Source organism: Achromobacter sp. E1 (assembly GCF_037039475.1).
Taxonomy (GTDB): domain Bacteria; phylum Pseudomonadota; class Gammaproteobacteria; order Burkholderiales; family Burkholderiaceae_B; genus Achromobacter; species Achromobacter mucicolens.
Window position 1 is genome coordinate 1485891 of the sequence record NZ_CP146253.1, and the last position, 57671, is coordinate 1543561.

A 57671-nucleotide genomic window follows, 5' to 3' on the forward strand; every position below is an offset into this window, starting at 1 on the left:
GCCCGCCCGCGAACCGTATTCATAGATGCCTTCCATGCTGAGATGCCGGTCCGGATAGCTGGCGGGGCTGAACATTTCGGACAGGAACTGCTCGGAGCCGGCGTCGCCATGCAGCACGCTGTTTTCGCCGCCTTCCTCGTAATTCAGGACGAACTGCACCGCAATCCGCGCGTTGCCTGGCCATTGCGCGTGAGGTGGATTGCGGCCGTAGCCGACGAGGTCGCGGGGGTAAGGCTTGGTGGAATCGTAGGCGGGCATGGGCGGGCAGGGGAACGCGAAACCGTGGCAAGGCAACACACGATTCGCGCGTGGATTTGTGTATACAAAGTATGTACATCAATTGTCCCTCCCGCGCCATCCTGGGTTGCCCTACGGGGGGCTTGGCGTCACCGCAAATCCCCGCAAGGCCACCCCATGACGCCGAAGCCGCCGCTATCCGTTGCGGTAGAGAAAGCTGTAGGCGTTGATCGCCGGCACCCCTCCCAGGTGCGCATACAGGACCTTCGAACCGGCGGGAATCTCGCCTTTGCGGATGATGTCCATCATCCCCTGCATGGATTTCCCTTCGTACACGGGGTCGGTCATCATGCCTTCCAGGCGGGCGCAGGTACGGATGGCATCGTTGGTTTCGGCTGACGGCAGGCCATACGCGGGATAGGCGTAACGTGTGTCGAGTACCACGTCCTTGTCTTCGATGGGTCTGTCCAGTCCGACGAGGTCGGCGGTGCGCCGCGCGATGCGCAGGACCTGGGCGCGCGTCTGCTCCGGCGTGGCGGATGCGTCGATGCCGATGACGCGGTCGGCGCGGCCGTCGGCGGCAAAGCCCACGACCATGCCGGCCTGCGTGCTGCCCGTGACCGCGCAGACGACGATGTAGTCGAACTTGAATCCCAGATCGGCTTCCTGGCGGCGCACCTCTTCGGCAAAGCCGACGTAGCCCAGCCCGCCCAGCTCATGGTCGGACGCGCCCGCGGGAATCGCATAGGGCTTGCCGCCGCGGCGTTTCACTTCTTCAAGCGCCTCTTCCCAACTGCGGCGAAAGCCGATGTCGAAACCCTGATCAACCAGCCGCACCTCCGCGCCCATGAGGCGGCTCATCATGATGTTGCCGACGCGGTCGTAGACCGCATCCGAATAATCCACCCAGTTTTCCTGCACCAGCACGCAGGCCAATCCCAGCTTGGCGGCCACCGCCGCGACCATGCGCGTGTGGTTGGACTGGATGCCGCCGATGGTGACGAGCGTGTCGCAACCTTGTTCCAGCGCCTGCGGGATCAGGTATTCAAGCTTGCGCAGCTTGTTGCCGCCGAACGCCAGGCCGCTGTTGCAGTCCTCGCGCTTGGCGTAGATCTCGACCTTGCCGCCCAGATGCTGTGAAAGGCGGTCCAGCTTTTCGATTGGGGTATCGCCGAAGGTCAGGCGATGACGGGGAAAACGTTGCAGATCCATGGTGGCTCCTGATGATTCGGTCGGCCTGCGCTTTTTGGCAGGGTTCGCAAAAATCATAGAAATCATGGGCTTGGGGGGTCAATTGCGTATTTTTTCAATCCGCCAAATCGAAACTTCGTTTATGGGTGTTTATGCATCTAATATTTCCAAATTAAAAACCGCGACCAAATTTAATTTTCAGGGACGCATTCCATGACCGCCGTTTTCACGCTGGACCGCATCGACCGCCAGATCCTGCGCATTCTTCAGGACGACGCGCAGATCACCAATCTGGACCTGAGCGCGCGCGTGCATCTCAGTCCGGCGGCGTGTCTGCGGCGCGTCGAGCGGCTCAAAAGCGAAGGCATCATCCGAAAGACGGTCGCACTGCTTGAACCCGCCGACGTGGATATGGCCACGCTGGTCATCGTGGGCGTGGTGCTTGACCGTTCCACACCCGACTCGTTCACCGACTTCGAGGAAGCGGCCAAGAGCATCAGCGGCTGCCTGGAATGCCACCTGGTGGCAGGCGAATTCGACTACTTCCTGATGCTGCGCATCCGCGACCTGGAAAGATTCAACAAGCTGCATGCGGGCGAGATCATCAAGCTGCCCGGCGTACGCCAAATTCGCACTTTTTTCGTCTTGAAAGAGATCATGTCGACCACTGCGCTGCCTGTTTGACGCGGCGTAAATGCAACACTTGCCTTTTCTGCTATTCAAAATGACGCGCTGCGGCATTTTGCATTGACCGATTTTGGTGGCGCGTAGACGGCGCATTGGAAGGGGTTGGACGGACATTCCGTTGCTGCATGACGGCATTCCCAAAGGGCTTTCGCGTCACGGAAATGCGGGAAGACGCCCGTAAACTCAAAGGGTTATACTTCTCGACCATAGGCTTTCAAGGCTTGTACGCGCCTTCTGCCCCTGCTATCCGCCTAACGGGAAGCCCGTGTCGCGGAAGGTTTTCCTGCATCGTCTCGAGTGAAGCACTCGTAAAGGTGAAGCGATATGTCTTCGGAAATAGAATCTCTATCCACGTCTTACCTCTTTGGGGGTAATGCCCCGTATGTCGAGGAGCTTTACGAAGCCTACCTCGATAACCCCGGTTCGGTACCTGACAACTGGCGCGAATATTTCGACCAATTGCAGCACGCTCCCGCAACCGACGGCCAGGAATCCACTCGCGACCAGGCCCATGCTCCCATCGTCGAATCGTTCGCCCAGCGCGCCAAGGCCAATGCCTTCGTGCAACGCGCCGCCGAACCCGACCTGAGCGTGGCCAGCAAGCAGGTTTCGGTGCAATCGCTGATTGCCGCCTACCGTTCGCTGGGTTCGCGTTGGGCCGACCTCGATCCGCTCAAGCGCCAGGAACGTCCGCCGATCCCCGAGCTCGATCCCGCCTTCTATGGCCTGACCGAAGCCGATCTGGACCAGACGTACTCGGCCACCAACACCTACTTCACGACCGCCAGCACGATGACGCTGCGCGACATCCTGAAGGCGCTGCGCGACACCTACTGCCGCAGCATCGGTGCAGAATTCACCCACATCTCCGACCCCGCCGCCAAGCGCTGGATCCAGGAACGCCTGGAAACCACGCTGGGCGCGCCCACGTACACCGCGGAAGAAAAGCGCCACATCCTTCAGCAGCTCACCGAGTCCGAAGGCCTGGAACGCTTCCTGCACACCAAGTACGTCGGCCAGAAGCGCTTCTCGCTGGAAGGCGGCGAAAGCTTCATCGCCTCGATGGACGAAGTGGTCAACCACGCCGGTGAAAACGGCGTCCAGGAAATCGTGGTCGGCATGGCCCACCGCGGCCGCCTGAACCTGCTCGTGAACATCATGGGCAAGATGCCCGGCGACCTGTTCGCCGAGTTCGAAGGCAAGCACGCCGAAGGCCTGACCGACGGCGACGTGAAGTACCACAACGGCTTCTCGAGCGACCTGTCCACGCGCGGCGGCCCGGTCCACCTGTCGCTGGCGTTCAACCCGTCGCACCTTGAAATCGTCAACCCCGTCGTCGAAGGCAGCGCACGCGCCCGCCAGGAACGCCGCGGCGATGCCGAAGGCAAGCAAGTGCTGCCGGTGCTGGTGCACGGCGACGCGGCCTTTGCCGGCCAGGGCGTCGTGATGGAAACCCTGAACCTGGCGCAGACGCGCGGCTACGGTACGGGCGGCACGCTGCACATCGTCATCAACAACCAGATCGGCTTCACCACGTCCGACCCGCGTGACTCGCGTTCGACGCTGTATTGCACCGACGTGGTCAAGATGATCGAAGCCCCGGTGTTCCACGTCAACGGCGACGATCCCGAAGCCGTGGTGTTCGTCACCAAGCTGGCGCTGGACTACCGTCTGCAGTTCCGCCACGACGTCGTCGTGGACATCGTCTGCTTCCGCAAGCTGGGCCACAACGAGCAGGACACCCCGTCGCTGACGCAGCCCCTGATGTACAAGCGCATCGGCCACCACCCCGGCACGCGCAAGCTGTACGCCGACAAGCTGACCACGCAAGGCGTGCTGGCCGATGGCGAAGCCGATCAGCTGGTCAAGGACTACCGCCAGCTCATGGAAGACGGCCAGCGCACCATCGAACCGGTGCTGACCGACTACAAGAGCAAGTACGCCATCGACTGGTCGCCGTTCCTGGGCGCCAAGTGGACCGACCAGGCCGACACCGCCGTGCCGCTGGCTGAACTCAAGCGCATCGGCGAACGCATCACCACCGTGCCGGAAGGCTTCACCGTGCACCCGCTGGTCGCCAAGCTGCTGAACGACCGCCGCACCATGGCCAAGGGCGAAATGAACCTGGATTGGGGCATGGGCGAACACCTCGCCTTCGCGACCCTGGTGTCCTCGGGCTACGCCATCCGCATCACCGGCCAGGATTCGGGCCGCGGCACGTTCACGCACCGCCACGCCGTGCTGCACGACCAGAACCGCGAACGCTGGAACGACGGCACCTACATCCCGCTGCAGAACGTGTCGGAAGGCCAGGCGCCGTTCACCGTCATCGACTCCGTGCTGTCCGAAGAGGCGGTGCTGGGCTTTGAATACGGTTACTCCAGCGCCGAACCGAACACGCTGGTCATCTGGGAAGGCCAGTTCGGCGACTTTGTCAACGGCGCCCAGGTCGTGATCGACCAGTTCATCAGCTCCGGCGAAGCCAAGTGGGGCCGCCAGTCGGGCCTGACGCTGATGCTGCCGCACGGCTACGAAGGCCAGGGTCCCGAGCACTCGTCGGGCCGCATCGAGCGCTTCCTGCAGCTGTGCGCCGACAACAACATGCAGGTGATTCAGCCGACCTCGGCTTCGCAGATCTTCCACGTCCTGCGCCGCCAGATGATCCGCCCGTTCCGCAAGCCGCTGGTGCTGTTCACGCCGAAGTCGCTGCTGCGCAACAAGGACGCCGGTTCGCCCCTGACCGATCTGGCCGGCGGCAGCTTCCGCCCGGTCATCGGCGAGGTCGACGAGGCCATCGACGCCAGCAAGGTCAAGCGCGTGCTGGCTTGCTCGGGCAAGGTGTACTACGACCTGGTCAACGCCCGCCGCGAGCGTGGCGCCGACAACGTCGCCATCATCCGCGTCGAGCAGCTGTATCCGTTTGCGCACAAGTCGTTCGAAGCCGAACTGCGCAAGTACCCCAAGGCAACCGAAGTGATCTGGGTGCAGGACGAACCCCAGAACCAAGGCGCCTGGTTCTACGTTCAGCATCACGTGTACGAGAACATGGTCGAAGGCCAGAAGCTTGGCTACGCAGGCCGTGCCGCGTCGGCATCGCCGGCCGTGGGCTACCTGGCCAAGCACCAGGAGCAGCAGAAGGCCCTGATCGAAACGGCCTTCGCGCCCAAGTTCAAGGTCATGTTGACGAAGTAACCCTTACTTGATGCACGCGCCGCGGGCGGCAAGCGTTCCGGAACCCCGTTTCGAACCTTGCCGCGCCGCGTGACAAGAACACACTCTCTACGGAATAAACAAAATGGCTATTACCGACGTCGTCGTTCCCCAACTTTCCGAATCCGTTTCCGAAGCGACCCTGCTGACCTGGAAGAAGCAGCCGGGCGCTGCCGTTGAAGCCGACGAAATCCTGATCGAAGTCGAAACCGACAAGGTCGTGCTGGAAGTGCCGGCCCCCGCCTCGGGCGTGCTGTCCGAAATCGTCAAGGGCGATGGCAGCACCGTGACCTCGGGCGAAGTGCTGGCCCGCATCGACACCGCCGCCAAGGCCGCCGCCGCCGCCACCGCGCCGGCCGAAGCCCCCAAGGCCGCTGAGCAAGCCGCCGCCGCGCCGGCGCCCGCCGCTGCCGCCCCGGCCTCGACCGCCGCTGCCGGCGTCGCTTCGCCCGCCGCCTCGAAGATCCTGGCCGAGAAGGGCGTTGACGCCGCTTCCGTGTCGGGCACGGGCCGTGATGGCCGCGTGACCAAGGGCGACGCCCTGGCCGCCAGCGCCCAGCCCAAGGCCGCGCCGGCCAAGGCTGCCGCCGCGCCCGCCCCGACCACGCTGTCGCTGGACGGCCGTCCGGAACAGCGCGTGCCGATGAGCCGCCTGCGCGCCCGCATCGCCGAGCGCCTGCTGCAATCCCAGCAGGAAAACGCGATCCTGACCACGTTCAACGAAGTCAACATGCAGGCCGTCATCGACCTGCGCGCCAAGTACAAGGACAAGTTCGAAAAGGAACACGGCATCAAGCTGGGCTTCATGTCGTTCTTCGTCAAGGCCGCCGTTGCCGCGCTGAAGAAGTACCCGCTGATCAACGCCTCGATCGACGGCAAGGACATCATCTACCACGGCTACTTCGACATCGGTATCGCTGTCGGCAGCCCGCGTGGCCTGGTGGTGCCGATCCTGCGCAACGCCGACCAGCTGTCGATCGCCGACATCGAGAAGACCATTGCCGACTTCGGCCGCCGCGCCGCTGACGGCAAGCTGGGCATCGAAGAAATGACCGGCGGCACGTTCTCGATCTCCAACGGCGGCGTGTTCGGCTCGATGCTGTCGACCCCGATCATCAACCCGCCGCAATCGGCCATCCTGGGCGTGCACGCCACGAAGGATCGCGCCGTCGTCGAAAACGGCCAGATCGTCATCCGTCCGATGAACTACCTGGCCCTGTCCTACGACCACCGCATCATCGACGGCCGCGAAGCCGTGCTGGGCCTGGTCGCCATGAAGGACGCCCTGGAAGATCCGCAGCGCCTGTTGCTGGACCTGTAATCTCGACGCCCCGGGCCGGCTCCCCGCCGGCCCGCAGCACGACCCCGCTGGGCGGCAAGTGCGCTTCTTCACCCCTCATTCGCGAGAACACTATGTCCAAACAATTTGACGTCGTCGTGATCGGCGCAGGCCCCGGCGGCTACATCGCCGCCATCCGCGCCGCGCAGCTCGGCATGTCGGTCGCCTGCATCGACGCCTGGCAGAACGGCCAAGGCGGCCCGGCTCCCGGCGGCACCTGCACCAACGTCGGCTGCATCCCGTCGAAGGCGCTGCTGCAATCGTCGGAACACTACGAGCAAGCCAACCACCACTTCGCCGAGCACGGCATCGAAGTCAAGGGCGTCAGCCTGAAGCTCGACACGCTGATCGGCCGCAAGAACACGGTGGTCAAGCAGAACAACGACGGCATCCTGTACCTGTTCAAGAAGAACAAGGTCACGTTCTTCCACGGCAAGGGCGCGTTCAGCGGCCAGGTGGAAGGCGGCTGGGCCATCAAGGTCACCGGCACCGCCGAGGAAGACCTGGTTGCCAAGCACGTCGTGGTCGCCACCGGCTCGTCGGCGCGTGAACTGCCCGGCCTGCCGTTCGACGAAAAGGTCGTGCTGTCCAACGACGGCGCACTGAACATCGGCGCCGTGCCCAAGACGCTGGGCGTCATCGGCGCTGGCGTGATCGGTCTGGAAATGGGCAGCGTGTGGCGCCGCCTGGGTTCCGAAGTCACCATCCTGGAAGCGATGCCGGAATTCCTGGCTGCCGCCGACGGGCAAGTGGCCAAGGAAGCCCTGAAGGCTTTCACCAAGCAAGGCCTGAACATCCAGATGGGCGTCAAGATCGGCGAGATCAAGGCGACCGCCAAGTCGGTGACCGTGCCTTATGTCGACGCCAAGGGCGCCGAGCAGAAGCTGGTCGTGGACAAGCTGATCGTCTCGATCGGCCGCGTGCCCTACACCGGCGGCCTGAACGCCGACGCCGTGGGCCTGAAGCTGGACGAACGCGGCTTCGTGGCCGTGGACGGCGACTGCAAGACCAACCTGCCGAACGTCTGGGCAGTGGGCGACGTGGTGCGCGGCCCGATGCTGGCGCACAAGGCTGAAGAAGAAGGCGTTGCGGTTGCCGAGCGCATCGCCGGCCAGCACGGCCACGTCAACTTCGACACCGTGCCGTGGGTCATCTACACCTCGCCGGAAATCGCCTGGGTCGGCAAGACCGAACAGCAGCTCAAGGCCGAAGGCCGCGAGTACAAGGCTGGCAGCTTCCCGTTCCTGGCCAACGGCCGCGCCCGCGCGCTGGGCGACACCACCGGCTTTGCCAAGGTGATCGCCGATGCCAAGACCGATGAAGTCCTGGGCGTGCACATCGTGGGCCCGATGGCCTCGGAACTGATCTCGGAAGCCGTGACCATCATGGAATTCCGCGGCGCCGCCGAAGACATCGCCCGCATCTGCCACGCGCACCCGACGCTGTCGGAAGCCGTGAAGGAAGCCGCGCTGGCCGTGGACAAGCGCGCGCTGAACTTCTAAGCCGCGACTGACTGCTGCAAGACCGGGGGCGGGTTCCAGGACCCGCCCTTTTCTTTACCGCCATTACCATTTCAGCCTGATCCGGTTCCCCTATGAACGTCAGCGACTACTACGAACACGCATTGGCCGAACGCGGCTACAAGCCCGACGACGCGCAGAAGAAGGCGATCGACCGCTTGCAGCGCTATTACGACGAATGGGTCAAGTTCAAGTCGATGCGCTCGAACGCGCTGAAAAAGCTGCTGAACCGTCCCGACGTGCCGCGCGGCGTGTACCTGTGGGGCGGTGTGGGCCGCGGCAAGAGCTTCCTGATGGATGCGTTCTATGCCACCGTGCCGGTGGTGCGCAAGACGCGCCTGCACTTTCACGAATTCATGCGCGGCGTGCACCGTGAGCTCGAGGAAGTGAAGGGCATGCAGGATCCGCTGGACGAGGTCGCCAAGCGCGTGGCCAAGCGCTACCGGCTGATCTGCTTTGACGAATTCCACGTGTCCGACGTGGCGGACGCAATGATCTTGCACCGCCTGCTGCTCAAGCTGTTCGAATACGGCACGTCGTTCGTGATGACGTCCAACTACGAACCGTCGACGCTGTACACCGACGGTCTGCACCGCGACCGCGTGCTGCCCGCCATCGCGCTGATCCAGTCGCGCATGGACGTGATGAACGTGGACGCGGGCATCGATTACCGCCGCCGCTCGCTGGAGCAGGTGCAGAGCTACCACACGCCGCTGGACGAGCATGCGCAGAAGGCGCTGCAGGCGGCCTTCGACGCGCTGGCCGACACGCCTCCGCAAGAGCCCGTGCTGCACATCGAGCATCGCGAGATCCGCGCGTTGGCGCTGGGCGGCTCGGTGGTGTGGTTCGACTTTGCCACGTTGTGCGGCGGGCCCCGTTCGCAGAACGACTACCTGGAACTGGCCAACCGCTTCCACGCCGTGATCCTGTCGGGCGTGCCGCGCATGGGCCCGCGCCAGGCGTCCGAGGCGCGCCGCTTCACCTGGCTGATCGACGTGTTCTACGACCATCGCGTCAAGCTCATCATGTCGGCCGAGTGCGAGCCCGAAGAGATCTACACGGAAGGCGCGCTGGCCAACGAGTTCCACCGGACCGTCTCGCGCATCCTGGAAATGCAGTCGCGCGAGTACCTCGAATCCGAGCGCCGCCTGGCCGCGACGTTGTAGTAATGCGTCACCCGGCCCGCAATTTCGGGGCCGGGTGAGGTCAATCATTGTTAATGCAAGTCATTATCAATTAAGATTTTGAGACTTTTGGTCCCGCGCCGCAGTCTCATCCGTGTCTTCCACCTTGCTTTCCTCGTCGGCCCCGTGCGTCGACGCCCAGGTCGCGCCTGTCGATGGCCTGTACCGCGATCACCGCCCGTGGCTGTTCGGATGGCTGCGCCGAAAGCTGGGTTGCGAACATCGCGCCGAGGATCTGGCGCAGGACGTCTTCGTCAGGGTGATCCAGGGCCGCAAGCAGGTGCGGGCCAACGAGGCCCGGGCGCTTCTCACCACCATCGCAAAGGGATTGGTCGTCGACCACCAGCGCCACGCCGCGCTGGAACACGCGTACCTTGCCTATCTGGCCAGCGTGCCCGAAACCTATGCGCCGTCGCCCGAGGCGCAGGCCGAGCAATTGCAGGCGCTGGTGCAGTTGGATCGCCTGCTGGACGGCCTGCCGCCGAAGGCGCGCGCCGCGTTCCTGCTGTCGCAGCTGGACGGCCTGACGTATCCCGAGATCGCAGAACGCCTTGATGTGTCGTTGAGTTCCGTGCAGCAATACATGGTGCGCGCGATGTCCGCGTGCTATGCGGCGATCCATGCCTGACGCGCTGAAACTCATGCCCGCCGCGGGCAGATCCTCGGATGCCGCCCCTTCGGAGGCCGTCGTGCGCGAGGCCATTGTCTGGTGGAGCCGGTTGCAATCGGGCGTGGCGGACACGCAAACGCGCGAATCGTGCCGCGCCTGGATTGCGCAGGATCCCGCGCATCGCGTGGCGTGGGACCGGCTGCAGGACATCGGCCGCGACGCGCGCCGGGTGCCGGCGGCGCTGGCGCACACCGCGCTGAATGCGCCGGCCTCGCGCGGCCGGCGCGCCGCGCTGCGCAGCCTGTTGACCGTGGCCGGCGTGGCCGCCACCGGGTGGGCCGGCTACCGTCATGCGCCCTGGCAGCGGCTGGTCGCCGACTACAGCACCCGCGTGGGCGAGCGCCAGGCCCTTGCGCTGGCGGACGGGCTGCGCGTCACCCTGAACAGCGATTCTGCCGTGCGCGTCAACGTCAGCGGCAACGTACGTGATATTGCGCTCTTGCGCGGCGAGATGCTGGTGCAGGCCGAGCCGCATCCGGGCGCACGGACGCTGCGCGTGAACACCGGCGACGGCCAGGTGCAGGCCGAGCGCGCGCGGTTCGACCTGCGGCGAACGGCGCAAGGCGCGCGCGTGGGCGTATACGAAGGCAGCGTGGCGCTGCTGCGCCATGGCGTCCTGACGCAGCTTGCCGCCGGTGAACGGCTGTTTCCTGCCGAGGACGGCGAACTTCAGCGCGGCGCGACGGACCCGGACCGGCTCGCCTGGGTGGACGGCATGGTGGTGGCCAAGGAATGGCGGCTGGACGACTTTGCCGAACACCTGGCCCGCCAGCGCGTGGGCGTCATCCGCGTCGATCCCGCGGTGGCGGCCTTGCGGCTTTCCGGGGTGTTTCCGCTGGACGACGCCGAGCGCGCGCTCAAGGCGCTGGAACACTCCCTGCCGATCACCGTCACGCGCCACACGCAATATTGGCTGCAGGTCGGATCGCGCGACGCCTGAGCGTTACAAATTTTCTTGCCGGCGCATTGCAGGTTTTGCATCCCCGTACGGAAAGCAGAAAGAAACCACCGTACAGGGAGATGTTTGTGTCCGCTTCAATCCACACCCGCCTGCGCGCACCGCTGACCGCCGGCCGTCAAGCCGTGCTGGCCGTGTCGTGCGCCGGGGCGCTGGCCGCCGGCGCGCCCGCGGCCTGGGCGCAGTCCGCGCCAGCCGCCGACGCGGCGGCAGCCGCCAATGGCCAGCGCAGTTTCCAGATTCCGGCAGGGCCGCTGGCCGATGCGCTGACACAGTTTGCGCGCAGCGCGGGCGTGGTGCTGTCGTTCGATCCGGCGCTGGTGCGAGGCCGGCGTTCGGACGGGTTGAACGGCGCGTATACGGTGGGCGCCGGCTTCTCGCGCATCCTGGCGGGCAGCGGCCTGCAGGCGCGCGCGCAATCGGGCAACACGTGGACGCTGGCGCCCGCGCCGGCCTCCGCGGGCGATACGCACACGCTGGCGCCCGTGACGGTCACGGGCATGCCGGACAGCGCCTATGCGCCCACGGTGGGCTACGTGGCCACCGCCAGCGCCAGCGCCACCAAGACGGACACGCCGCTGATCGAGACGCCGCAGTCGGTGTCCGTGGTCACGCGCGAGCAGATCACCGAGCAGGGCGCGCAGACGCTGAATCAGGTGCTGCGCTACACGGCGGGCGTGGCCACCGAGTCGCGCGGCGCCACGGCGACCCGCCTGGACCAGTTCAACGTGCGCGGGTTCTCGGCGTCCACGTACCTCGATGGGCTGCGCGTGTTCGGCGGCCGCGATGCGCTGCCGCAAGTCGATGCCTTCCGCCTTGAGCGCGTGGACGTGCTCAAGGGGCCGGCGTCGGTCATGTACGGGCAGGGCGGTCCGGGCGGCGTGGTGAACCAGGTCAGCAAGCGGCCGCTGGACGAGCCGCTGCGCGAGGTGGAGCTGCAGGTTGGCAATTACGACTTCCGCCGCGCCAACTTCGACTTCGGCGGCCCCATCGACGAAGAGGGCAAGTACCTGTATCGCCTGGTGGGATCGGGCTACATGTCGGACGGCCAGGTGCAGGACACCAAGGAACGCCGCTACTTCGTGTCGCCCGCGTTCGCCTGGAAACCCAATGCCGATACCTCGCTGACCATCCTGACCAATTTCCAGCATGATCCCGACATGGGGTCGTACGGCGCGGTGCCGGCCATGCGCACCTTGCTGCGCGCGCCCGACGGCTTCCGGCTGCCCGCCGATTACTACGATGGCGACGCCAATTTCGAAAAGAGCGACCGCAAGAGCTACTCGCTGGGCTACATCCTGGACCATCGCTTCAACGACACGTTCAAGGCCTCGCAAAGCCTGCGCTGGACGCACTCGGACGCCAAGTACCGCAGCGTCTATGGCGCGATGACCAACTACTACGGCTATACGGACAGGACCTACCTGTACCACCAGCGCGCCTCGATCGCGACCGACGTGGATGTGGGGGCGCTGACCATCGACAACAACCTGCAGGCCCGCTTCAACACCGGCAAGATCGGCCACAACGTCCTGGTGGGGTTCGACTACCAGCACGTCAAGACCGACACGCTGTCGGGCTTTGGTTCCGCGCCTGCACTCTACGTGAAGAACCCGGACAATTTCCAGAACATTCCCGTGCCGGCGTTCTCCAGCGACGCGACCACCACGCAGTACCAGACCGGCGTGTATTTCCAGGACCAGATCAAGATCGACCGTCTGTCGTTCCTCTTGGGCGGGCGCTACGACTGGTCGCGCAACTTGGGCGAGACGACGGCGATCGCCTCGGGCCGCGTCACCCCGTCCAAGCTGAGCGCCGAAGCGTTCTCGGGCCGGTTCGGCGCCATCTACAACTTCGACAACGGCGTGGCGCCGTACTTCAGTTACTCGGAATCCTTCGAGCCGCAGTCGGGCACCGGCTGGAACAACACGCCGTTCAAGCCGATCGAGGGCAAGCAGTACGAAGTGGGCATCAAGTACCAGCCGCCGGGCTCGGCCACGATGCTGACCTTCGCGGCCTTCGACATCCGCCGCGAGAACATGACGACCACCGACCCGGATCCGACGCACCTGTGCGGCACGGCGGGTGGACGCTGCTCGATCCAGGCGGGCGAGCTGCGCACGCAGGGCATCGAACTCGAGGCCAAGACCGAGCCGATGCGCGGCCTGTCGCTGATTGCCGCCTACTCGGTCATGAACAACGAATACACCAAGGCCTATCCGAATGCGGCGGGCTTCGATCTGACCGGCAAGACCCCCGCCGCGCTGCCGTCGCAGCAGGCGTCGGCCTGGGCGCGCTACCAGCTTCTGGAAGGCCCGCTGGCCGGCCTTGGCGTGGGCGGCGGCGTGCGGTACATCGGTTCGTCGTACGCCAACGAGGCCAACACGTTGAAGGTGCCGAAAGTCACGCTGGTGGACCTGATGCTGGACTATGACCTGGGCCGCGCCTCGCCCGCGCTCAAGGGCATGCAGGTTGCGCTGAACGTGCAGAACCTGTTCGACAAGGAGTACATCGCGTCGTGCTCCGGCGAGTCCTGGTGCTGGTTCGGCTACCAGCGCTCCATCAAGGCCAGCCTGCGGTATCGCTGGTAAGCAAGGTTGGCCGTTCCCGTATTAACGAGAATCGTTATAATTCAGGCCGGCCACGTCCCCGCAACCACCTAGAACTCCCGTGAAAGCTCCCGCAGCCGGCGCAGGCATGATGCGCTACCGATTGGCCGTATTCTCCCGCGCGACGGCCGCCATCCTGGGCGGCTATGCCCTGGCCTCGGCGGCGGCCGCCTGTCTGGCGGTCTGGCTGCCCTTGGGGCGGCCCGATGCCGTGACCGCGGCGCAGTTGCTGTCCTTCGTGGTCTATGCCTGCGGGGTGATCTGGGTGTTTGCCACGCGCAACGCCTGGCGCGCCTGGGCGGGCATCCTGGTCCCCGCCGCGCTGCTGGGCGGAATGTTTCTGGCGCACCGGCTCGTGGGGGCGGCATGAAGGCGGCCAAGACCAGGCATCCCGGCGAAGAGGGCATGCGCCAGTCCATGTCGTGGTTGCATACGTGGGCTGGCCTGATTTTCGGCTGGGTGCTTTTCGCGATGTTCCTGACCGGCTCGCTGGCCTTCTTCCGGCCCGAGATCACGCGCTGGATGCAGCCCGAGATCCAGGTGCAGCCGGCGCCCGCCGTCCAGGCCGTCGCCACGGCGCAGCGCTATCTGGCGGAAAACGCGCCTGACGCCAAGCGCTGGTTCATCACGCCGTCGTCCGACCGCGAGCCCCTGATCCAGCTGCTGTACCAGACCGCCAAACCCAAGCCGGGCGAGCGCGGATTCGTGCGCGTCAAGCTGGACGCGGCCACCGGCCAGGCCGTGACGCCGCGCCAGACCCGCGGCGGCGACTTCTTCTACCGCTTCCATTTCGAGCTGGAAACCGCGTTTCCGTGGGGACGCTGGCTGGCCAGCATCGCGGGCATGTTCATGCTGGTGGCGATCATCAGCGGCATCATCACGCACAAGAAGATCTTTGCTGATTTCTTTACCTTCCGGCCCGGAAAGGGCGGCCAGCGTGCCTGGATGGACGGCCACAACGTGCTGTCCGTGCTGGGCCTGCCGTTTCACCTGATGATCACCTTCAGCGGCCTGGTGCTGTTCATGGTGATGCTGATGCCGGCAGGCATCCAGGCCGTCTACGACAATCCGCGCGATTACACCAACGAGGTCTTCAAGGCCTTCAAGGTCACGCCGCCGCTGAACCAGCCCGCGCCGCTGGTTCCGATTGCCCCGTTGGTGGCGCAGGCCGAGCAGCAGTGGCAAGGCCGCGTCGGCCGGGTGACCGTCAACAATCCCAATGACGCGGGCGCCACCATCACCATCAGCCGCCACGTGGGCGACGGCGTGTCGTACGGGCTGATGGCGCCGTTCATGCGTTTTGACGGGGTGACGGGCGCGCTGCAGGAGTCCGAGGCCGGCCGCAGCGCGACCGCCCTGACTGCGGGCGTGATCACCGGCCTGCACCTGGGCCTGTTCGCCGAACCGGTGCTGCGCTGGCTGTATTTCATCGTCAGCCTGGCCGGCACGGCCATGGTGGCCACGGGCCTGGTGCTGTGGATCGCCAAGCGCCGCCAGAAGGCCCGGCCGGGCGACGCGCGCGAAGAGTTCTCGCTGCGCCTGGTGGACGGCCTGAACGCGGGCACCATCGCGGGGGTCGTGTTCGGCGTGGCGGCGGTGTTCCTGGCCAACCGGCTGCTGCCCGCCGACATGCCCGGCCGCCAGGTCTGGGAGGTGCGCGCCTTCTTCATCGCCTGGGGCCTGTCGCTGGTCTATGCGTTTCTCTTCCAGCGGCGCAAATGGCAGGACCTGCTGGCGGTGGCCGCCGCCGCGCTGGCCCTGGTGCCGGTGGTCAATGCGCTGACCACCCACCGGCACCTGGGCGTCTCGTTGCCGCAGGGCGACTGGGTGATGGCGGGTTTTGACCTGACGTGCCTGGCAAGCGCCCTGTTTTTTGCATGGATGGCGCAGAAGGCGGCGCGGGCCCGCAAGGCGCCCGCCCGATCCGCGGGCAAGCCGCGCGCCGCGCGCGCCCAGGCCGTCAAGTCCGCCGCCGCTGCGCCCGCCGCGCACGACCCCGCCGTGCCGGCCGCCGTGCACCGCACCGCTTTCGAACCGCGAGGTGATACGCCATGACGCTAGCCGCCTTCTGCCTGGCCTATGCCGGGTTTTCCGCTCTGTGCCTGGCCATGGACCGTCACTACGAAGATCTGTTCGACCGCGCCTTGCCGCGCCGTCATCGGCTGCCGTTGCGGCTGTTCGGCTGGACGGCGCTTGCGCTGTCGCTGTGGGCGTCCGCCGCGGTCTGGGGCTGGAGCTACGGGACGGTCGAATGGATCGGCATTCTCAGCATCGCCGGCCTGCTGCTCATCTGGTTCCTGACCTTCCGTCCGCGCGCGGCGCTGACCGCGGGCGGCCTGTGCGCGCTGGCCGCGCCCGTGCTGGCGGTCTGGTAGGCGCGGGCTGCGTTGCGGGCGGGCAGGGCCGCGCTGCGGCACGTTACACTGACGGCTTCCCCTAGCAACCGCCTTCTCGCCTCATGAATACCCGCGTCCTTACCGGCATCACCACGACTGGAACCCCCCATCTCGGCAACTACGCGGGCGCGATCCGTCCGGCGGTGCAGGCCAGCACGCAGCCCGGCGTCGACGCATTCTTCTTTCTGGCGGACTACCACGCGCTGATCAAGTGCGACGATCCGGCACGCGTGGCGCGCTCGCGCCTGGAAATCGCCGCCACGTGGCTGGCGGTCGGCCTGGATGCCGAACGCGTGACGTTCTACCGCCAGTCGGACATCCCCGAGATCCCCGAACTGAGCTGGCTGCTGACCTGCGTGACGGCCAAGGGCCTGATGAACCGGGCGCATGCGTACAAGGCGTCGGTCGACCAGAATGTGGCCAAGAACGTGGATCCGGACGACGGCATCACCATGGGGTTGTTCTCGTACCCGATCCTGATGGCGGCCGACATTGTCATGTTCAACGCCAACAAGGTGCCGGTGGGCCGGGATCAGATCCAGCATCTGGAAATGGCGCGCGACATCGCGCAGCGTTTCAACCACCTGTACGGACGCGACTATTTCTCGCTGCCGGAAGTGGTCATCGAAGAAGACGTGGCGACGCTGCCGGGGCTGGACGGCCGCAAGATGTCCAAGAGCTACAACAACACCATCCCGCTGTTCGAAGGCGGCAAGAGCGCATTGCGCGCCTCGGTGATGCGCATCGTGACCGATTCGCGCGAGCCGGGCGAACCCAAGGATGCCGAATCCTCCCACCTGTACACGCTGTACCGCGCGTTCGCCACGTCCGAGCAATCGGCGGCGTTCCGTCAGCAGCTCGAAGCGGGCATGGGCTGGGGTGACGCCAAGCAGGCGCTGTTCGAGCACCTGGAAGCGCTGCTTGCGCCGATGCGCGAAAAGTACGTCGACCTGATGGCCAATCCGGGCCGCATCGAAGACATCCTGCAAGCCGGCGCGGCCAAGGCGCGCAAGCTTGCCGTGCCCTTCATGCAGGAACTGCGCGAGGCCGTGGGCCTGCGCAACCTGAGCGCGGCCGCCACGGCAGGCAAGGGCGCGCAAGGCAAGAAGGAAAAATCCAAGGGCGCGCGCTTCGTCAGCTTCCGTGACGAGGACGGCGGCTTCCGGTTCCGCCTACTGGCGGCCGACGGCGAGGAACTGCTGCTGTCGCAGCGCTTTGCCGATCCCAAGGAAGCGGGCGCCTTGATGCGCCGGCTGCAGTCCGAACCCGCTGACAACGTCCTGCAGGCGCAGGCAGAGGGCTATGCGGCAGTGGTCGATGGCGTGACCGTCGCCACCGGGCCCGAGGGCATGCAGGGCGAGCCCGCGGCGCGCCTCGCCCGCACCCGCGAAGCGCTCTTGTCGCTGGCGCAGGAATAAACGGCAGCCGAAGACGGCGCGGGCAGTCCGCGCCGTCGCGCATGCAGCTCAGCTGCTTGCTCCATTAACAGTGCAAAAAAATCCCGGCGCATCGGGCGCCGGGATCTGGATAGGGCAGCGGATTGGCAGATCAGCGCTTGAGCTTGGCGAATGCGTCGGCCATGGCGCTGTTCATCGATCCGGCCGCGCCACCCGCGTTGCGGCCGCCATCGCCCTGACGGCGGGGACGGTCACCGCCCTTGGGCGCATCGGCGCTGCGGCGGGCCGGCGCGGCGGTGTCGTTCAGGCGCATGGTAAGCGCCACGCGCTTGCGCGCGGCATCCACTTCCAGCACCTTGACGCTGACCGTCTGGCCCACGCGCACCACATCGCGCGGATCCTTCACGAACTTCTCGGCCAGCGCCGAGATATGCACCAGGCCGTCCTGGTGCACGCCGATGTCCACGAACGCGCCGAAGTTGGCCACGTTGGTCACCACGCCCTCCAGCACCATGCCGGGGTACAGGTCGTTCAGCGTTTCCACGCCTTCCTTGAACTGTGCCGTCTTGAACTCCGGGCGCGGGTCGCGGCCGGGCTTTTCGAGTTCGGCGAAGATGTCCTTCACGGTGGGAAGGCCGAAGCGCTCGTCGGTGAAGTCGGACGGCGACACGCCCTTCAGGGCCTCGCGCTGGCCGATGATCTGCTTCACCTCGGTCTTGATCTTGGCGACGATGCGCTCGACGACGGGATAGGCTTCCGGGTGCACCGCCGACGCGTCCAGCGGGTTGTCGCCGTTGGGGATGCGCAGAAAGCCTGCGGCCTGTTCAAACGCCTTGTCGCCAAAGCGCGGCACCTTGCGCAGGACGTCGCGGGTGGGGAACGCGCCGTTCTCGTCGCGGAAGGCGACGATGTTCTTGGCCAGCAGCGAATTCAGGCCGGACACGCGGGCCAGCAGCGCGGCCGATGCCGTGTTCACGTCCACGCCCACCGCGTTCACGCAGTCTTCGACCACCGCGTCCAGCGAACGCGCCAGTTCGCGCTGGTTGACGTCGTGCTGGTACTGGCCGACACCGATGGCCTTGGGGTCGATCTTGACCAGTTCGGCCAGCGGGTCCTGCAGACGGCGTGCAATGGACACGGCGCCGCGCAGCGTGACGTCCAGGTCGGGGAATTCCTGGGCAGCGGTTTCCGATGCGGAATACACCGACGCGCCTGCCTCGGACACGACGACGCGGGTGACCTTCAGGTCGGGGAAACGCTCCATCATGTCGCCCACGAGCTTTTCGCTCTCGCGCGAAGCCGTGCCGTTGCCGATGGCGATCAGATCCACCTTGTGGCGCGCCACCAGCGCGGCCAGCGTGTTGATCGTGCCGTCGCGGTCGCGGCGCGGTTCGAACGGGTACACGGTGGTGGTGTCGACGACCTTGCCGGTCTGGTCGATGACCGCGACCTTGCAGCCCGTGCGAATGCCGGGATCCAGGCCCAGCACCGCCTTGGGACCGGCGGGGGCGGCCAGCAGCAGGTCTTTCAGGTTGGCGGCGAACACGCGGATCGCCTCGGCTTCGCCGCTTTCGCGCAGGCGGCCGATCAGTTCGCTTTCGAAGGCGGTCAGGAGCTTCACGCGCCAGGTCCAGCGGCAGACTTCACCCAGCCAGCGCGCGCGCGGCGTGGCGTCCAGCGCGAAAAGGCCATTGCCCAGCTTCAGGAAGTTGGCGATGCGGGCCACGCACGGATGCGGCGTCTGCGCTTCGAGGTCGGCTTCCAGGCCGAGGCGCAGTTCAAGCACGCCTTGCTGACGGCCGCGCAGCAGCGCCAGGATGCGGTGCGAGGGCAGGGTGCGCAGCGGCTCGTTGAAGTCGAACCAGTCGCGGAAGTTGGCGCCTTCGGTTTCCTTGCCTTCGATCATCTTCGAGTACACGAGGCCGGTGGACCACAGGTGCTCGCGCATGTCGGCCAGCAGGTCGGCGTTTTCCGCGTAGCGTTCGGCCAGGATGTCGCGCGCGCCATCGAGCGCCGCCTTGGCGTCGTTGATGGAGGCTTCGGGATTCAGGTACTGCGCGGCCAGGGCTGCGGGATCGCAGGCGGGATCGGCCAGGATGGCGTCGGCCAGGGGTTCCAGGCCGGCTTCGCGGGCGATCTGGGCACGCGTGCGGCGCTTGGGCTTGTACGGCGCGTACAAGTCTTCCAGGCGCTGCTTGGTGTCGGCCGAAGCGATTTCCTGCTGCAGCTCGGCCGTCAGCTTTCCTTGCTGCGAAATGGATTCCAGGATGGCGCCGCGGCGGTCTTCGAGCTCGCGCAGGTAGCCCAGGCGGACTTCCAGGTTGCGCAGCACGGTGTCGTCCAGACCGCCGGTCGCTTCCTTGCGGTAGCGGGCGATGAAGGGCACGGTCGCGCCGTCATCCAGCAGTTCCACCGCCGCAGCGATTTGAGAGGCGCGGGCGCCCAGCTCGGTGGCGAGCTGCGCGACGATGCGGGCGTTGTCGACGCCGGCGGCGACGTTCGTGATAGTGGAAGTTTCAGACATCTCTATACGACGGCAAAAAGGGAAAACGAGGGGCGGATTGTGCCATAAGCCGTTGTTACGGAACGTGGCAGAAGGGACTGATCCGTCCCTTTGCCAACGGCGTTGCGGCAGGCCGCAAGCCGGAAAACTAAGCGGCAGCGGGTATCATTTGGGACCCTACACAAGGCTGCTGTAATGCTGGACCTGGACATATCCGAATTCTTTGACGAGGACGGGCCGCTGGCCACGGCCTTGCCCGGCTACAAGCCGCGTCCATCGCAGGTGGAACTGTCGCAGGCCATCGGCCAGGCCATCCAGGACCGTGCCACGCTGGTGGCCGAGGCCGGCACCGGCATCGGCAAAACCTGGGCGTACCTTGTACCCGCCTTCATCCAGGGCGGCAAGGTGCTCATCTCCACCGGCACACGCACCCTGCAGGATCAGCTCTTCGCGCGCGACCTGCCGCGCGTGCGCGCGGCGCTGGCCGCGCCCGTGACCGCCGCGCTGCTCAAGGGCCGCGGCAATTACGTGTGTCATTACCATCTGGAGCGCCTGCAGGGCGACGAACGCGCGCTCAAATCCCGTTCCGAAATCCAGCAGCTTCGGCAGATCCAGGTGTTCGCGGGTATCTCCAAAACGGGCGACCGCGGCGATCTGGCGCAGGTGCCCGAAGACGCCGACATCTGGCAACGCGTCACATCCACCCGCGAAAACTGCCTGGGCCAGGAATGTCCGCGCATCCGCGACTGCTTTGTCGTCAAGGCGCGCCGCCAGGCACAAGAGGCCGACGTCGTCGTCGTCAACCACGCGCTCTTCATGGCCGACCTGATGCTGCGCGAAGAAGGCGTCACGGACCTGCTGCCCGAAGCCGACACCGTCATCTTCGACGAAGCCCATCAATTGCCCGACACCGCCACGCGCTTTCTGGGCAACAGCGTGTCCACGCACCAGCTCATGGATTTTGGCCGCGCGCTGGAAGTCGCGGGGCTGGCCTACGCGCGCGAAGCCGCCAAATGGAGCGACGTCAGCCGCCAACTGGAAACCGCCGCGCGCGAACTGCGGCTGGTCTGTGCGCCGCTGGACAAGATGCCGGGCCGCAAGGCCACGTTCGAGGCCATTCCCAACCCCGAGGAATTCGACGTCGCGCTGCTGTCGCTGCGCGAGGCTGTGGACAGCGCCACCAAGGCGCTGGGCGCGGTGGCCGAAAAACATCCGGACCTGCTGGCGGCAGCGCGCATGGGGGCCGAGATCTCGGTCAAGCTCAAGCGCTGGGCCACACCCGGGCGCAGTACCGGCGCGCATGACGACGAGGGCTGGGGCCGCGACGACCAGGCGCCCGTGCAAGGCCCGCTGGGCGACGGTCCTTCGACGCCCGCGGCCCTGCTCGAAGGCGCGGCGCTGGCCGAGCAATGGACCGGCCCGGCCGTGCGCTGGGTCGAGCACGGACTGCACCATGTGCGCCTGCATTCGGCGCCGCTGTCGGTGGCGCAGGCTTTCTCCAAATTCCGCAAGCCTGGCCAGGCCTGGATCATGACCTCGGCCACGCTGTCGGTGAATGGGGAGTTCACGCACTTCACCAGCCAGCTTGGCCTGGAGTCTGCACGCACCGGCAAGTGGGAGTCCCCGTTCGACTACCCCGAGCAGGCGCTGCTGTTCGTGCCGCGCGGCATGCCCGAACCCCAATCGCCGCAGTTCCTGGACCGCTTCGTGCAGACCCTCATGCCGTTGCTTGAGGCCAGCCCGGGCGGCACGCTGGTGCTCTGTACGACGCTGCGCGCGGTGGACAAGGTGGCCAATCTGCTGGCCGATGCCTTTGACGATGCGGGCCATGACTGGCCGCTGCTCAAACAAGGCGAGGGCACGCGCCGCGATCTGCTCGACCGCTTCTGCAAGCTCAAGCACCCGGTGCTGGTGGGCAGCGCCAGCTTCTGGGAAGGCATCGACCTGCCGGGCGACGTGCTGACGCTGGTGGCGATCGACAAGCTGCCGTTCGCGCCGCCCGACGATCCCGTCATCGAGGCCCGTCTGCGCGCCTGCCGCGCGCAGGGCGGCAACCCATTTGCGGAATACCAGCTTCCGGAAGCCGCCATCTCGCTCAAGCAGGGCGCGGGCCGGCTGATCCGCACGGAATCGGATTGGGGCGTGCTGATGGTGGGTGACGCCCGGCTGGTGGAAAAGCCCTATGGCAAGCGCCTGTGGCGCGGTCTGCCGCCGTTTGCGCGTACGCGCGAGCTGGAAGAGGTGCTGGCGTTCTACCGTCGCAAGCGCGGACCGGACGACGAATAGACCGGCGCAAGGAACGCGGCTCCAGGCGGAGCCGCCCGCGCCGCGCAGGCAAAAAAAAGCCCTTCAATATTGAAGGGCTTTTCTCTTCCCATGCGAGCGGAATCAGTGGAAGGGATTCCACCAGCTCTTGTCGGCCTTCAGGCCCTTGGTGCGGAACTCGCTGTTCGGGAAGTTCTTGTCGTAGACGCGCTGCGCGTCGTTCTTCAGGTCGGTCATGTTCAATTTGTCGTACGACTGAACCATCAGGTAGAGCGCCTCTTCGGTGGCGGGGGCGCCCTCGAAGTCGGTGATGACGGTCTGCGCGCGGTTGGCGGCGGCCACGTAGGCGCCACGCTCGTAGTAATAGCGGGCGACGTGGACTTCGTTCATGGCGATGGTGTTGACCAGCCACGCCACGCGCTTTTCGGCGTCCACACTGTATTTGCTTTCCGGGTAGCGCTTGATCAGCTCGGTAAAGGCGTCATAGGACGCGCGCAGGCCCTTGGGGTCGCGCTCGGCCGGATCCTGGCCGGTGAGGTTGCTCATGAAGGCGCTGGCCGGCGTGAAGTTGATCAGGCCCTTCAGGTAGAGCGCGTAATCGGTGCCGGGGTGATTGGGGTACAGCTGCTGGAAGCGGTCGATGGCGGCAAGCGCCTGTTCGTTTTCGCCGTCTTTCCAGTTGACGTAGGCCAGTTCAAGCAGGGCCTGCTGCGCGTAGACGCCGAAGGGGTAGCGGCTTTCGATGGCGGTCAGGCGCTCGCGAGCTTCCTTCCAGCCGCCCGACGACATTTCGGCCTTGGCGTCCGCGTAGAGTTGTTCTGCGCTCCAGTTGGTGGTCTTGTCGTACTTGCTGTCCGCCCCGCTGCAACCAGCGATGACGATGACGGCAAAAAGCGCGATGACCACGCGCAAAACCGACCCGCTGCGGGATGCGGGGTTCGAGGGAGCTGCAGGGTGGTGAATCACGAGAATCGTATCCTTGGTGTTAGCATGGCAGGCTGATTATATGATTTGTCTCCATGTCTGATACAGCCGCCCGCGCAGATCTTGTTTCCGACGAGAGCGCCGACGAAAATCTCGACGAATCCGGCCGCCCCGAGCCGCAACTTGTAACCGTGCCGTCGGCCACGCGCGCTGACCGGCTGGACAAGGTCCTGGCGGGCCTCTTGCCCGACCATTCCCGCAATCGCCTGCAAGGCTGGATCGAATCCGGCAACGTCCTGGTCAACGGGACGCCGGGCAAGATCCGCCAGACGGTCGGCCCTGGCGACGAACTCACCATCTGGGCCCAGCCCGCGCCCGACGCGCAGGCCTTCACGCCTGAACCCGTCGAATTCGGCGTGGTGGCCGAAAGCCCCGACTGGATCGTCGTCAACAAGCCGGCGGGCCTGGTCACCCACCCGGGCGCCGGCAACTGGAGCGGCACGCTGCTCAACGGCCTGCTGCATCGTTATCCGGAACTCGCACAGGTCGCCCGTGCGGGCATCGTGCACCGGCTGGACAAGGACACCTCCGGCCTGATGGTGGTGGCCCGCAACGAAATCGCCCAGACTCACCTCGTGCGCCAGCTTCAGGCGCGCACCATGGGCCGCGAATACGTGGCGCTGGCGCACGGATGGCTGGCCGCTGCGGGCAAGGTCGACCGCGCCATCGGGCGCGATCCGCGCGTGCCGGTGCGCATGAGCGTCGAGCGTCCCGTCGCGCCCAAGCCGGCCATCACCAATTACGCGCCGGCCCGCCGCGGCTCGGTCGATCCGGGCGGGCGGGTGACCGAAGTGGTGTGCCGGCTGGAAACGGGGCGCACCCACCAGATCCGCGTGCACATGGCCAGCCTGGGGCACCCCCTGCTGGCCGACACGATCTACGGCGGCAAGAACATCGCGGGGGCAGAGCGCCAGATGCTGCACGCCCGCGCGCTGCATTTCGACGACCCGGGCGGCAAGGGCGACGTCCAGTTCGCCGCGCCCGTGCCCGCCGACATGGCGCAGGTCCAGGAGAACATTGCATGGAACGCCTGATCGCAGGCCTGCCCGTCGTGACGGGCCCCGACTGGCAGGGCGTCACCTACTTCTGCACGACCCGCGCCGGCGGCGTGGGCGTGGCCCCGCACGACACCCTCAATCTGGGCCTGCGCGCCCAGGACAACCCCGAGGCCGTGGCCGAGAACCGGCGCCGGGTTTGCGCCGCAGTGTCCGCAGACCCCCTCTGGTTGCGCCAGGTCCATGGCAGCGAGGTCGTCGATGCGGACGCGCCGGACGTGCCGGCCGAGCCCGCGGTCGACGCCAGCGTCACGGCCCAGCCCGGCCGCGTGCTGGCCGTCATGGTGGCCGATTGCCTGCCGGTGGTCATTGCCGATGCCGAGGGCACGGTGCTGGGTGCGGCGCACGCCGGCTGGCGCGGCTTGGCGGGCGGGGTGCTTGAAAACACGCTGCAGGCCATGCGGGCCAAGGCGCCGCAGGCGTCCGGCTGGCGCGCCTGGGTCGGACCCGGCATCGGGCCGCAGCACTTTGAAGTCGGGCAGGACGTGCTGGACGCGTTCACCGCCGACGATCCCGCGACGACGCGCTTTTTTGCGCCGCGCCCCGGCCTTGCCGGCAAATGGCTGGCCGACCTCGCCGGATTGGCCGATTTCCGGCTGCGGCGTGCCGGTGTACAAGAGGTGTCCCTCAGCGGGGAATGCACGGTGACGCGCGCGGACCGGTACTTTTCCTACCGCCGTGACGGCGTGACCGGACGCATGGCGCTGCTGGCCTGGTTGAGCCCGGTTTGACTCCGCGCAAAGGTCGGGGCCGGGCTTGCGTTTTACCGTAGTAAGCCTCCTTGTATACCCGCATTGACAGTCCTGAAACCGGAATGCAACATCAATCGCGAAGTTTCGATAACAAGGTGTCGAAGTGAATGCCAATCTCTCCGCAGGTCCCATTCCGGTGAGCGTGGCACCGGAAGTCCTGGCTGACATCCAGGCAGAGTTCTCGCGCGAATGGCAACGCCTTTGCGACGATGCCCGGCGTGGCGCGCTGGCCCCGCCGTCCGATCGCCGTTTTTCCGGCGACGCCTGGGCGGCGAATGCTTCGCACCTGCTCCTGGCGCACACATATCTGCTGTCCGCGCGCGCCATGCAGCGCATGGTCGATGCCGCGCAGGTCAGCGAGCCCATGCGCGACCGCCTTCGATTCTCGATCATGCAGTGGGTCGACGCGCTGTCGCCGGCCAACTTCCTGGCGCTCAATCCCGATGCCCAGCAGTCCATCGTCGAAAGCGCCGGCCGCGCGCTGAACGAAGGGCTGGCCAATCTGTTGGGCGACGTGCAGAAGGGCCGCATCACGCAGACCGACGAGTCGCAGTTCGAGATCGGCCGCAACGTGGCCACGACGCCCGGCGACGTGGTGTTCGAAAACAAGCTTTTCCAGCTGATCCAGTACGCGCCCTCGACCGCCACCGTGTACGACCGGCCGCTGGTCATCGTGCCGCCGAACATCAACAAGTTCTACATCCTCGACCTGCAGCCCGAGAACTCCTTCGTGCGTCACGCGGTGGGGCAGGGTTACACGGTCTTCCTGATTTCCTGGCGCAATCCGGTCGCTTCCGATACCGACGGCGTGGACCGCGCCACCTGGTCGGACTACCTGGACGACGCGGTGCTGCAGGCGCTGCGCGTGGCCAGCGACATCACCAAGCAGCCGCAGGTCAATGCGCTGGGCTTTTGCGTGGGCGGCACGATGCTGGCCTCGGCGCTGGCGCTGGCCGAAGCGCGCGGCGAGCACCCGGTGGCGTCGCTGACGCTGCTGACCTCGCTGCTCGATTTCCACGACACCGGCATCCTGAATGTGTTCGTTGACGAGGCCCACGCGCTGATGCGCGATCATCAACTGGGCAACGGCGGCCTGATGCCGGGCCGCGATCTCGCCACCACCTTCTCGTTCCTGCGGCCCAACGAACTGGTCTGGAACTACGTGGTGGGCAACTACCTCAAGGGGCAAAAGCCTCCGGCCTTCGACCTCCTGTTCTGGAATGGCGACAGCACGAACCTGCCGGGGCCTTTCTTTTCCTGGTATTTCCGCAATACCTACCTCGAGAACAATCTCAAGGTGCCGGGCCGCGCGCAGGCCGCCGGCCTGCCGCTGGACCTGACGCGCCTGCGCATGCCCGCCTATATATTCGGCTCGCGCGAGGACCACATCGTGCCTTGGGTGTCGGCCTACGCGTCCACGCAGGTGCTTCGCGGGCCGCAGCGTTTCGTGCTGGGCGCGTCCGGCCACATCGCGGGCGTGGTCAATCCGCCCGCCAAGAAGCGTCGCAGCTACTGGGTGGCCGATGCGCTCGAACAGCAAAGCCAGCCGCTGCCCGGCGACCCCAACACCTGGTTTTCGCAGGCGGTGGAGCACCCCGGCAGCTGGTGGCCCGATTGGACCAGTTGGCTGGCGGGACATTCGGGCAAGCAGATCAAGGCGAGGACAAAGGCAGGCAATGCCAAGTACCGGCCGATCGAGCCGGCGCCTGGCAGATATGTAAAGGTCCGGGCGGCCTGATACCGCGCACTGCGGTCCGGTTCCCGGCAGAAAGATGTTTAATCAACGAGGCGTCCGTCGCACACAGGAGGAAGTCCAATGAGCGGAAAACTGGCTTACGTAACAGGCGGGATGGGCGGGATCGGCACCTCTATTTGCCAGCGCTTGGCCAAGGATGGCTTTCGCGTCGTGGCAGGTTGCGGCCCCAGCCGCAACTACCAGCAATGGCTGGATGAGCAGGCCGCACAGGGTTTTACGTTCTACGCGTCGGTGGGCAATGTGTCCGATTGGGACTCCACCGTTGCCGCCTTTGAAAAGGTGACGGCCGATCTCGGGCCGGTGGATGTGCTGGTCAACAACGCGGGCATCACCCGCGACGGGTTGTTCCGGAAGATGAGCGCCGACGATTGGCGCGCGGTCATCGACACCAACCTGAACAGCCTGTTCAACGTGACCAAACAGGTCATCGACGGCATGGTCGAGCGCCAGTGGGGGCGGATCATCAACATCAGCTCGGTCAACGGCCAGAAGGGGCAGTTCGGCCAGACCAACTACTCCACGGCAAAGGCCGGCATCCATGGGTTCACGATGGCGCTGGCGCAGGAAGTGGCCAGCAAGGGCGTGACCGTCAACACGATCTCGCCGGGATACATCGGCACCGACATGGTTCGCGCCATCCGGCCGGACGTGCTGGAAAAGATCATTGCCACCATTCCGGTGCGCCGCCTTGGCACGCCGGAGGAAATCGCCTCCATGACCTCGTGGCTGGCGTCCGATGAATCCGGCTTTTCGACCGGCGCGGATTTCTCGCTGAACGGCGGCCTGCACATGGGCTGACGCGACGTGGGCCGCCCCTGGGCGGCCCGCTGGCGCTGTACGGCTTCGGGCAGAGGGCCGTACGGCATTACACTCACATTATTCGAAGCCTAAAGAGATCGCCCGATCCGGGGACAACCATGACGCAAGCACAACCCGGCGCCAGCCTGCGCCTGATTAAAAAATACCCCAACCGTCGCTTATACGACACCCGGACCAGCACCTACATCACCCTGGCAGATGTCAAGCAACTGGTCCTGGCAAACGAGGAATTCCAGGTCGTCGACGCCAAGAGCAGCGAAGACCTCACGCGCAGCATTCTCTTGCAGATCATCCTTGAAGAGGAGAGCGGCGGCATGCCCATGTTCTCTTCGAACATGCTGTCGCAGATCATCCGTTTCTACGGCCACGCCATGCAAGGCATCATGGGTTCTTACCTCGAGAAGAACATCCAGGCATTCATGGAGATCCAGCAGCGCATGGCCGAGCAGTCCAAGGGCCTGTACGGCAGCCAGTTCGGGCCGGAAGCCTGGACGCAGTTCATGAATGTGCAGACGCCGATGCTGCAGAACATGATGAACAACTACATCGACCAGAGCAAAAACCTGTTCGTGCAGATGCAGGACCAGATGCAGGATCAGACCCGCGCCATGTTCTCGACCTTCCCGTTCACGCCGGGCAGCAACCCGGGCTCCGGCCGCAAGTAATCCCGCCGGATGCCGGGCCGATGTGGCCCGCCGCAGTCAAAAAAGCCGCCTTGGCGAATGCCAAGGCGGCTTTTTGCCAATTGACTGAACGCAATGATCCGGCACTTTTAGTCGGCCCAGGTTCAGGGTTGTGTCAGCAAAATCCACTAAATTAATGAAAACGGTTCTTGTTTGTGTTTTGAGAGCCGCTATTTTCTTTTGTGTCTCAAGGATTATGCACATGATCAAGAAAGCCTTGGCGCTGGCCATTGTCGCGTTGAGCGTGTCCGCCGCCCATGCGGCCGAATACCCCATCGGCAAGCCTGTCGAGAAGGGCGGAATGGAAATCGGCGCGGTGTACCTGCAGCCGATCGAAATGGATCCGCCCGGAATGATGCGTCCGGCCAAGGATTCCGACGTGCACCTGGAGGCCGACATCCACGCCACCGCCGGCAACAAGACGGGCTTTCCTGAAGGCGAATGGGTGCCTTACCTGGTCGTGAACTACGAGATCCAGAAGGTCGGCAGCCAGAACGTCCAGAAGGGCACGTTCATGCCGATGGTCGCCAACGACGGGCCGCACTACGGCGAAAACGTCAAACTGGAAGGCCCGGGCAAGTACAAGCTCAAGTACACGATCCTGCCGCCGACCGCGAACAAGATGAGCCACTTCGGCCGCCACGTCGACAAGGAAACCGGGGTGGGCGACTGGTTCGAGCCGTTCGACCTGGAATATGAGTTCGTGTACGCCGGCACCGGCAAGAAGGGCGGTTACTGATCGTGCGCCGCCTGCTTCGCGTACTTGCCGCAATGCTGATCGGCCTGGCCGGCGTGGCGGGCATGGCGCCCGCGCAGGCGGACGAGCTGCCCACGTTCACCTTGCGGTTCAAGCCCGACGGCACATTCGAGCCCGCCACGCTCGAGGTCCCGGCGGGCCGCTTCAAGATCGAACTCATCAATGAAAGCAATGAGCCGGTGGAATTCGAAAGCATTCCGCTGCGCAAGGAAAAAGTCCTGGGACCGGGGGTGAAATCCTTCGTGGTCATCACCATCTCGCGTCCGGGCGAGTATCCCTTTTTTGACGACTTTCACCAGAGCGTGAAAGGCACCTTGGTCGTCAAGCCCAAGGAATAACGCGGCACCAAAGCATGGAACAGGTACTTTTCATCGTCTGGCGCGAGAGCGTCGAAGCCCTGCTCGTGGTGGGCATTCTGTACACCTGGCTGCGCGCCACGCCGGAAGGCAAGCGCGGCCTGCCTTACCTGTGGGGCGGCGTCGCGGCCGGGCTGGTGCTGGCCGTCGCGCTGGCGCTGGTGCTGCTGGGCGTGTCCTCCTGGCTCAGCGATGAAGGTCAGGAATGGTTCCAGGCCATCATGTCGCTGGCGGCGTGCGCGTTGGTGGTGCAGATGGTCGTGTGGATGAAAAAGCACGGCCGCACGCTCAAGGGCGAGCTCGAAAGCGGGGCGCGCGCGTCCGTGGCGAACGACAACTGGTGGGGCCTCCTGGTGCTGGTTGCCATCGCCGTCGCCCGCGAAGGCAGCGAGACCGTCGTGTTCCTGTACGGCACGGTGTCGGCGGGCGAGGGCGGCAGCGACATGCTGATGCTGGCTGTCGCCGGCGTCGCGGGTTTCGCCGTGGCGCTGCTGACGTTCTGGCTGCTGCAACTGGGCGGCAAGCTCATCACGTGGCGCCGCTTCTTCTTCGTGACCGAAATCCTGCTGCTGCTCCTGGCCGGCTCGCTGCTGGTGGGCGGGCTGGATCACCTGATTTCCCTGGATGTCCTGCCGACCCTCGTGGACCCGGTGTGGGACAGTTCCTGGCTGCTCAGCGACAGCTCGGGCGTGGGCAAGGTGCTGGCCGACTTCGCGGGTTACCGCGCGCTGCCGGCGCTGACCTCGGTGCTGCTGTGGGTGGCCTACTGGATCATCGTCTGGGCGCTTCTGCGCTGGGCGGGCGGACGGCCCGCACCCGTGGCCGCCGCCCGGGGAGCATCCTGATTCCGGTTTTTTTCCGGACTGAATATTTGAAGGTTTGACCATGGCTGCTGCACTCGGGAGGGCAACCTCCCGCATCGCCGACTTCCTCCGTGACCATGCCCCGCTGTTGCGCAAGCTGCAGTGGGGCATTGTCGCGTTGTACGCGTTCCTGCTGATCGTGCCGGCGCTGCTGCCGCTGCCCGACAACGCGGCGTCGGTGTTCAACAACCTGACCGTCGTGGCGCAGTTCGCGTTCTGGGGCGTGTGGTGGCCGTTCGTGCTGATCTCCATGCCGATCCTGGGACGCGCCTGGTGCGGCTGGCTCTGTCCGGAAGGCATGCTGACCGAATGGGCCAGCGAGCGCGGCCAGGGCCGCGCCATTCCGAAATGGATGCGCTGGGGCGGCTGGCCGTTCGTGGCCTTCGCGTTGACGACCATCTACGGACAGCTCGTCAGCGTCTACCAGTACCCGCTGGCGGTGCTGGCCGTGCTGGGCGGCTCCACGGTGGCGGCCATGATCGTCGGCTGGCGTTACGGCCGCAGCAAGCGCGTGTGGTGCAAGTACCTGTGCCCGGTCAATGGCGTGTTCAATCTTCTGGCCAAGCTGGCGCCGTGGCACTTCAAGGTCGACGAAGAAAAGTGGCGCCATCCGGTCATCCGCATCGAACCCATCAACTGTGCGCCGCTGGTGCCGCTGCGCCACATGAAGGGCGCGGGCGACTGCCACGTTTGTGGCCGCTGCAGCGGCTATCGCGGCGCCATCGCGCTCACGCCGCGCTCGCCCGAGGAAGAGATCGTTCACGTGGCCGATGGAGATCCGTGGCAAACGGCGTTGCTGTGCTTCGGCCTGATGGGCATTGCGATCGGCGCGTTCCTCTGGAGCGCCAGCCCCTGGTTCGTGACGGCCAAGCAGTGGGCCGCGACGTGGCTGGTCGAGCACGACATCCTTTGGCCGCTGATGGACAACGCGCCGTGGTTCATCCTGACCCATTACCCCGACGTGAACGACAGCTTCTCGTGGCTGGACGGCGCCGGCATCCTGCTTTTTGTCGTCGGCGCCACGGTGTGCGTGGGCGGCGCGACATTCCTGTCGCTGTGGATTGCGGACCGCATTGCGCCCGCCGCACCCGTGCCGCAGGCGCCCCTTAATTCCCATGCTGCCCATGCACCGGTATCGCGCTGGGGGCGGGCCGGCTTGCACAAGCTGGCGCAGGCGCTGATTCCGTCGGCCGGCATTGGCGTGTTCCTGGGCCTGTCCGCCACGACGATCACGTTGCTCAAGCATGAAGGCGTGCAGGCGGCATGGGCGACGCCGGTCCGGTTCACGCTGCTGACGCTGGCGGTGCTGTGGACGCTGCGTCTCTACGCCCGCTTGCTGAACGCGCGTCCGGTTGGCATGGCGCGCAAGCTCGGCGCCGGCCTGGTGCTGGCGGCAGGTCTGGTGCCGTTCTGCATCGCGTGGGTGCTGTTCTTCGCGGTCTGGTAAGCGGGCGTGCCAGCGCTGCGATAAAGTTGGGGACCGCGCCGGCGTTGCCGGCGTCATCCCTTTCAGCTTTTCGCCATGGCTTCTTACGCGTTCCGACTTCTCAACGTCTTTGCCGATTCGACGTTCAGCGGCAATCAGCTCTGTGTCTTTGAAGACGCTCGCGGCATGGACGACGCCACCATGCTCAATCTCGCGGCGCAATTCAATCTGTCCGAAACCACGTTCATCCTGCCGTCCGAGCGGGCCGACGCGCGCGTGCGCGTCTTTACGCCGGGCTTTGAAATGAAGTTTGCCGGGCATCCGGCCATCGGCACCGCGCAGGTCGTGCGTGACCTGCGGCAGGCCAAAGACGCGGTGACGCTGGAGTTTCAGGCGGGCGTCGTGCCCATGATTGCCCAGGGCGATGCCTGGACCTTCACCGCGCCTTGTCCGGACGGCGTGCGCACGGCCACGTCGGCGTTGGACCGCGCGGGCATCGCGGAACTGATGGGACTGTCGGAGGAGGACCTGGCAGCCGACCCGATCTGGGTCGACACCGGCGCGGACCAGTTGCTCGTGCCGGTTGCCAATGTGGATGCAGTGCGGCGCGCGGTCCCGGACGTGTCGCTGCTGAACCGGTGGCAGGCCAGCGCGCTGGGGCGCAAGACGATGTATCTGTTCGCCTTCGACGAAGGCAATTTTCAGTCGGGGCGGCAGGTGGTGGTGTCCCGCTACTTCTATGCCAAGCCCGGCGGCGGCATCAACGAAGACCCCGGCACCGGTTCGGCCTGCGCCAACCTGGGCGGCTGGCTGCTGCATCGCAAGGCGGCGCTGCCGGCAAGCTTGCTGGTCGAGCAGGGGGACCAGACCGGCCGTCCATGCCGCCTGCTTCTGGATGTCCTGGCAGACGGCCGCATCCTGGTCGGCGGGCGCGCGCTGGAAATCGGGCGCGGGACCGTCACTCTATAGCATTGGCGCTCTCCGGACCGCGAACGTGAAAACGGCGCCTGTGTTTGCACAGGCGCCGTTTTCAAATCCGGCGTCGAAAGTTCGATGCCTGATTACTTGCGGTTCTTGGCCGGATCAACCTTGATGTTGTTCTTGACCTGCTTCACACCCTCGACGCCACGGGCGACCGTCGCGGCATGATCCGCTTCGGCAGCGGTACCGACCGTACCGGTCAGCGTGGCAACGCCGTTGTTGGTTTCAACAGCGATTTCCAGGGCGCTCAGCTGCTTGTCGGCCACGAAAGCGGCCTTGACCTTGGTGGTCACGGTGGCGTCGGACGCGTATTCACCCACGGACTGTTTCGGCTTGCCGTCGTCGGCGGCAAAAGCCATGGAAGTGAAGACAGCGCCCGTACCCAGTGCGGCGGCGGCGATCAGCTTGCGAATTTCCATAGTAATGCTCCTTTTTTATTGGTGTTCAGCGCGTTCGTGACGCAATGACTAACTAAAAACGTTCAGGTGCTCGTTCTATTTCTTGCGGAAGGCGCCGCCCAGAATGGACAGCAGTGCCAGAACCAGAAAGACGAAGAACAGGATCTTGGCAATCCCCGCGGCGCCGGCGGCGATGCCGCCGAAACCCAGGACAGCCGCGATGATCGCGATGACGAAGAAAACTACGGCGTAATGCAACATGACAGCTTCTCCTGGTGTTTATGTAGATCAGGGATTACGGTCGAAGAAATCCCGGACTTCCTTTTGCGCCTCTTCCTTGGTCTTGCCGTAGCGCTCCTGGATCAGACCAGCCAGGCGTTCGGCATTGCCCTCGGTGCGGGTCAGCTCGTCGTCGGTGAGTTCACCCCAAGCCGCCTTGGCCTTGCCCGTCAGTTGCTTCCACTTTCCGGCGATGATGTCGTTATTCATGGTGACCTCTCTCTGGTTACGTGCGGCGGCAGGTTCATGGCCTATGAAGCTGCCGTGACGCGGTGTGTTGGGTACTGATCAGCTAGGTTCTAAGCTACGAGTCGCCCCCTGGGGCTGTCAAACGACGCTGTGGAGAAATGTAACTGCGCCAATGTGGAAAAAGCCCCGTGTTTGAGACGAGAAATCGCGTCCCGGGAGCGAGCGTGCCGAGTTACATTTGAGCAACGATTTGACCCCTTTTGAGCGCGGCTAGTAACCGATCCGCTCGAACGCCAGCAATGGCGCGGGTGGCCGGGCGGTCCGCGGGCCGGTATAGTCCACGGGGAGCCGGCTGGCGGTTCGACACATCCGAAGGGAGAAAGCCCGCATGACGAAACGACTTTGCAGCGCGATCTTGCTGGCGCTGGGCGCCATGGCTGCCGTGGGATGCACCCATGTGACCGATAGGTATCAGGCTTCGGCACCCGTGGCCGCGCCGCACGCCTAAAGCGGTCAGGACAAAAAAACGGGGCGCCTGAGCGCCCCGTCTTCGTCCCGCGACCCGGTCAGGGCTGCGCGATGCGCTGGGCGATGTGCGCCAGCGCTTCTTCCACCTGATCGACCAGGATCAGGCACAGATCGCCCGGGTTCAGGCGCGACAGCGCCGTGTCGATCGCCAGGAACTCGCCGTGGATCTCGTCGATGTGCGTGGTGCGGCTGGCGCCCACCAGGCCCTGCTGCAGCAAGGCCAGCACTTCGCCGTCCTCGCGGCCGCGTTGGCATTGATCCTGGTAGAGCAGCACGTCGTCGAAGGCGGCGCCCAGGATCTCGGTCTGCATGCGGATGTCTTCGTCGCGGCGGTCGCCCGCGCCGCTGATGACGACCGAGCGGCGCTTGGCCGGCATGGCGTCCACCGCGCGCACCAGCGCCTGGATGGCGTCGGGGTTGTGGCCGTAGTCGGCGATCACGGTCGCGCCGCGGTAATCGAACACATTGAAGCGGCCCGGCGCCGTCTGCGCATCGTTGACGAACGTGGCCAGGCCGCGGCGCACCACGTCCCAGCCCAGGTTCAGCGCCCATGCCGCCGCAATCGACGCCATCGCGTTCTCGACCTGGAAGGTGATCGTGCCGTTGCGGGTGAGCGGAATCTCGGCCAGCGGGAAGCGCACTTCGTCTGCGCCCTGCGCCGCCACGATGGCATCGCCATCGCGGTACACCGACCGCAGGCCCTGCGCGCGGTGCGTGGCCAGGACGGGATGATTGCGGTCTTCGGCAAAGTAGGTGATCGCGCCCGGGCAGCTCGAAGCCATTTCGGCCACGATCGGATCGGCCGCGTTCAGCACCGCCATGCCGCTCGGATGCACATGCTGGACGATCACGCGCTTGACCACGGCCAGGTCCTCGACCGTGCTGATGTAGCCCAGCCCCAGGTGATCGCCCATGCCGATGTTGGTGACGATGGCGACGTTGCAGCGGTCGAACGCCAGCCCTTCGCGCAGGATGCCGCCACGCGCGGTTTCGAACACGGCGGCGTCCACGTCCGGATGCATCAGCACGCTGCGCGCGCTGCGCGGGCCGCTGCAGTCGCCGGTGTCGATGCGCAGGTTGTCCACGTACACGCCGTCCGAATTCGTCATGCCCACGCGGTTGCCGGCCACGCCCAGCAGATGCGCGGTCAGGCGCACCGTGGTGGTCTTGCCGTTGGTGCCCGCGACGGCCACGACCGGGATGCGGCCGTCCTCGCCGTCCGCGAACATGTTGGCGATGATGGCTTCGCCCACCGCGCGGCCCTTGCCGAACGAGGGGTTCAGGTGCATGCGCAGGCCGGGCGCGGCATTGACCTCGACCACGCCGCCGTGCTGCTCTTCGAGCGGGTAGTGCACGCTTTCGGCCACCACATCCACGCCGCAGATGTCCAGGCCGATCATGCGGGCCGCGGACACCGCGCGCGCCGCCATTTCCGGGTGGACCTCGTCGGTCACGTCGGTGGCCGAGCCGCCCGTGCTGAGGTTGGCGTTGTTGCGCAGGAAGATCAGGGTGCCGGCGGGCGGCACGGAATCGGCGTCAAAGCCCTGCTTTTTCAGCGTCGCCAGGGCGATGTCGTCAAAGCGGATCTTGGTCAGGGACGTCGCGTGGCCATCGCCGCGCAAGGGGTCGGCGTTGACCTGGTCGACCAGTTGGCGGATCGTGTGCTGGCCGTCGCCCGTGACTTGCGGAGGATCGCGGCGCGAGGCCGCCACCAGCGCGCCGCCGACCACCAGCAGGCGGAAATCGTGGCCGGGAATGTAGCGTTCGACGATGACCTCGGAACTGATTTCCTCGGCCACTTCAAAGGCCCTGATCACGCGCTCGCGGGTCTCGATGTTGACCGCGACGCCGCGGCCCTGGCTGCCGTCGCGCGGCTTGACCACGACCGGACCGCCCAGTTCCTGCGCCGCTTCCCAGGCCTCTTCGGCGCTGGTCACGGAACGGCCCATCGGCACCGGCACGCCGGCGGCGTCCAGCAGCATCTTGGTCAGGTCCTTGTCTTGCGCGATGGATTCCGAGATGGCGCTGGTCAGATCGGTTTCCGCGGCCTGGATGCGGCGTTGCTTGCTGCCCCACCCGAACTGCACCATGCTGCCTTGCGTCAGGCGGCGGTACGGGATGTTGCGCGCCGTGGCGGCGTTCACGATGGAGCCGGTGCTGGGTCCCAGGCGGACGTCTTCGTCCAGTTCGCGCAGACGCTTCAAGGCGTCGGCGATGTCGAACGGCGTGTCATCGAGCGCGGCGCGCACGAGGTCCTGAGCCAGTTCCATGGCCAGCTTGCCGACTTCTTCTTCGCTGTACTCGACCACGACCTGGAACACGCCGGGCTCGATGGTGGAGGCCGTGCGGCCGAACGTGACGGGGCAGCCGGCGTGCGCCTGCATCGTCAGCGCGACGATCTGCAGCACATGCGCGATCGACACCGCGCCCTGATGGCCTTCGGGACGCAGCAATCCGGTCTGCGGCAGGCGCGCGCGCAGGCGGGCTTCGAACTCGGGCAGGTTATCGATGGAGCATTCGGCATCGCCGCAAGACACGATGGCCTCGATGGCGGTGTTCTTGCTCCACAGGTTGGGGCCGCGCAATGCTCGGATACGGGAGACTTCCATGGCAGGGTTTCCTGTCGTCTGGCGCGCGTCCGCCACTGGGGGCGGACGCGTGCGCAATAGTGTCAGTGTTGTTGGATCCAGCGGCGGACCAGGTCGATGGTCGGGCCGGAGAACGCCTCGTCGGACTGCAGCAGGGCGAAGTCGCCGCTTCCGATGCCATCGAGCACGCTGGCGATGGCCTTGCCGTGGTCAGGCTCTTCCTGGATGTCCTTGACGCGGCTGCCCTGCGCCAGGCCCTGGCGCAGCAGCGCGCGCGCCTCGCCCTCGGGACGCTTGCTGCGCACCGTCGTGTCGTCGTAGAGGACCACGCGGTCGAATGCGTCGCCGAGCAGCTTGCCTTGCTCGATCAGGTCGGCATCGCGGCGGTCCGCGCCGGCCGAGTAGACCGCGGCGCGCTTGCCGGAAGGAAACTGGTCGATGGCGGCGATCAGCGGGCGCAGCGCCGACGCGTTATGCACGTCGTCCACGACGACGGTCGCGCCGTTGCGCTCGAACAGCGTGAACTGCCACGGGGCATCGGCCTGATCGATGTCGAAGGTCTCGATGCCGGCGCGGATCAATTCAACGGGAATGTCCAGCGCCCAGGCCGAACCCACGGCCGCCAGCACGTTTTCGACCTGGAAGGCCACGCGGCCGCCGTGCGTCAGCGGGATGGCGGCGACGTCGGCCAGGCGTTCCTCATGGCTGCCTCGGGCCAGCACGATGCTGCCGTCGCGCACGAACACCGCGCGCCCGTCCTGGGCCAGGTGCTGCACGATGGCGGGCAGGGCGGGGTCGATGCCAAAGAAGATCACGGAACCGTCGCAGAGCTCGGCCATTTCGACCACGCGCGGATCGCGTGCATTCAGCACGGCCACGCCATCGGGCAGGACCACGTCGACCTGCGTGCGGAACACGTTGAACAGGCGCTCGGTCTCGTTGATGTCGTAGTCGCCCAGATGGTCGCCGTCATCGATGTTGGTGACGACGCCGACCTGGCAGCGGTCGTAGGCCAGGCCTTGGCCCAGGATCACGCCGCTGTCGTTCTCGATGACGGCGGCGTCCACGTTGCGGTTCATCAGAAGGCGCGTGCCCGACGCGTAGTCGGCGCGGTCGCCCATTTGCACCAGGCGGCGGTCCAGATACAGGCCTTCGCTGCACGCCAGGCCCGTGCGCTTGCCCGACAGGTGCAAGAGGCGCGCCACCAGGCGGGCGACGACGGTCTTGCCGTTGGTGCCGGTCACGCCGACGATGGGAATGCGGCCCGCCTCGCCCTCGGGGAAGAGGTGATCGACGATGGCGCGGCCCACGGGGCGCGGCGCGCCGTCGGCGGGCTTCAGATGCATCAGGAGACCCGGGCCGGCGTTGACTTCGACGATGGCGCCGCGCTGTTCGTCCAGGGGGCGCGTGATGTCTTCGGCCACCAGGTCCACACCGGCAATGTCCAGGCCGACGATGCGTGCCGCGAGCGTCACGGTGGCCGCGACGCTGGGGTGAACGCGGTCGGTCACGTCGAATGCGACGTTGCCGCTGCGCTGCACCAGCACGCGCTGGCCCTCGGGCGGAACGCTGTCTTCGGTCAGGCCCTGGCGCGCGATTTCCAGCCGGGCGGCGGAATCCAAGCGCACAAAATTGAGCGGATGGTTCTCGGTGCGGCCGCGGCGCGGGTCGGTGTTGATCTGGCTGTCGATGAGTTCGGTGACCGTGGACTTGCCGTCGCCCGTGACCCACGCCGGTTCGCCGGCAGCAGCAGCGACCATGCGGTTGCCCACCACCAGCAGGCGGTGTTCGTTGCCCAGCACAAAGCGTTCGACGATGACGCCGCTGCCTTCATCCACGGCGACGCGGTAGGCCGACACCACTTCTTCGCGGGTGGTCAGGTTGGTGAAGACGCCGCGGCCATGGTTGCCGTCGTAGGGCTTGACCACCACGGGCAGGCCGATGTCTTCGGCGGCGTCCCAGGCGTCTTCCTCGCTGTCGACCAGGCGCCCTTCGGGCACCGGCACGCCGCAGGTCGACAGCAGTTCCTTGGTCAGGTCCTTGTCGCGCGAGATGCCCTCGGCGATGGCGCTGGTGCGATCGGTCTCGGCCGTCCAGATGCGGCGCTGCGCCGAGCCGTAGCCGAATTGGACGAGGTTGCCCTCAAAAAGGCGGATATACGGAATGTCGCGGTCGTCGGCCGCATCCACGATGCACGCGGTGCTGGGGCCGAGGCAGTGGCGGTCGACCAGGCTGCGCAGCTTGGCGACGGTGGCGGACACGTCGAACGGGCGGTCCTCGATGGCGGCCATGACGAGGTCGCGCGCTTCGTTCAGCGCGGTGCGGGTGACCTGTTCCTGCCAGGCGCGCACAACGACTTTATAGACGCCGCGCTTGGAGGTTTCGCGCGCCTTGCCGAAGCCGCCGCGCAGGCCCGCCAGGTTCTGCAGTTCAAGCGTGACGTGCTCGAGAATATGACCGGGCCAGGTGCCTTCTTTCAGGCGGGCCAGAAAACCGCCTCGCACGCCCGGGCTGCACCGGTGCTCGATCAGCGTTGGCAGCCATTCGGTCAGGCGCTCATAAAATCCGGGAATCGTGTTGGAGGGGTAGTCCTCCAGTTCGCCGATATCCACCCATGCTTCAAGGACGGGACGATACGTCCAAATGTTCGGGCCGCGCAAAGCCACGACATCGATAAATTCAATGTCTTTCTTTTTCATGTTTTAATTCGCTCGAGAAGCAGGTTGGCACGCGCGGACGCCCCTATGCAAGACCGCGATTTTATTGGGGTTGCGCCTTAAGAATAATGCCAACGAGTGGGGGATCCCAGATGTTCCTAATTAGAAAAATCGGCTGATACTATACGACGCCTTCATGGCGTGAACTCGTTGTGTTGTAAGGAAGGGACACGTTTGCCGCCCCTGGCGTCGAACCGGTTGCCGCCTAGTAGGGCAGAGTCCTGGCCCGGTATGCGTTCCAATGAAAAAACCAAACCTGCTTTCCGGCCTTGCCGACGCATTTCCTGCCCGCTGGCGGGATGAAATCCGCACCGAACTGGCGGATGACGAAACCCTTCTGGCCTGGGTCGAAATAGACCTCGATCAGCGTTTGAAGTTCCAGCCGGGACTGGTCGCCGTCACCGATAAACGGCTGATCGCCCGCCTTCCCGACGATTCCGGTTGGGAATCCTGGCCATATGGCCCCCAACTGAAGCTATCCCTCAGCGACCATGCCGGCGCCGCCGTGCTGGAACTGCATGACGACAGCGCGCGCCTTGCCGTCTGGCGGTTCACGCTGGCGTGCAATCCCGCGGCGTTGCGGCTCTTGGCGCAGTTTGAAACCCAGCAGTCCATCCGTTTGTCGGGCAAACAGGCCGAAGCGCTGGAAGAGCGCACCTGCACCATCTGTAATAACGTCATTCCCGCGGGCGAGGAAGAATGCCCGACCTGCAACCAGGAACAGGCCGCGCCGTCGACCACCTGGGCGCTGCTGCGGTTGTGGCGGTTTGCGCGGCCCTATCGCGGCCCGCTGTTTGCCGGCTTTCTGCTGACATTGCTGGGAACCGCGGCCACGCTGGTGCCGCCGTACCTGACGATGCCCTTGATGGACGACGTGCTGATCCCGTTCCAGAACGGCGCACCCATCGATTACAGCCTGGTGCGCCTGTATTTGGGCGGTCTGCTGGGATCGGCGATCCTGGCGTGGGGGCTGGGCTGGGCGCGCACGTACATTCTGGCTTGGGTCAGCGAACGTATCGGGGCCGATCTGCGCACCACCACTTACGCGCATTTGCAGCAGCTTTCGCTTGAGTATTTCGGCGGAAAGCGTACCGGCGACCTGATCTCGCGCATCGGCAGCGAAACCGACCGCATCTGCGTGTTCCTGTCGCTGCACCTCTTGGACTTCGCCACCGACATCCTCATGATCGCGATGACGGCGGTCATCCTGATCAGCATCAATCCGTGGCTTGCGCTGGTCACGCTGGTGCCGCTGCCGTTCATCATCTGGATGATCCATGCCGTGCGCGACCGCCTGCGCCACGGCTTCGAAAAAGTCGACCGCATCTGGTCCGAGATCACCAACGTGCTGGCCGACACCATTCCCGGCATTCGCGTGGTCAAGGCGTTTGCGCAAGAAAAACGCGAGGTCGCGCGCTTTCGCGAAGCCAACAACCGCAACCTGGAAGTCAACGATCGCGTCAACACCACGTGGTCGCTGTTCTCGCCCACCGTCACGCTGCTGACCGAAGTCGGTTTGCTGGTGGTGTGGATCTTCGGCATCTGGCAGGTCTCGCAAAAGCAGATCACCGTGGGCGTGCTGGCCGCGTTTCTGGCGTATATCGGGCGTTTCTACATGCGCCTGGATTCCATGAGCCGCATCGTGTCGGTCACGCAAAAGGCAGCTGCCGGCGCCAAGCGCATCTTCGACATCCTAGACCATGTGTCCAGCGTGCCCGAGCCGCAAAACCCCGCCAAGCTGCCGCACATCAATGGCCGCATCGAGCTGCGCGACGTCGGTTTCCGCTATGGCAACCGCCAGGTCATCCGCGGGCTGAACCTGACTATCGCACCGGGCGAAATGATCGGGCTGGTGGGACACAGCGGTTCCGGCAAGAGCACGCTGATCAACCTGATCTGCCGCTTCTACGACGTATCCGAAGGCGCGGTGCTGGTCGATGGCGCCGACATCCGTTCGGTCCGCGTGGCCGACTACCGCCGCAATATCGGGCTGGTGCTGCAAGAGCCGTTCCTGTTCTTTGGCACCATTGCCGAGAACATCGCCTACGGCCGGCCTGACGCCACCCGTGACGAGATCGTGGCCGCGGCGCGCGCTGCGCATGCGCACGAGTTCATCCTGCGTCTGCCGCATGGCTACGACTCGCTGGTGGGCGAACGCGGTCAGGCCTTGTCGGGCGGCGAACGCCAGCGCATCTCGATCGCGCGCGCGCTGTTGATCGACCCGCGCATCCTGATCCTGGACGAAGCGACGTCGTCGGTGGACACCACGACCGAGAAAGAGATTCAGAAAGCCCTGGACAACCTGGTGCGCGGCCGCACCACGATTGCGATCGCGCACCGCCTGAGCACGCTGCGCAAGGCCGACCGCCTGGTGGTCCTGGACCGCGGCCAGATCGTGGAGCAGGGCCCGCACGAAGAACTGATGGCCCGCGAGGGCGCCTACTACCGCCTCTATCAGGCGCAGGCGCGCCAGGCGGAAGCCGACGCCCAGGCGTCGGGCAGCGAAGACATGGCCGCCGTGGCCTGACGCGGAAACGGAATAACCTCGCCATGACCTTGCCGTTCTTTCAATTGCGCCGTAACGCCTTTGGCCGCCTGGAGTTCCAGTCCGCCGACGGCGAATCGCATGAAGGCGTCCTGCCGGTGCGCGCTTTCCCGATCAGCGAAGCGGGCCGCGGCCTGTCGCTGGTGACCAGCGACGGGCACGAGCTGCTGTGGATCGAACACCTGTCCGACGTCCCCGCCGAGCCGCGCGCCCTGATCGAAGAAGAACTCGCCAGCCGCGAGTTCATGCCCGAGATCCGCAAGCTGACCAGCGTGTCCACCTACGCCACGCCCAGCGTCTGGAAGGTCGAGACCGACCGCGGCGCGACCTCTTTCACGCTGCGCGGCGAAGAAGACATCCGCCGCCTGTCCGCGCAGACGCTGCTCATCGCCGACAACCACGGCATCTTCTACCTGGTGCGCGACATCCAGTCGCTGGACAAGCACAGCCGCAAGCTGCTGGACCGGTTTCTCTGACGATTCAGGCGGGCTTTCTAAAGTCGGTGTCAGACACCCGGGGATAGCGGCTTCAGCCTGCGCGCGTGTTTCAGGGGTGTCAGACACCTGGCAGAATACGCACATTCCAGGGGTTTCTACACCGGGCAACACTCTCAAGTGTCTGATACGGGGCAACGCTCTCAGGTGTCTGATACGGAGCAACACTCTCAGGTGTCTGATACGGAGCAACACTCTCAGGTGTCTGACACCCTGCAGAGATGGACTTCAACTCGCCCCTGCGCATCATGGGTGTCTGACACCGCTGCGGCCACACATTTCCGGCATTACGCACCCGGCCCCTTGAACGGCGTGTGCGATTCCAGCTCTCCCAGATAATCCGTTACTGCCGCGGTTTCCTCGTCCAGGAAGTTCTGGATCGCCTCGGCAAAACCCGGGTGCGCCACCCAGTGCGCTGACCACGTCGGCGTAGGCAGCAGCCCGCGCGCCATCTTGTGTTCGCCCTGCGCGCCGCCTTCGAAGCGCGCAATGCCATGCGCGATGCAATACGCGATCGATTGCATGTAGCACGTCTCGAAATGCAGTCCCGGCACGTATTCCGTCGCGCCCCAGTAGCGCCCGTACAGGGCGTCGCCGCCCGCCAGATTCAGGGCGCACGCCACCGGCTCACCGTCGCGTTCGGCCAGGACCAGCACGAAGGCGTCGGGCTGGTCGCGATGGGCCTGCTCGAAGAACTCGCGGCTCAGGTAGGGCGGGTTGCCGTGGTTGAAGTAGGTGCGGCAGTAGCAGCTGTAGAAGAAATCCAGTTCCTCCACGCCGATTTCGGCGCCGCGCAGCCAGCGGAAAGCGAGGCCCGCCGCCGCGACCTTTTTGCGGTCCTGGCGGATCTTCTTGCGCTTGTCGTGGCTCATGGCGGACAGGAACGCGTCGAAGTCGGCGTAGCCCGCATTGGTCCAGTGAAACTGCACGCTCTCGCGGATCATGAAGCCGGCTTCCCGCAACGCGCGCACGTCGGCGTCGATCGGGAACAGCAGGTGCAGCGACGACACGTTGACCTCTTCGGCAAACGCGACCAGCCCGCGCACCAGCGTGGCGCGGTCTTCGTCGTTGGCCGCCAACAGCCGCGGGCCGGTGACCGGCGTGAACGGGATGGCCGACAACAGCTTCGGGTAGTAGCGCATGCCGTGCCGCTGAAAGGCGTCGGCCCACGCGTAGTCGAACACATACTCGCCGCGCGAATGCGACTTCAGGTAAAGCGGCACGGCCCCGGCCAGCACATCGTCCCGCCACAACGCCATGAAATGCGGCGCCCAGCCCGTCTGGCGCGATGCGCAGCCGGTCTCGTGCAGCGCCAGCAGAAAGGCGTGGCGCAGAAAGGGCTGATCCCCGGCCAGCGCGTTCCATTGGCGGGCGTCGATGCGGGACAGATCGGTTTCCAAGGTAAGGCGCAAGGGATCCATCCGCGAATGATAAAGTCTTCGGCAATGCCTGGCGTGCAAGCCATGGCAATGACAGGGATTTGAGGCGCCCAGGCGGCGCCCGGGAACGACGGCAACATGGACAGCAGCAAGACGGCCCCCGGCGGGCAGGAGGACGATGCGCGTTGCATCCGCGCGCAGGCGCTGGCGGCGCTGGCCGCCACGGCATGGCCCGAGAAGCTGGCGCGCGTGCGCGCCATTGCCGACGATGCGCGGCTCGATTGCGCACGCGTCTTTGCGCCGGCCGCGGGGTTGCCTGGCCGCCCGCCGCGGCCCGAACTCGTCCCGCCGGCCCAGGTCAGCCAGCGTTCCATGGCCACGCAGGAGGGCCGCGCGGCGCTCTTGCACGCGCTGGCCCACATCGAGTTCAACGCCGTGAACCTGGCGCTGGACATCATGTGGCGTTTTGCCGGCATGCCCGAGGCCTTCTACCGCGACTGGCTGCGCGTGGCGCGCGAAGAGGCGCTGCATTTCGACCTGCTGCGCCAGCGGCTGGACGCGCTGGGATTCGCCTATGGCGACTTCCCCGCGCATAACGGCTTATGGGATATGGCCGAGCGCACGCGGGACGACCTGCTCGCGCGCCTGGCGCTAGTGCCGCGCACGCTCGAGGCGCGCGGTCTGGACGCGTCCCCCATGATCCGGAACAAGCTGGCGGGCGCGGGGGATGCGCAAAGCGCGGCCATCGTGGACATCATCCTGCGCGACGAAATCGGCCATGTCGCGATCGGCAACCATTGGTACAAGCAGCAGTGCGCGCTGGCGGGCAAGGAGCCGGTCGCCTGTTACGCCGAACTGGCGGCGCGCTACCAGGCGCCCCGCCTGCGTGGCCCCTTCAACCTGGAGGCGCGGCGCGCCGCCGGATTCGACGACGACGAGCTTGCCGCGCTGCAGGCCGGCTGATTGGAAGACGGGAAGATGAACATCACGATCGACGCCCTGCTGACGGGCGCGGTGCGGCCGCTGGGCGATTCGGGACGCGACAGCGGTATCGACAAGCAGCCGGTTGCCGAACGGCGCTGGCTGGGCCTGGAAGGGCTGGACGGGGACGAACAGGCGGACCGGCGCTTTCATGGCGGCCCGGAAAAGGCGTTGCATCACTATGCGCGCGACCACTATCCCGCATGGCGCCAGGCGCTGGGCGAACGCGCCGTGCTGCGTGCGCCCGGCGCCTTCGGCGAAAATCTTTCCACGACCGGCCTGACCGAAAGCGACGTATGCGTGGGCGACATCTATCGCGCGGGCTCGGCGCTGATCCAGGTGTCGCAGGCGCGCCAGCCATGCTGGAAGCTGGACCACCGGTTCCAGCACAAGGGCATGGCCGCGCAGGTTCAGGCCAGCGGCATGACGGGCTGGTATTACCGCGTGCTGCAGACGGGCTGGCTGTCGGCTGGCGACACCCTCACGCTTGCGGAGCGGCTGCATCCGCAATGGACGCTGGCGCGCGTGCAGGACATCCTGAATCGCCGGGAGCTCGATCCCGGCGTGCTGCACGCGCTTGCCGCGTTGCCCGAACTGTCGCCCAACTGGCGTGCGCTGTTTGAAAAGCGCGCCCGTGCCGGTGAAGTCGAAGACTGGACGCGGCGCCTGCAAGGCGATGCCGCGATCGCACCTCCCAAGGAATCCCAAGCATGAAATCCCTGTTGAGCGGCGCCCGCGCCGCGGTGACGACCGCCGCGGTAACGACCGCCGCGCTGATCCTGCCCGCGCCTGCGGCGCTGGCCGCCGACTCCTTTGCCGCCTGCCTGTCGACACTGCGGGCGCCCGCCTTGAAGGCCGGCGTCTCGGGCGCGACGTTCGACACGCATACCGCCCAGCTTGTGCCCGACATGGCCGTGATCGATTTGCTGGACGCGCAGCCGGAATTCAAGACGCCCATCTGGGACTACATGGCGGGCCTGGTGGACGACGAGCGCGTGGCCGACGGGCAGGCCGGCATGGCGCGCTGGCAGGCCGAGCTGCACCGGGCCTCGGTGCGCTATGGCGTGGACCCGGCCACCATCGCCGCGGTGTGGGGCGTGGAAAGCAATTTCGGCCGCACGCTGGGGGGCCGGCCGTTGCTGACCTCGCTGTCCACGCTGTCGTGCTATGGCCGGCGGCAGGCGTATTTCCGCGGCGAGTTCTTTGCCACGCTGAAGATAATCCAGGACGAGCACATCGCGCCCGAGCGTCTTGTCGGATCCTGGGCGGGCGCGTTCGGCCAGACCCAGTTCATGCCGTCCACTTACCTGCGACTGGCGGTGGACTTTGACGGCGATGGCCGCCGGGATCTGGTCGATAGCGTGCCGGATGCGCTGGGGTCGACGGCCAATTTCCTCAAGCGCGCGGGCTGGAATCCGGGTCTGGTCTGGGGCTATGAGGTCAAGCTGCCGGCCGGGCTGGATACAGCCGGGGCAGGCCGCAAGAACAAGCGTCCGATGTCCGCGTGGGCCAGACAGGGCGTGACGCGCGCCGACGGGCAGGCGTTGCCGCCGGGCGACACCCCGGCCGGACTGCTGCTGCCGGCCGGCCGCAACGGCCCGGCGTTCCTCGTCACGCGCAATTTCGACGCCTTGTACTCGTACAACGCGGCCGAAAGCTACGCGCTGGCGATCGCGCATCTGTCGGACCGCCTGCGGGGCGGCGGTCCGCTGTTGCAGGCCTGGCCGACGGACGATCCTGGCTTGTCGCGCGCCGAGCGGCGCGAGCTGCAGCGCCTCTTGATCGCAAGGGGTTACGACCTGGGCGAACCCGACGGCATGATCGGCGCCCGTACGCGCCAGGCCTTGCAGGCCGCCCAGCGCGAACTGGGACTGCCGCCGGACGGGCGCGCGGGCCAGAAGGCGTTGAAGGCGCTGCGGGCATCGGCGGCCCCGACCAAAGGGTGAGCCGGATCGCGTGGCTGCGCGCGCGATTTACAACTTTTGCAAAGTCGTCGCCGGCGGCAACAGCATTGACGCACACCGCGCTTTTCATGGGCCTATACTGATTTCCCGACTTTTTCAGGAGCGCGGCAATGAGCCTATTGGACACTTTGGCCTCGATGGCCGGCGGCGGTCAGCAAGGCGGATCGGCCTCGCTGCTGCCCGCGCTGATCGAACAACTGAACAAGTACCCTGGCGGCCTGACCGGGCTGATCGCCAGCTTCCAGAAGGGCGGACTGGGCGAAGTCGTGGCGTCATGGGTGGGTACGGGGCAGAACCTGCCCGTCAGCCCCAGCCAGCTCGGCGCCGTGCTGGATCCCGGCGTCGTGAACGAACTGGCCGCCAAGACGGGGCAAGACGAGAGCGCCGTGCTGGATTCCCTGTCGGCCCTGCTGCCGCAACTGGTCGACAAGGCCACGCCTGACGGCGCGGTGCAACCCGGCCAGTCCTTCAACCCGGCCGATCTGCTGGGTTCGCTTTCGGGCATTTTCGGCAACCGCGGATAAGGGCAGGGCAGTCTTCTGGAACATCCGCAGCTCAAGTCCCCCCTGCGCCGGCGCCTGTTTCAGGCGCTGGCCCTCGGCGCGCTGGCGCCCTTGGCGGCATGCTCGCCGCCAGTTTCCGTGAATGCCACGTTTCTGCAGCTCTGGCGCAGCCACGCGGACCTGACGGCTGACGACTGGCGGCTGCGGCTGCGCAGTTTCCGCCGGCTGGGCAGCCGCGAGATCTTCCTGCAATGGACCGGACTGGAAGGCGGGCGGCCAGACGACTGGATGGCGCCCGGCGCGCTGCTGGACACACTGTTCGACGAAGCCGCGCACCAGGGTCTGGGCATCCACGTCGGCCTGCCGTACGACCAGCGCTGGTGGGACGTGCTGGCCGGCGCCGACACCCCAGCGCTGGCCGCCTTCCTGGACCAGACGCGCGAGCGCGGCATCGCGTACATGCGCGAATCCGGCTGGAACCAGCGCCGCGCCTTCCGCGGATGGTATCTGCCGTATGAGCTGGAACAGTACAACTGGGCGTCCGACGAGCGCCAGTCGCTGCTGATGCCGTGGCTGGACGCGCTGTCGCGCGCGGCGCAGGACACCAGCGGCAACGTGCCCTGCATCTCCACCTATTTCAGCCGGCTGCCGGGCAACGGGTCGCTGGCGACACTGTGGAGCCGCATTCTGGACCACGTCGGCATCCATCCGATGATCCAGGATGGCGTGGGCGTGGCGGGGATGGCCAATCTGCGCGCGCTGGCGCCCCTGCACGACATGCTGCTGGAACGCCGTGCGTCGTTCGACCTGATCCTGGAGCTCTTCGAGGAACTGCCGTCAGGCGCGACTGACGGCTCGACGTTCAAGGCGCGTTCGGCCGACTTTCCGCGGGTGTACGAGCAATGGGAAGTCGCGCGCGGCTATGGCGCCAAGCGCATCGTGGCTTTCGCGCTGGACCCGTGGGTTATCGGCGATACGCCCGAGGCGCAGGCCTTGATGCAGGCCTGGATGGACGCGCGCGTCTGACGCGCGCCGCGTCAATTGAAGCTGCGGCCGATGATTTCCAGCATGACCTCGCTTGTGCCCCCGAAGATGCGCAGCGCGCGCGCATCGGCCCAGGCGCGGCCGATGCCGTATTCCGCCATGTAGCCATACCCGCCGTACAGCTGCAGCAGGTCGTCCAAAATGCGGCCCTGCATCTCGGTCGCGTTGAGCTTGGCGATGGCCGCCGTCGTGGCGTCCAGCTCGCCTTCCATCATGCGTGCCAGGCAATCGTCCAGAAACACGCGCAGCATGACGCTCTGCGCGCGGGCGTTCGCCAGCTTGAAGCGCGTGTTCTGGTAGTCGATCACGCGGCGGCCAAACACCTTGCGCTCGCGCGTGTACTGCGCGGCCTCATCCAGCATCCCTTCCTGCGAGGCCGCCGCGCGTAGCGCAATGGCCAGGCGTTCGCGCGCCAGTTCGCGCGTCATGATCTCGAACGCCTGGTTGAGCGGACCCAGCAGGCAATCGGCCGGTACGCGCGCGTCGTTGAAGAAGAGCTCGCAGGTATCCTGGCTGTGCTGGCCGATCTTGTGCAGCGGCCCGCCCTTCGTAAAGCCGGGCAGGTTTTCCTCTACACAGAAAAGCGACAGCCCGCGCGCGCCCAGGTCCGGATCGGTGCTGGCCAGCACGATGGCCAGGCCCGCGTTCACCCCATTGGTGATGAAGGTCTTCTGCCCATTGAGCACGAAGTGGTCGCCATCGCGCCGCGCGCGGGTGCGCACGGCCTTCAGGTCGCTGCCCGCATCGGGCTCGGTCAGCGCGATGGCGCCGATGGTCTCGCCGCGCGTCATGGCGGGCAGCCAGCGCTGTTTCTGCGCGTCGGTGCCGACGTTCATCAGGTACGGCGCGACCATGTCGGAATGGATCGAAAAGCCGATGCCAAGGAAGTTCGCACGGGCCAGTTCCTCGATCACCACGGCCGCATGACCGAAGTCGCCGCCCGCGCCATAGGGGTCCGGCAGCGCGCAGTTGAGCAACCCCTCTTCGCCCGCGCGCCGCCACAGCGCGCGCGGCGTTACGCCGGCGGCTTCCCACTCGGCATAGTGTGGTGCGATCTCGCTGGCAATGAAGCGCTTGACCTGGTCGCGAAAGAGTTCGTGGTCGTCCCGGAATACGCGGCGCATGACAGTGTCTTCCTATTTCTTGTACGGGTCCGTGCCGCTGGCTTGCCCGCGCAGCACGGGGGCTTCGGGCGTGCCGGTCAGGAACAGGCTGTAATGGTCGCCGGGTTGCAAGGCCGGCAGCGGCAACGCTTTGGACACGGCGGCGCCGCAACCGGCGGCCAGCGTCGCGCTGACCGGATTGATCGCGCGCGCGGTGGACGCGCCGGGCTCGACGTCCTTGAACAGGACGGGGCCAGACGGGCTGACTGACAACTGCCCGGCCGGGCAGTCCGTCGCCAGATTGTAAAAGCGCAGCTCGGCCTTCAGCGCATCCTGCGCACCGGCGCTATCGTCGATGACGCTGAAGGACAGCCTGCCGCCGTCGCGCCGCGGCACCAGCGTACTGAACGTGTCGGGCGCCACCTGCAGCGTGCCGGCCAGCTTGCCGTCGATGCGCACGTCAAAGGGCTGGTTGCCCTTCACGATGGCGTAGGTGGTGGCTTGCCGGTCGGGGCCGATCTCCTGGACCGGACCTTGGGCGACCTGAGCCTGCAGCGGATTCACGTGCGGATTGACCACCCGCACGAACGAGGATCCTGCGGGCGGCCTGGCCGCATACAGTTGCGCCAGCACGCCTTCGGCGGCGGCGCTGGCGGCGCAGGTCGCCATCGCAAGGGTGAGGGCCAGGCGAAAAGAGGTGCGAGTCACGCTTGCGGCTCCGGTTTCTTGCTAAGGCGCGTTTCAAGGTACAGCCGTTCGAGCTGCTTGCGGTCCGCCTTGTCGGTGCTGGTGGTGGGAAAGCGCGGGCACGCCACCAGCTCCGAGGGAATCATGTAGGGGGGCAGACGGCGGCCCAGCGTGTGCTTCCAGTCCGCCAGTCCGGGCGGCAGCGGCTGCAATCCGGTGGCGGGGGCGTGCGGGCCGTCGCCGCTGCCCGCGGGTTCCGCAAAGCCGATCAGGCGGACAATGGCGCCGTCGGGCCGTCGCAGCGCCACCGTCGCGCCGGCGCGCACGCCAGGCAGCGCGGCGATGGCCGCGTCGATCTCCGCCAGTTCGATGCGGTAGCCGTGCAGCTTGATCTGGTCGTCGATGCGGCCGCGGAACGTGACCAGCCCTTGCGCGTCGATCTCGCCCAGGTCACCCGTGCGGTAGCCGCGCTTGCCGCCGCGCGTGAACATGCGCGTGGCGTTCAGGTCCGGGCGGTTCAGGTAGCCGCGCATGACGTGATCGCCCGCGATGCTGATCTCACCGTTTTCGATGAACACCTCGGCATACGGTTTGGCGCGTCCGATGGGAAACGGGTTGGGCGCCGCCGAGCGCAGCGCCGGATCGATCTCGACCCAGGTGGTCGAGCAGGTGGCCTCGGTCGGACCGTAGGAATTGACGATGCGCACCTGCGGAAAGCGCTGCCACAGTTCTTCAGCCAGGGCAGGGGTTAGCGATTCCGCCCCGAAGACGAAGACGCGCAGGTCCGGCAGGTGGGCATGATCAAAATCGGGATTGAACAATTGCTGCCGCACGAACGAGGGCGTGGAGGCCCAGACGCTGATGCGGGTGTCGGCCAGGTACTGCACGAAGGCATCGCGCTCGGCGATGGTCTCGCGCGGGCACAGCACGCAGGTGCCGCCCAGCGCCAGCGCGCCAACCCAGTTGAACAGCGAGAAATCGAAGCTGAAGAGCATCTGGTCCATGAAGACCGGCGCCGCGCCCAGCGCCAGGCAGTCCGAGATCCAGCCGGCAAAGCGCGACACGCTTTCGCGGCCGATCTGCACGCCCTTCGGGTCGCCCGTGCTGCCGGACGTGAACATGATGTAGGCCAGGCCTTTCTCTTGCAGCGGTGCGGCCTGGGCCTGCGTGGCGGTAAAACGCGCCGCTTGCGCGTCGTAACGCAGGCCGGCGCGCACCAGTTCGCCGATGCGTGCGATGCGCTCGGGCGGGTTGATGACGTCGACCGGCACGAAGGGCACGCCCAGTCTCAGGCAACCCAGCATGGCCACCAGAAACGCCGTCTCCTTGTGGCCGGTAATCACCAGCGGCGTATCGGCGTGTGCGCCGGCCTGCCGCGCGGCGTGTTCCCAGGCGTCGGTGGCCGCGCGTAGCGCGCCCCAGGACGTCGGCTCGCGCGCGTCCACGACGGCGATGGCATCCGCGCCCGCCTGCGTGTCGGCGAAGTCGAAGGCATTGAAGTCGAAACGCATGGTCCGGCCCTCCGGTGGCGGCGCGTCAGGCGCGGCGGTGTTCCGCAATGAAGGCGGCCAGCGTGTGCACCGATTCCAGGTGCACGTCGATCTCCGTGGGCGGGATCTTGCAGCCGAACTCGCGCTCGACCGCCAGCGCCACGTCCACCGCCGCCAGCGAATCGACCAGCCCTGATTCGATCAGCAGCGTGTCCGGATCGACCTGCGTGAGGATGATGCCTTCGACGAGTTGCGCCACTTTGGCTTCGATAGCGTTGATGTCCATGTCATGCTCCGCGACCTTGCAAGGTCAGAATTGGAAATAGAGAAACCGGGCTTCCTTGTGCAGGTTGGCCAGGCAGAAAACCAGCAGCACCAGCATCACCGCCATCCATGCCAGGTTGGGACGCCAGCGCATGAAGGGCTGCGGCGCCTCGTTGGGCTTGAACAGGGCGGGCGACCACCGGCCCAGGATCTGGTGCGAATTAGGTGCAAACCATGCGATGGCCAGCAGCACGACAGCATAGATAAGCTGCATGTGGTGTCCGGCGATGACGCGCCAGGCGTCGCCAAAGGGCAGGCCGGCAACGTGGGCGGACAGGTCCAGCGGCTCGACGCCGCGCGCGCCGGCCATGCCCTGCACCAGCAGCATCGCGTCGCCCACGCCGTGCGCGCGGAAAAATGCCTGCGCGACCAGCACCGCGACAAAGGTGATGAGCACGCACAGCGCGCGCGTGGCGGCGGGCGTGTTGCGGGCGGCGGCGGGCTTGCGGCCCACCACGAAGATGCGCCAGGCGTGGTTCACGGACAGGTACATGGCGTGCAGCAGGCCGAACACCACGAACTGAAAGCCCGCGCCGTGCCACACGCCCGCCAGCGTCATCGTGAACAGGGTCGGCAGCGCGATGCTGCCCGCAAAACCGCCCAGCGTCTTGAGCCCGGCTGACCCGACCGGCAATTCGCGATTCGTGCGCCATTTGTTCACGGCCACCGCTACCGGGTAGTACAGGTACGCGGTGATGTAGCGCGTCAGCGTCATGTGCCAGCGCGCCCAGAATTCGATGATGTTGCCCGCCTTGTAGGGCGAATTGAAATTCAGCGGGAAGCGGATGCCGAACATCTTCGCCAGGCCCAGCGCCATGTCCGAATAGCCCGAGAAATCGAAATACAGCTGGAGCGCGTAGCACAGGCTCGCGCCCCACGAGCCGAAGAACTGCAGCTCGCCCGGCGCCGCAAAGCCCGCGTCGGCGTACGGGGCGATGCCATCGGCCAGCAGCACCTTCTTGGCCAGCCCGATCACGAACAGCATTGCGCCCACCGACAGGTTCTCGGCCCGGAACCGGTAATTTTCCGGCTGGGCGAACTGCGGCATCATCTCCTTGTGATGCAGGATGGGGCCGGCAATCAGGTGCGGAAAGAACGTCACGAACAGCACGTAGCTGAGCAGGCTGCGCTCTTTCACGACGCCCGCCTTGCAGTCGAGCAGATAGCCGATCTGCGTGAACGTGAAGAACGAGATGCCCAGCGGCAAGATGATGTCGTCCGCCGACGCCGCCGTCATGCCCAGGTCGTTCAGGAAGTTGAGCAGCGTCGCGAAGTACTTGTAGTGAAACAGCAGCGCCAGGTCCGCGCCCACGCCCAGCCCCACAATCAGGCCCTGCAGCCGTGGCCGCTCCGCGTAGTGCAGTATCAGCTGGCTGACGATGTAGTTGAAGGCGATGGAACCGGCCAGCAGCACGACGAACTGCGGATTCCACCAGCCGTAGAAGACGAGCGAGGTCAAACACAGCCATAGCGCCGCCAGACGCACGTTCAGCGGTCCCAGCGCGTAATACACCGCCAGCGTCACCGGCAGGAAGATCAAGAGGAACAGGTAGGAATTGAATAGCATCTTGGTTCGCTACGGGATGCGGGCCAGCAGGGCTTGTTCGTCCGCGGTCAGCGGCAGCGACAGGGCGTTTTCCGAGAACTCCCAGATGACCAGCTTCAGGCTGGCGGGCCACTGCGCGCGCTGGCCCAGCGCCATCGTCAGCGCGCCCGAAAACTGCCCGCCATCCAGGCTCATGTTCCAGACCTCGCGCGACAAGCCCATGCCCAGGCGCTCGGCGAACTGGCTGCGGCGGCCATTTGAACTGCCCGCCAGCAGCACCTCGACCGGTGGCGGCTCGTCCAGCAGGCCGCCGCTACGCACGGGTTCGATCTTCGCTTCGGACACCGCTTCCAGCGCGGGCCGCCATCCAGGCGGCGCGTTTTCAAGGCCCGCCAACACGATCAGGTCGCCCATGCGCGGCTGCGGCGCGGACGCGGGCTCCGTTTTGAAGGCCTGCGCGCCCGGCCCGTTCAGCAGCGGCAGGGCGGCCTGGGCCACGCGCGTGGCGGCGGCCTGCGCGCCCTGCGCGTTCATGTGCACGTCCGTTCGGAAAAAGCGGGGGGCGGGGGCGGCCAGCAGCGCGTCGCGCAGGTCCACGAAGGGCACGCCGTCCGCGCGCAGCGCGTCCTGCCAGGCGTCCAGCGTCCGGCGCATCGGCTGCGACACCGGCAGGCCGCAAAGCTGGCCGGCCTCGATGCGCGATTTGTCCGGCACTGCCACCACCAGGACCTGGACCTGCTTGGCGCGCAGCTCGCGCACCCAATGCCGCATCAGGCGCAGGCGTTCGTCAAAGACATGGACGCCCGGCGGCGGGCGCAGTCCGTCGCGGTAGAACAGCCACTGCGGGCAGCCCATTGCGACCTGCGCGCCCAGGTCGCCGAAGAGGCGGTAGCGCAGGGCCGCGTTCCAGGTGTCGACGTCGGCCTGGCGCGGCAATGCCAGCGCCTTGTTCAGCGCGGCGCCGGCCGAGCCATCCAGCCAGGCAGACGGCGACAGGGCAACCGCGCCGATGCGCGCCTGCACCAGCCGCCAGCCGCCCCATCCCAGGCCGACGGCGAGCAGCAGCGCCACCACCCATGCGGTCAGCCGGTGGCCGCTCGCCTCCGGGCCGCTCGCCTCCGGGCCGCTCGCCTCCGGGGGGGCGGCGCGCCGCCGGCCGGCGTCCGATTTTTCCGGCGCATTCACGCGCTTACTTCCCGATCGCCGCTTTCATGCGCGCACGCCAGGTGTCGGCGCTCATGATCGAGGCGTTGTCCCACAAACCGCGCGCGTCGGGCCCTTGCGCATAGGTGGGTTCGAACATCTGCCACACCAGCACCTGCGGCTTGTTCTGCTTGAACGCGGGCGACTCCAGGTATTCCAGCAGCATGATCCAGTGGCCCACGTTGCCGGGTTTCCAGTTGACCGACACCGGACGATCCAGCGCGTTGGACAGCTTCTGCGGAAAGCCGAAGTAGGGCTGCACCATGCTGTGGCCGGTGACGTGCACCGGCGCCGGCGTGTCGTCCAGCAGGCTCTGGTTTTCGGCCTGACGGCGCACGGTGAACGTCTCGCGTCCGGCCTGCTTGCGCTGGTCCGGCGTCAGGAAAAGCTCGGCCAGATCGCCATAGCGGCGTTCGTTGACCACGCTGCCCAGTTGCATGCCGGTGCCCGGCTTGCCGGCCAGCGTCTTCACGTCCGTCTTGATGCGCTGCGCCAGCGCGTCGGCGGTGGCGTCCGCGGCAGCCTGCGTCCAATGCTGGTCCGTGCGGTAGAACACCTCCTGGCCGCTGCGCTTGACCCCCTGCAGCACGGCCTCGTCGTCGATGGTGGAGATGCCCGCCTGCTTGAGTTTGTCCTGGATGGTCTGGTAGCGCTTCTTCACGTCGGCGCTGAGCGTCTTGCCGTCCGGCAGCTTGTCCTGATAGAAGAGGGTCTTGTCGGGCAGCACCAGCACTTCAAGCTGGATGCCCTTGGCCGCCAGCGCATCGCGCGTCTCGCGCACGAGCTGCGTGGACGCGTCGATGCCGCGCATGTCCACCTGCGTCAGGCTGCCCCAGCCGGGAAAGAGCCAGTTGTCCTTGCCCTGAATGACGATGGACGAGGCCTGCTGGGCCTGCGCCGCTGTGGCGCACGCCGCCAGCAGGACGGCCGATGCCAGCGCGCGCGCCGCGCCGGGCAGGGCGCGTTTCGGAAGACGGGTTGCATGGTGCATGGATGAACTCCTTGTGTTGCGGATCGGCGTGCCGTCAGTACGACAGGGTCAGGTTGATGAACAGGCCCTTGGCCCGGTCGGCCTGCCCGCCGCCGATGTTGAAGCGGTATTGCGTCGTCAGGTCCAGATAGGACATGGGCGCGGTGTAATGGCCTTCGCGGAACCAGTAGCGCAGGTTGAAGCCCGGGCCGGCGCCCATCGACCACGAGGTGCTGTCGCCAAATAGCCGGAAGGACTCGGCGCCTTCGATGTCCAAGCCCGTGACGCGGTTTTTGTTCCACAGCCAGTCCGCGCCGATGACGGCATAGGGAAAGAACACCAGCCGCTCGCTGATGGCGTCCAGCCGATAGCTGCGGCCCACGCGCAGTTCGCCGGCGCCGAACGCCTGGTCGCGCTTCAAGCGGCCCGATGACTTCTCGCTATCCACGCCCGTCGTGTTGTCGCGCAGCCAGAACTTGGCCGGCATGTCCTGCCAGGAATAGCCGGCCTGCACGTAGCCTTCCATCGTGAACCAGTCAGGACGGTCGATGCGCAGCGTCGTGCCTTCGTACAAGCCGTAAGTGACATAGGCCAGCCAGCCGCCGCTGCCGGCGTCCGTCTGGTAGTGCGCGGTCTTGTTGCCAAGGGCGGGGGCGCAGCGCAGCTCCTGCGGGGCCGGGCTGAATGTGCCGCGGCGCGTGGCGCTGCCCAGGTTGAACTGGCGCTCCAGGCCGAACGTCAGGCCCACTTCGGTGGATGGCGTGAAGCGCATGCCCAGCGACCCGATGGTGGTGGGAATGCCAGAAATGCCCTGATTGGTGGTTTCTGCGATGTCGACCGTGCCGGCGCAAGGGTCGGACACGGTCTGGCTGGCGGTCCGGCTGCCCTCGTCGTACAGCGTGTTGGACAGGCGCCCGTACAGTTCGAAGGTGCGGGTCGACGAATTCAGGAAATCGGATGGCCGCCAGAAGATTTCCGTAGTGCTGAATACGGCGTCGCCGGGCACGGTGATGGCTGCGCCGCCCAGCCCCGACGACGCGGGCCGCGCGCCGCGGTAGCCGGCCGAAAAGTAGCCGCCCCATTCGCGCGACAGGCCGCCGATGGCGTTGCGGGTGTCGAACCGCTGCTGGGGCGTGAGGTCCAGCTTGCCCGCGTCGTTCTCGTCGATGGCGGTCTTCAGGCGATCGACCGCGCCGCGCTTGTCTCCCGTGCCGGCCAGCGCATAGCCTTCGTCCAGGATCACCGTGGGCGGCGCCTTGCCGGTCGCGCGCGCCGCCTGGAAGTCCTGCAGCGCCAGCGTGGGCTGGCGCATGCGCTGGTGCAGGTAGCCGCGCTGCATCAGCAGCGCGGGATCGTCCGGCTGCGCGGCCAGCGCCTCGCTCATGCGCGTATTGGCCTCGGCCAGCTGCGCGGCGTCGCCCGCCGCCAGCGTGGTGGTCAGGAGACGCTGGTATTCCTTGTTGGCGGGATCCTGTTCGACAGCCTTGCGCGCCTGGCCGATGGCTTCCTGGTAGTCCTCGCGGGCATAGGCGGCGTAGGCCAGCGAGGCCGGGCCGCCGCTGCCCGCCGCGTCCGACGGCAGCAGTTCGCACGAGGTGCCGTACGGCGTGTCGCGGCAGTCCTGCACGGGCGCGGGATAGTTCGCCAGCGTCAGGGTGGCGGGAACGGCAGGGCGCGCGCGGGCGCGCTTGATGCGCTGCGCCGCGGCCTCGTCGTTGCCGCCCAGCGGTTCGACCAGCGCCAGCGCGCGCGCGTTGTCGCCGGCCGCCAGCGCGGCGTCGGCCGCGATCAGGCGCACATTGCGCCGCTGTTCGTCGTCCAGCCAGTCCTGCTTGAGCGCCGCGTCGAAGTCCGCGTCGGCTGCTTGCGTCTTGCCCTGGCGCTGGCGCAGATAGCCGCGCAAGAGCAGCGCCACGGTGTTTTCGTCGTCCTGCTGCATGGCGTCCGTGGCGGCCGCCTCGGCCGCTTCAAGCTGGTTGTCCAGCATGAGGGCCGTGATGAGCAGCAGGCGGTGGCTGGCGCTGTCCGGCGCCAGCGCGACGGCCTGCCGCGCCAGGGGCACCGCATCGCCCGGACGGTTCGCGATCAGCGCCTGATAGCCTTCTTCGGCGGGCTTGACGGCCATGCGGCGCTTGAGCGTC

49 protein-coding genes (2 of these 49 cut by a window edge) are annotated in these 57671 nt (G+C 66.3%); 31 read left to right on the forward strand and 18 right to left on the reverse strand.

Features of this window, described 5'->3' with window-relative positions; translation table 11 throughout:
- A protein-coding gene (puuE, locus tag V6V88_RS06770; RefSeq protein ID WP_338618544.1) for an allantoinase PuuE crosses the window boundary here: on the reverse strand, positions 1 to 258 show its beginning. It extends 687 nt beyond the left edge of the window; 258 of the gene's 945 nt are visible here — the first part of the coding sequence; its start codon is at positions 256 to 258; its stop codon lies off the left edge, out of view.
- 174 nt (positions 259 to 432) lie between these two features.
- Positions 433 to 1449 carry a 1-aminocyclopropane-1-carboxylate deaminase gene (locus tag V6V88_RS06775; RefSeq protein WP_338618545.1) on the reverse strand — a complete coding sequence of 339 codons (1017 nt, stop codon included), beginning with the start codon at positions 1447 to 1449 and terminating at the stop codon, positions 433 to 435.
- On the opposite strand from V6V88_RS06775, the gene V6V88_RS06780 reads away from it, so the two are divergent.
- The 13 genes from V6V88_RS06780 (at position 1448) to V6V88_RS06840 (ending at position 17419) form a co-directional block, all read left to right on the forward strand.
- On the forward strand, positions 1448 to 1645 hold the full coding sequence (locus tag V6V88_RS06780) for a hypothetical protein (protein WP_338618547.1): 198 nt from the start codon (positions 1448 to 1450) through the stop codon (positions 1643 to 1645). The two genes, V6V88_RS06775 and V6V88_RS06780, sit on opposite strands and share 2 nt — an antisense overlap.
- Positions 1642 to 2112 carry a winged helix-turn-helix transcriptional regulator gene (locus V6V88_RS06785; protein ID WP_056322133.1) on the forward strand — a complete coding sequence of 157 codons (471 nt, stop codon included), beginning with the start codon at positions 1642 to 1644 and terminating at the stop codon, positions 2110 to 2112. The genes V6V88_RS06780 and V6V88_RS06785 overlap by 4 nt, the downstream gene beginning before the upstream one ends.
- A gap of 327 nt (positions 2113 to 2439) precedes the next feature.
- Entirely contained in the window at positions 2440 to 5307 is a 2868-nt protein-coding gene (locus V6V88_RS06790; RefSeq protein ID WP_223574656.1) for a 2-oxoglutarate dehydrogenase E1 component, read from the forward strand.
- Positions 5308 to 5410: 103 nt separating this feature from the next.
- Entirely contained in the window at positions 5411 to 6646 is a 1236-nt protein-coding gene (odhB, locus tag V6V88_RS06795; protein ID WP_056322139.1) for a 2-oxoglutarate dehydrogenase complex dihydrolipoyllysine-residue succinyltransferase, read from the forward strand.
- A 92-nt stretch (positions 6647 to 6738) separates the two neighbouring features.
- Complete coding sequence (gene lpdA / locus V6V88_RS06800; protein ID WP_056322141.1) at positions 6739 to 8166, forward strand: dihydrolipoyl dehydrogenase; 1428 nt, start codon at positions 6739 to 6741, stop codon at positions 8164 to 8166.
- A gap of 92 nt (positions 8167 to 8258) precedes the next feature.
- A complete protein-coding gene (gene zapE / locus V6V88_RS06805; RefSeq protein WP_142050203.1) occupies positions 8259 to 9350 on the forward strand; it encodes a cell division protein ZapE in 1092 nt (363 codons plus the stop codon).
- A 112-nt stretch (positions 9351 to 9462) separates the two neighbouring features.
- On the forward strand, positions 9463 to 9996 hold the full coding sequence (locus V6V88_RS06810; RefSeq protein WP_056322146.1) for a sigma-70 family RNA polymerase sigma factor: 534 nt from the start codon (positions 9463 to 9465) through the stop codon (positions 9994 to 9996).
- A complete protein-coding gene (locus tag V6V88_RS06815) occupies positions 9989 to 10978 on the forward strand; it encodes a FecR domain-containing protein (RefSeq protein ID WP_338618559.1) in 990 nt (329 codons plus the stop codon). Before V6V88_RS06810 ends, V6V88_RS06815 begins: the two co-directional genes overlap by 8 nt.
- An 80-nt stretch (positions 10979 to 11058) precedes the next feature.
- A complete protein-coding gene (locus tag V6V88_RS06820; protein WP_338618560.1) occupies positions 11059 to 13587 on the forward strand; it encodes a TonB-dependent siderophore receptor in 2529 nt (842 codons plus the stop codon).
- 79 nt (positions 13588 to 13666) lie between these two features.
- Positions 13667 to 13975 carry a DUF3649 domain-containing protein gene (locus V6V88_RS06825; protein ID WP_152383745.1) on the forward strand — a complete coding sequence of 103 codons (309 nt, stop codon included), beginning with the start codon at positions 13667 to 13669 and terminating at the stop codon, positions 13973 to 13975.
- Positions 13972 to 15660: a PepSY-associated TM helix domain-containing protein gene (locus V6V88_RS06830; RefSeq protein WP_338618561.1), complete on the forward strand. Its 1689-nt coding sequence runs from the start codon at positions 13972 to 13974 to the stop codon at positions 15658 to 15660. Before V6V88_RS06825 ends, V6V88_RS06830 begins: the two co-directional genes overlap by 4 nt.
- Positions 15657 to 15980 (forward strand): DUF3325 domain-containing protein, encoded by a 324-nt coding sequence (locus V6V88_RS06835; protein WP_056322155.1) that lies wholly within the window; start codon positions 15657 to 15659, stop codon positions 15978 to 15980. Before V6V88_RS06830 ends, V6V88_RS06835 begins: the two co-directional genes overlap by 4 nt.
- A gap of 83 nt (positions 15981 to 16063) precedes the next feature.
- Positions 16064 to 17419: a tryptophan--tRNA ligase gene (locus V6V88_RS06840; RefSeq protein ID WP_338618562.1), complete on the forward strand. Its 1356-nt coding sequence runs from the start codon at positions 16064 to 16066 to the stop codon at positions 17417 to 17419.
- A gap of 130 nt (positions 17420 to 17549) precedes the next feature.
- Here the strand turns inward: V6V88_RS06840 and tex are convergent, their stop codons facing one another.
- Positions 17550 to 19922, reverse strand: coding sequence for an RNA-binding transcriptional accessory protein Tex (tex, locus tag V6V88_RS06845; RefSeq protein ID WP_142050182.1), 2373 nt, complete (start codon positions 19920 to 19922; stop codon positions 17550 to 17552).
- 174 nt (positions 19923 to 20096) lie between these two features.
- On the opposite strand from tex, the gene V6V88_RS06850 reads away from it, so the two are divergent.
- Complete coding sequence (locus V6V88_RS06850; RefSeq protein ID WP_062838570.1) at positions 20097 to 22187, forward strand: ATP-dependent DNA helicase; 2091 nt, start codon at positions 20097 to 20099, stop codon at positions 22185 to 22187.
- Between the two features lie 102 nt (positions 22188 to 22289).
- On the opposite strand, the gene V6V88_RS06855 is transcribed toward V6V88_RS06850, so the two are convergent.
- Entirely contained in the window at positions 22290 to 23078 is a 789-nt protein-coding gene (locus tag V6V88_RS06855; RefSeq protein ID WP_280002436.1) for an outer membrane protein assembly factor BamD, read from the reverse strand.
- 107 nt (positions 23079 to 23185) lie between these two features.
- Between V6V88_RS06855 and V6V88_RS06860 the strand changes: the two genes are divergently transcribed.
- The 10 genes from V6V88_RS06860 to V6V88_RS06905 all read left to right on the forward strand — a co-directional run bounded on the left by V6V88_RS06860 (position 23186) and on the right by V6V88_RS06905 (position 32586).
- Positions 23186 to 24184 carry an RluA family pseudouridine synthase gene (locus V6V88_RS06860; RefSeq protein WP_056322167.1) on the forward strand — a complete coding sequence of 333 codons (999 nt, stop codon included), beginning with the start codon at positions 23186 to 23188 and terminating at the stop codon, positions 24182 to 24184.
- Positions 24172 to 24936: a peptidoglycan editing factor PgeF gene (pgeF, locus tag V6V88_RS06865; protein ID WP_280002421.1), complete on the forward strand. Its 765-nt coding sequence runs from the start codon at positions 24172 to 24174 to the stop codon at positions 24934 to 24936. The genes V6V88_RS06860 and pgeF overlap by 13 nt, the downstream gene beginning before the upstream one ends.
- A 124-nt stretch (positions 24937 to 25060) precedes the next feature.
- Positions 25061 to 26695: a class I poly(R)-hydroxyalkanoic acid synthase gene (phaC, locus tag V6V88_RS06870; protein ID WP_338618565.1), complete on the forward strand. Its 1635-nt coding sequence runs from the start codon at positions 25061 to 25063 to the stop codon at positions 26693 to 26695.
- 78 nt (positions 26696 to 26773) lie between these two features.
- Positions 26774 to 27511, forward strand: a complete 738-nt coding sequence (locus V6V88_RS06875) for a 3-ketoacyl-ACP reductase (RefSeq protein ID WP_056322174.1) — start codon at positions 26774 to 26776, stop codon at positions 27509 to 27511.
- A gap of 119 nt (positions 27512 to 27630) precedes the next feature.
- Entirely contained in the window at positions 27631 to 28197 is a 567-nt protein-coding gene (phaR, locus tag V6V88_RS06880; protein ID WP_056322176.1) for a polyhydroxyalkanoate synthesis repressor PhaR, read from the forward strand.
- Between the two features lie 220 nt (positions 28198 to 28417).
- Positions 28418 to 28954: an iron transporter gene (locus tag V6V88_RS06885; RefSeq protein ID WP_338618569.1), complete on the forward strand. Its 537-nt coding sequence runs from the start codon at positions 28418 to 28420 to the stop codon at positions 28952 to 28954.
- Positions 28955 to 28986: 32 nt separating this feature from the next.
- A complete protein-coding gene (locus V6V88_RS06890; protein ID WP_056322182.1) occupies positions 28987 to 29310 on the forward strand; it encodes a cupredoxin domain-containing protein in 324 nt (107 codons plus the stop codon).
- Between the two features lie 14 nt (positions 29311 to 29324).
- Positions 29325 to 30173, forward strand: coding sequence for an FTR1 family protein (locus tag V6V88_RS06895; protein WP_338618573.1), 849 nt, complete (start codon positions 29325 to 29327; stop codon positions 30171 to 30173).
- 40 nt (positions 30174 to 30213) lie between these two features.
- On the forward strand, positions 30214 to 31638 hold the full coding sequence (locus tag V6V88_RS06900) for a 4Fe-4S binding protein (RefSeq protein WP_280021263.1): 1425 nt from the start codon (positions 30214 to 30216) through the stop codon (positions 31636 to 31638).
- Positions 31639 to 31713: 75 nt separating this feature from the next.
- A complete protein-coding gene (locus tag V6V88_RS06905; RefSeq protein ID WP_338618574.1) occupies positions 31714 to 32586 on the forward strand; it encodes a PhzF family phenazine biosynthesis protein in 873 nt (290 codons plus the stop codon).
- A 92-nt stretch (positions 32587 to 32678) separates the two neighbouring features.
- Here the strand turns inward: V6V88_RS06905 and V6V88_RS06910 are convergent, their stop codons facing one another.
- From V6V88_RS06910 to cphA (V6V88_RS06930), 5 genes are all read right to left on the reverse strand, one after another.
- Positions 32679 to 33017: a BON domain-containing protein gene (locus V6V88_RS06910; RefSeq protein WP_056322192.1), complete on the reverse strand. Its 339-nt coding sequence runs from the start codon at positions 33015 to 33017 to the stop codon at positions 32679 to 32681.
- Between the two features lie 75 nt (positions 33018 to 33092).
- On the reverse strand, positions 33093 to 33257 hold the full coding sequence (locus V6V88_RS06915) for a DUF1328 domain-containing protein (RefSeq protein ID WP_006389411.1): 165 nt from the start codon (positions 33255 to 33257) through the stop codon (positions 33093 to 33095).
- A gap of 27 nt (positions 33258 to 33284) precedes the next feature.
- Positions 33285 to 33485 carry a CsbD family protein gene (locus tag V6V88_RS06920; RefSeq protein ID WP_008161759.1) on the reverse strand — a complete coding sequence of 67 codons (201 nt, stop codon included), beginning with the start codon at positions 33483 to 33485 and terminating at the stop codon, positions 33285 to 33287.
- Positions 33486 to 34030: 545 nt separating this feature from the next.
- Positions 34031 to 36601, reverse strand: coding sequence for a cyanophycin synthetase (cphA, locus tag V6V88_RS06925; RefSeq protein WP_338618579.1), 2571 nt, complete (start codon positions 36599 to 36601; stop codon positions 34031 to 34033).
- A 62-nt stretch (positions 36602 to 36663) separates the two neighbouring features.
- The gene (cphA, locus tag V6V88_RS06930) at positions 36664 to 39279 is read right to left on the reverse strand and encodes a cyanophycin synthetase (RefSeq protein WP_280002412.1); all 2616 of its coding nucleotides are present in this window, start codon (positions 39277 to 39279) and stop codon (positions 36664 to 36666) included.
- A gap of 259 nt (positions 39280 to 39538) precedes the next feature.
- Between cphA (V6V88_RS06930) and V6V88_RS06935 the strand changes: the two genes are divergently transcribed.
- Positions 39539 to 41824 carry an ABC transporter ATP-binding protein gene (locus tag V6V88_RS06935; protein ID WP_062838581.1) on the forward strand — a complete coding sequence of 762 codons (2286 nt, stop codon included), beginning with the start codon at positions 39539 to 39541 and terminating at the stop codon, positions 41822 to 41824.
- A gap of 23 nt (positions 41825 to 41847) precedes the next feature.
- Entirely contained in the window at positions 41848 to 42318 is a 471-nt protein-coding gene (locus tag V6V88_RS06940; RefSeq protein WP_056322203.1) for a DUF1854 domain-containing protein, read from the forward strand.
- Between the two features lie 305 nt (positions 42319 to 42623).
- Here V6V88_RS06940 and V6V88_RS06945 read toward each other — a convergent pair whose 3' ends face one another.
- On the reverse strand, positions 42624 to 43757 hold the full coding sequence (locus tag V6V88_RS06945; RefSeq protein WP_280002409.1) for a GNAT family N-acetyltransferase: 1134 nt from the start codon (positions 43755 to 43757) through the stop codon (positions 42624 to 42626).
- Between the two features lie 96 nt (positions 43758 to 43853).
- Here V6V88_RS06945 and V6V88_RS06950 point away from each other — a divergent pair, with 96 nt between their 5' ends.
- From V6V88_RS06950 to V6V88_RS06970, 5 genes are all read left to right on the forward strand, one after another.
- Complete coding sequence (locus V6V88_RS06950) at positions 43854 to 44678, forward strand: ferritin-like domain-containing protein (RefSeq protein ID WP_062838583.1); 825 nt, start codon at positions 43854 to 43856, stop codon at positions 44676 to 44678.
- A 15-nt stretch (positions 44679 to 44693) separates the two neighbouring features.
- A complete protein-coding gene (locus tag V6V88_RS06955) occupies positions 44694 to 45410 on the forward strand; it encodes an MOSC domain-containing protein (protein ID WP_062838584.1) in 717 nt (238 codons plus the stop codon).
- Entirely contained in the window at positions 45407 to 46642 is a 1236-nt protein-coding gene (locus tag V6V88_RS06960; protein ID WP_223574673.1) for a lytic murein transglycosylase, read from the forward strand. The genes V6V88_RS06955 and V6V88_RS06960 overlap by 4 nt, the downstream gene beginning before the upstream one ends.
- A gap of 128 nt (positions 46643 to 46770) precedes the next feature.
- Positions 46771 to 47184: a YidB family protein gene (locus V6V88_RS06965; protein WP_056322216.1), complete on the forward strand. Its 414-nt coding sequence runs from the start codon at positions 46771 to 46773 to the stop codon at positions 47182 to 47184.
- Between the two features lie 117 nt (positions 47185 to 47301).
- Positions 47302 to 48189: a DUF4434 domain-containing protein gene (locus V6V88_RS06970; RefSeq protein ID WP_223574675.1), complete on the forward strand. Its 888-nt coding sequence runs from the start codon at positions 47302 to 47304 to the stop codon at positions 48187 to 48189.
- Between the two features lie 11 nt (positions 48190 to 48200).
- Here the strand turns inward: V6V88_RS06970 and V6V88_RS06975 are convergent, their stop codons facing one another.
- The 8 genes from V6V88_RS06975 to V6V88_RS07010 all read right to left on the reverse strand — a co-directional run.
- Entirely contained in the window at positions 48201 to 49331 is a 1131-nt protein-coding gene (locus V6V88_RS06975) for an acyl-CoA dehydrogenase family protein (RefSeq protein ID WP_062838586.1), read from the reverse strand.
- Positions 49332 to 49343: 12 nt separating this feature from the next.
- Positions 49344 to 50018 carry an alginate O-acetyltransferase AlgF gene (locus V6V88_RS06980; protein ID WP_223574677.1) on the reverse strand — a complete coding sequence of 225 codons (675 nt, stop codon included), beginning with the start codon at positions 50016 to 50018 and terminating at the stop codon, positions 49344 to 49346.
- Positions 50015 to 51508, reverse strand: coding sequence for an AMP-binding protein (locus V6V88_RS06985; RefSeq protein ID WP_223574679.1), 1494 nt, complete (start codon positions 51506 to 51508; stop codon positions 50015 to 50017). Before V6V88_RS06985 ends, V6V88_RS06980 begins: the two co-directional genes overlap by 4 nt.
- 25 nt (positions 51509 to 51533) lie before the next feature.
- Complete coding sequence (locus V6V88_RS06990; RefSeq protein ID WP_062838589.1) at positions 51534 to 51773, reverse strand: acyl carrier protein; 240 nt, start codon at positions 51771 to 51773, stop codon at positions 51534 to 51536.
- Positions 51774 to 51797: 24 nt separating this feature from the next.
- The gene (locus V6V88_RS06995) at positions 51798 to 53378 is read right to left on the reverse strand and encodes an MBOAT family O-acyltransferase (RefSeq protein WP_062838590.1); all 1581 of its coding nucleotides are present in this window, start codon (positions 53376 to 53378) and stop codon (positions 51798 to 51800) included.
- 9 nt (positions 53379 to 53387) lie between these two features.
- Positions 53388 to 54443: a cell division protein FtsQ gene (locus V6V88_RS07000; RefSeq protein ID WP_223576603.1), complete on the reverse strand. Its 1056-nt coding sequence runs from the start codon at positions 54441 to 54443 to the stop codon at positions 53388 to 53390.
- A gap of 103 nt (positions 54444 to 54546) precedes the next feature.
- Positions 54547 to 55551 (reverse strand): twin-arginine translocation pathway signal, encoded by a 1005-nt coding sequence (locus V6V88_RS07005; RefSeq protein WP_223574683.1) that lies wholly within the window; start codon positions 55549 to 55551, stop codon positions 54547 to 54549.
- Positions 55552 to 55585: 34 nt separating this feature from the next.
- Positions 55586 to 57671, reverse strand: partial view of a hypothetical protein gene (locus V6V88_RS07010; RefSeq protein WP_338618591.1) — the 3' portion only. Its footprint extends 662 nt past the window's final position; only the last 2086 of its 2748 coding nucleotides appear in the window; the start codon falls outside the window, past its right edge — the gene reads right to left on this strand; it ends in the stop codon at positions 55586 to 55588.

Bases quoted from the DNA above. Each gene is read 5' to 3' on its own strand.
- V6V88_RS06780 (WP_338618547.1), top strand. From the start codon at position 1,448: ATGGTGGCTCCTGATGATTCGGTCGGCCTGCGCTTTTTGGCAGGGTTC.
- V6V88_RS06775 (WP_338618545.1), bottom strand. From the start codon at position 1,449: ATGGATCTGCAACGTTTTCCCCGTCATCGCCTGACCTTCGGCGATACC.
- V6V88_RS06785 (WP_056322133.1), top strand. From the start codon at position 1,642: ATGACCGCCGTTTTCACGCTGGACCGCATCGACCGCCAGATCCTGCGC.
- V6V88_RS06790 (WP_223574656.1), top strand. From the start codon at position 2,440: ATGTCTTCGGAAATAGAATCTCTATCCACGTCTTACCTCTTTGGGGGT.
- odhB (WP_056322139.1), top strand. From the start codon at position 5,411: ATGGCTATTACCGACGTCGTCGTTCCCCAACTTTCCGAATCCGTTTCC.
- lpdA (WP_056322141.1), top strand. From the start codon at position 6,739: ATGTCCAAACAATTTGACGTCGTCGTGATCGGCGCAGGCCCCGGCGGC.
- zapE (WP_142050203.1), top strand. From the start codon at position 8,259: ATGAACGTCAGCGACTACTACGAACACGCATTGGCCGAACGCGGCTAC.
- V6V88_RS06815 (WP_338618559.1), top strand. From the start codon at position 9,989: ATGCCTGACGCGCTGAAACTCATGCCCGCCGCGGGCAGATCCTCGGAT.
- V6V88_RS06820 (WP_338618560.1), top strand. From the start codon at position 11,059: ATGTTTGTGTCCGCTTCAATCCACACCCGCCTGCGCGCACCGCTGACC.
- V6V88_RS06830 (WP_338618561.1), top strand. From the start codon at position 13,972: ATGAAGGCGGCCAAGACCAGGCATCCCGGCGAAGAGGGCATGCGCCAG.
- V6V88_RS06835 (WP_056322155.1), top strand. From the start codon at position 15,657: ATGACGCTAGCCGCCTTCTGCCTGGCCTATGCCGGGTTTTCCGCTCTG.
- V6V88_RS06840 (WP_338618562.1), top strand. From the start codon at position 16,064: ATGAATACCCGCGTCCTTACCGGCATCACCACGACTGGAACCCCCCAT.
- tex (WP_142050182.1), bottom strand. From the start codon at position 19,922: ATGTCTGAAACTTCCACTATCACGAACGTCGCCGCCGGCGTCGACAAC.
- V6V88_RS06850 (WP_062838570.1), top strand. From the start codon at position 20,097: ATGCTGGACCTGGACATATCCGAATTCTTTGACGAGGACGGGCCGCTG.
- V6V88_RS06860 (WP_056322167.1), top strand. From the start codon at position 23,186: ATGTCTGATACAGCCGCCCGCGCAGATCTTGTTTCCGACGAGAGCGCC.
- pgeF (WP_280002421.1), top strand. From the start codon at position 24,172: ATGGAACGCCTGATCGCAGGCCTGCCCGTCGTGACGGGCCCCGACTGG.
- V6V88_RS06875 (WP_056322174.1), top strand. From the start codon at position 26,774: ATGAGCGGAAAACTGGCTTACGTAACAGGCGGGATGGGCGGGATCGGC.
- phaR (WP_056322176.1), top strand. From the start codon at position 27,631: ATGACGCAAGCACAACCCGGCGCCAGCCTGCGCCTGATTAAAAAATAC.
- V6V88_RS06885 (WP_338618569.1), top strand. From the start codon at position 28,418: ATGATCAAGAAAGCCTTGGCGCTGGCCATTGTCGCGTTGAGCGTGTCC.
- V6V88_RS06890 (WP_056322182.1), top strand. From the start codon at position 28,987: ATGCTGATCGGCCTGGCCGGCGTGGCGGGCATGGCGCCCGCGCAGGCG.
- V6V88_RS06895 (WP_338618573.1), top strand. From the start codon at position 29,325: ATGGAACAGGTACTTTTCATCGTCTGGCGCGAGAGCGTCGAAGCCCTG.
- V6V88_RS06900 (WP_280021263.1), top strand. From the start codon at position 30,214: ATGGCTGCTGCACTCGGGAGGGCAACCTCCCGCATCGCCGACTTCCTC.
- V6V88_RS06905 (WP_338618574.1), top strand. From the start codon at position 31,714: ATGGCTTCTTACGCGTTCCGACTTCTCAACGTCTTTGCCGATTCGACG.
- V6V88_RS06910 (WP_056322192.1), bottom strand. From the start codon at position 33,017: ATGGAAATTCGCAAGCTGATCGCCGCCGCCGCACTGGGTACGGGCGCT.
- V6V88_RS06915 (WP_006389411.1), bottom strand. From the start codon at position 33,257: ATGTTGCATTACGCCGTAGTTTTCTTCGTCATCGCGATCATCGCGGCT.
- V6V88_RS06920 (WP_008161759.1), bottom strand. From the start codon at position 33,485: ATGAATAACGACATCATCGCCGGAAAGTGGAAGCAACTGACGGGCAAG.
- cphA (WP_338618579.1), bottom strand. From the start codon at position 36,601: ATGGAAGTCTCCCGTATCCGAGCATTGCGCGGCCCCAACCTGTGGAGC.
- cphA (WP_280002412.1), bottom strand. From the start codon at position 39,279: ATGAAAAAGAAAGACATTGAATTTATCGATGTCGTGGCTTTGCGCGGC.
- V6V88_RS06935 (WP_062838581.1), top strand. From the start codon at position 39,539: ATGAAAAAACCAAACCTGCTTTCCGGCCTTGCCGACGCATTTCCTGCC.
- V6V88_RS06940 (WP_056322203.1), top strand. From the start codon at position 41,848: ATGACCTTGCCGTTCTTTCAATTGCGCCGTAACGCCTTTGGCCGCCTG.
- V6V88_RS06945 (WP_280002409.1), bottom strand. From the start codon at position 43,757: ATGGATCCCTTGCGCCTTACCTTGGAAACCGATCTGTCCCGCATCGAC.
- V6V88_RS06950 (WP_062838583.1), top strand. From the start codon at position 43,854: ATGGACAGCAGCAAGACGGCCCCCGGCGGGCAGGAGGACGATGCGCGT.
- V6V88_RS06955 (WP_062838584.1), top strand. From the start codon at position 44,694: ATGAACATCACGATCGACGCCCTGCTGACGGGCGCGGTGCGGCCGCTG.
- V6V88_RS06960 (WP_223574673.1), top strand. From the start codon at position 45,407: ATGAAATCCCTGTTGAGCGGCGCCCGCGCCGCGGTGACGACCGCCGCG.
- V6V88_RS06965 (WP_056322216.1), top strand. From the start codon at position 46,771: ATGAGCCTATTGGACACTTTGGCCTCGATGGCCGGCGGCGGTCAGCAA.
- V6V88_RS06975 (WP_062838586.1), bottom strand. From the start codon at position 49,331: ATGCGCCGCGTATTCCGGGACGACCACGAACTCTTTCGCGACCAGGTC.
- V6V88_RS06985 (WP_223574679.1), bottom strand. From the start codon at position 51,508: ATGCGTTTCGACTTCAATGCCTTCGACTTCGCCGACACGCAGGCGGGC.
- V6V88_RS06990 (WP_062838589.1), bottom strand. From the start codon at position 51,773: ATGGACATCAACGCTATCGAAGCCAAAGTGGCGCAACTCGTCGAAGGC.
- V6V88_RS06995 (WP_062838590.1), bottom strand. From the start codon at position 53,378: ATGCTATTCAATTCCTACCTGTTCCTCTTGATCTTCCTGCCGGTGACG.
- V6V88_RS07005 (WP_223574683.1), bottom strand. From the start codon at position 55,551: ATGCACCATGCAACCCGTCTTCCGAAACGCGCCCTGCCCGGCGCGGCG.